The sequence below is a fragment of the Meridianimarinicoccus zhengii genome (genome assembly GCF_003254465.1).
GTDB classification, from domain to species: Bacteria; Pseudomonadota; Alphaproteobacteria; order Rhodobacterales; family Rhodobacteraceae; genus Meridianimarinicoccus; species Meridianimarinicoccus zhengii.
The window spans coordinates 1-41,369 of record NZ_QDFI01000037.1; the positions used below are offsets into that span (position 1 = coordinate 1).

41 protein-coding genes, 1 tRNA gene and 1 pseudogene are annotated in these 41,369 nt (G+C 68.0%); 19 read left to right on the plus strand and 24 right to left on the minus strand.

Annotated features, from left to right (window positions below):
* Positions 1 to 289 precede the first annotated feature (289 nt).
* The 3 genes from DDE13_RS12745 (at position 290) to DDE13_RS12755 (ending at position 3,289) form a co-directional block, all read left to right on the plus strand.
* Complete coding sequence (locus tag DDE13_RS12745; protein WP_111404675.1) at positions 290 to 1,756, plus strand: AMP nucleosidase; 1,467 nt, start codon at positions 290 to 292, stop codon at positions 1,754 to 1,756.
* Positions 1,757 to 1,937: 181 nt separating this feature from the next.
* On the plus strand, positions 1,938 to 2,225 hold the full coding sequence (locus DDE13_RS12750) for an HU family DNA-binding protein (RefSeq protein WP_111404676.1): 288 nt from the start codon (positions 1,938 to 1,940) through the stop codon (positions 2,223 to 2,225).
* A 179-nt stretch (positions 2,226 to 2,404) separates the two neighbouring features.
* Positions 2,405 to 3,289: a DMT family transporter gene (locus tag DDE13_RS12755; protein WP_111404677.1), complete on the plus strand. Its 885-nt coding sequence runs from the start codon at positions 2,405 to 2,407 to the stop codon at positions 3,287 to 3,289.
* A 153-nt stretch (positions 3,290 to 3,442) separates the two neighbouring features.
* Here DDE13_RS12755 and aroC read toward each other — a convergent pair whose 3' ends face one another.
* The 4 genes from aroC to petA all read right to left on the minus strand — a co-directional run bounded on the left by aroC (position 3,443) and on the right by petA (position 7,503).
* Complete coding sequence (aroC, locus tag DDE13_RS12760; RefSeq protein WP_111404678.1) at positions 3,443 to 4,555, minus strand: chorismate synthase; 1,113 nt, start codon at positions 4,553 to 4,555, stop codon at positions 3,443 to 3,445.
* 186 nt (positions 4,556 to 4,741) lie between these two features.
* Positions 4,742 to 5,548: a cytochrome c1 gene (locus tag DDE13_RS12765; protein ID WP_111404679.1), complete on the minus strand. Its 807-nt coding sequence runs from the start codon at positions 5,546 to 5,548 to the stop codon at positions 4,742 to 4,744.
* Between the two features lie 17 nt (positions 5,549 to 5,565).
* The gene (locus DDE13_RS12770) at positions 5,566 to 6,912 is read right to left on the minus strand and encodes a cytochrome b (protein WP_111404680.1); all 1,347 of its coding nucleotides are present in this window, start codon (positions 6,910 to 6,912) and stop codon (positions 5,566 to 5,568) included.
* 12 nt (positions 6,913 to 6,924) lie between these two features.
* Positions 6,925 to 7,503: a ubiquinol-cytochrome c reductase iron-sulfur subunit gene (petA, locus tag DDE13_RS12775; RefSeq protein ID WP_111404681.1), complete on the minus strand. Its 579-nt coding sequence runs from the start codon at positions 7,501 to 7,503 to the stop codon at positions 6,925 to 6,927.
* Between the two features lie 331 nt (positions 7,504 to 7,834).
* Between petA and DDE13_RS12780 the strand changes: the two genes are divergently transcribed.
* On the plus strand, positions 7,835 to 8,509 hold the full coding sequence (locus DDE13_RS12780) for an outer membrane protein (RefSeq protein ID WP_111404682.1): 675 nt from the start codon (positions 7,835 to 7,837) through the stop codon (positions 8,507 to 8,509).
* Between the two features lie 51 nt (positions 8,510 to 8,560).
* Here the strand turns inward: DDE13_RS12780 and DDE13_RS12785 are convergent, their stop codons facing one another.
* The 5 genes from DDE13_RS12785 to dapF form a co-directional block, all read right to left on the minus strand.
* Complete coding sequence (locus tag DDE13_RS12785) at positions 8,561 to 9,172, minus strand: glutathione S-transferase (protein WP_111404710.1); 612 nt, start codon at positions 9,170 to 9,172, stop codon at positions 8,561 to 8,563.
* 2 nt (positions 9,173 to 9,174) lie between these two features.
* Positions 9,175 to 9,453: a hypothetical protein gene (locus DDE13_RS12790; protein ID WP_111404683.1), complete on the minus strand. Its 279-nt coding sequence runs from the start codon at positions 9,451 to 9,453 to the stop codon at positions 9,175 to 9,177.
* Positions 9,454 to 9,576: 123 nt separating this feature from the next.
* On the minus strand, positions 9,577 to 10,164 hold the full coding sequence (locus tag DDE13_RS12795) for a hypothetical protein (RefSeq protein WP_111404684.1): 588 nt from the start codon (positions 10,162 to 10,164) through the stop codon (positions 9,577 to 9,579).
* A 59-nt stretch (positions 10,165 to 10,223) separates the two neighbouring features.
* Complete coding sequence (gene mtaB, locus DDE13_RS12800; RefSeq protein ID WP_111404685.1) at positions 10,224 to 11,471, minus strand: tRNA (N(6)-L-threonylcarbamoyladenosine(37)-C(2))-methylthiotransferase MtaB; 1,248 nt, start codon at positions 11,469 to 11,471, stop codon at positions 10,224 to 10,226.
* Entirely contained in the window at positions 11,468 to 12,307 is an 840-nt protein-coding gene (gene dapF, locus DDE13_RS12805; protein ID WP_111404686.1) for a diaminopimelate epimerase, read from the minus strand. The genes mtaB and dapF overlap by 4 nt, the downstream gene beginning before the upstream one ends.
* Before the next feature lie 233 nt (positions 12,308 to 12,540).
* Between dapF and DDE13_RS12810 the strand changes: the two genes are divergently transcribed.
* Positions 12,541 to 12,616: transfer RNA gene (locus DDE13_RS12810), tRNA-Lys, on the plus strand.
* A gap of 85 nt (positions 12,617 to 12,701) precedes the next feature.
* Here the strand turns inward: DDE13_RS12810 and pdeM are convergent.
* From pdeM to DDE13_RS12855, 9 genes are all read right to left on the minus strand, one after another.
* Entirely contained in the window at positions 12,702 to 13,385 is a 684-nt protein-coding gene (pdeM, locus tag DDE13_RS12815; protein ID WP_111404687.1) for a ligase-associated DNA damage response endonuclease PdeM, read from the minus strand.
* 54 nt (positions 13,386 to 13,439) lie between these two features.
* On the minus strand, positions 13,440 to 14,393 hold the full coding sequence (locus DDE13_RS12820) for an MBL fold metallo-hydrolase (protein ID WP_111404688.1): 954 nt from the start codon (positions 14,391 to 14,393) through the stop codon (positions 13,440 to 13,442).
* A 70-nt stretch (positions 14,394 to 14,463) separates the two neighbouring features.
* On the minus strand, positions 14,464 to 16,881 hold the full coding sequence (locus tag DDE13_RS12825) for a ligase-associated DNA damage response DEXH box helicase (protein WP_111404711.1): 2,418 nt from the start codon (positions 16,879 to 16,881) through the stop codon (positions 14,464 to 14,466).
* A gap of 103 nt (positions 16,882 to 16,984) precedes the next feature.
* Positions 16,985 to 17,611 (minus strand): CoA transferase subunit B, encoded by a 627-nt coding sequence (locus DDE13_RS12830; RefSeq protein ID WP_111404689.1) that lies wholly within the window; start codon positions 17,609 to 17,611, stop codon positions 16,985 to 16,987.
* Between the two features lie 12 nt (positions 17,612 to 17,623).
* Positions 17,624 to 18,025, minus strand: coding sequence for a VOC family protein (locus tag DDE13_RS12835; protein ID WP_111404690.1), 402 nt, complete (start codon positions 18,023 to 18,025; stop codon positions 17,624 to 17,626).
* Positions 18,025 to 18,729, minus strand: coding sequence for a CoA transferase subunit A (locus tag DDE13_RS12840; protein WP_111404691.1), 705 nt, complete (start codon positions 18,727 to 18,729; stop codon positions 18,025 to 18,027). Before DDE13_RS12840 ends, DDE13_RS12835 begins: the two co-directional genes overlap by 1 nt.
* Before the next feature lie 79 nt (positions 18,730 to 18,808).
* Positions 18,809 to 21,493 carry a type I DNA topoisomerase gene (gene topA, locus DDE13_RS12845; protein WP_111404692.1) on the minus strand — a complete coding sequence of 895 codons (2,685 nt, stop codon included), beginning with the start codon at positions 21,491 to 21,493 and terminating at the stop codon, positions 18,809 to 18,811.
* A 106-nt stretch (positions 21,494 to 21,599) separates the two neighbouring features.
* Positions 21,600 to 22,793 carry a DNA-processing protein DprA gene (gene dprA / locus DDE13_RS12850; RefSeq protein ID WP_111404693.1) on the minus strand — a complete coding sequence of 398 codons (1,194 nt, stop codon included), beginning with the start codon at positions 22,791 to 22,793 and terminating at the stop codon, positions 21,600 to 21,602.
* A gap of 130 nt (positions 22,794 to 22,923) precedes the next feature.
* The gene (locus DDE13_RS12855; protein ID WP_111404694.1) at positions 22,924 to 24,342 is read right to left on the minus strand and encodes a TldD/PmbA family protein; all 1,419 of its coding nucleotides are present in this window, start codon (positions 24,340 to 24,342) and stop codon (positions 22,924 to 22,926) included.
* Positions 24,343 to 24,558: 216 nt separating this feature from the next.
* Here DDE13_RS12855 and coxB point away from each other — a divergent pair, with 216 nt between their 5' ends.
* The 13 genes from coxB to DDE13_RS12915 all read left to right on the plus strand — a co-directional run bounded on the left by coxB (position 24,559) and on the right by DDE13_RS12915 (position 35,329).
* Entirely contained in the window at positions 24,559 to 25,380 is an 822-nt protein-coding gene (gene coxB / locus DDE13_RS12860) for a cytochrome c oxidase subunit II (RefSeq protein WP_111404712.1), read from the plus strand.
* A gap of 51 nt (positions 25,381 to 25,431) precedes the next feature.
* Positions 25,432 to 26,373 (plus strand): heme o synthase, encoded by a 942-nt coding sequence (gene cyoE / locus DDE13_RS12865; RefSeq protein ID WP_111404695.1) that lies wholly within the window; start codon positions 25,432 to 25,434, stop codon positions 26,371 to 26,373.
* The gene (locus DDE13_RS12870; RefSeq protein ID WP_111404696.1) at positions 26,373 to 26,564 is read left to right on the plus strand and encodes a hypothetical protein; all 192 of its coding nucleotides are present in this window, start codon (positions 26,373 to 26,375) and stop codon (positions 26,562 to 26,564) included. Before cyoE ends, DDE13_RS12870 begins: the two co-directional genes overlap by 1 nt.
* Positions 26,561 to 27,157: a cytochrome c oxidase assembly protein gene (locus tag DDE13_RS12875; RefSeq protein WP_111404697.1), complete on the plus strand. Its 597-nt coding sequence runs from the start codon at positions 26,561 to 26,563 to the stop codon at positions 27,155 to 27,157. The genes DDE13_RS12870 and DDE13_RS12875 overlap by 4 nt, the downstream gene beginning before the upstream one ends.
* Positions 27,158 to 27,172: 15 nt before the next feature.
* Positions 27,173 to 27,973, plus strand: coding sequence for a cytochrome c oxidase subunit 3 (locus DDE13_RS12880; protein WP_111404698.1), 801 nt, complete (start codon positions 27,173 to 27,175; stop codon positions 27,971 to 27,973).
* An 82-nt stretch (positions 27,974 to 28,055) separates the two neighbouring features.
* Complete coding sequence (locus tag DDE13_RS12885) at positions 28,056 to 28,730, plus strand: SURF1 family protein (RefSeq protein WP_111404699.1); 675 nt, start codon at positions 28,056 to 28,058, stop codon at positions 28,728 to 28,730.
* Positions 28,727 to 30,118: a threonine synthase gene (gene thrC, locus DDE13_RS12890; RefSeq protein ID WP_111404700.1), complete on the plus strand. Its 1,392-nt coding sequence runs from the start codon at positions 28,727 to 28,729 to the stop codon at positions 30,116 to 30,118. Before DDE13_RS12885 ends, thrC begins: the two co-directional genes overlap by 4 nt.
* The gene (locus tag DDE13_RS12895) at positions 30,115 to 31,377 is read left to right on the plus strand and encodes a M16 family metallopeptidase (protein WP_111404701.1); all 1,263 of its coding nucleotides are present in this window, start codon (positions 30,115 to 30,117) and stop codon (positions 31,375 to 31,377) included. Before thrC ends, DDE13_RS12895 begins: the two co-directional genes overlap by 4 nt.
* Positions 31,374 to 31,961 (plus strand): GNAT family N-acetyltransferase, encoded by a 588-nt coding sequence (locus DDE13_RS12900; RefSeq protein ID WP_111404702.1) that lies wholly within the window; start codon positions 31,374 to 31,376, stop codon positions 31,959 to 31,961. Before DDE13_RS12895 ends, DDE13_RS12900 begins: the two co-directional genes overlap by 4 nt.
* 62 nt (positions 31,962 to 32,023) lie before the next feature.
* The gene (locus DDE13_RS12905; protein ID WP_111404703.1) at positions 32,024 to 32,845 is read left to right on the plus strand and encodes an MBL fold metallo-hydrolase; all 822 of its coding nucleotides are present in this window, start codon (positions 32,024 to 32,026) and stop codon (positions 32,843 to 32,845) included.
* Positions 32,838 to 34,253: an FAD-binding oxidoreductase gene (locus tag DDE13_RS12910; RefSeq protein WP_111404704.1), complete on the plus strand. Its 1,416-nt coding sequence runs from the start codon at positions 32,838 to 32,840 to the stop codon at positions 34,251 to 34,253. The genes DDE13_RS12905 and DDE13_RS12910 overlap by 8 nt, the downstream gene beginning before the upstream one ends.
* Positions 34,254 to 34,450: 197 nt before the next feature.
* Complete coding sequence (locus DDE13_RS23585; RefSeq protein WP_268951245.1) at positions 34,451 to 34,573, plus strand: hypothetical protein; 123 nt, start codon at positions 34,451 to 34,453, stop codon at positions 34,571 to 34,573.
* Between the two features lie 12 nt (positions 34,574 to 34,585).
* Complete coding sequence (locus tag DDE13_RS12915; RefSeq protein ID WP_111404705.1) at positions 34,586 to 35,329, plus strand: hypothetical protein; 744 nt, start codon at positions 34,586 to 34,588, stop codon at positions 35,327 to 35,329.
* A gap of 42 nt (positions 35,330 to 35,371) precedes the next feature.
* Here DDE13_RS12915 and DDE13_RS12920 read toward each other — a convergent pair whose 3' ends face one another.
* The 4 genes from DDE13_RS12920 to DDE13_RS12930 form a co-directional block, all read right to left on the minus strand.
* Entirely contained in the window at positions 35,372 to 35,908 is a 537-nt protein-coding gene (locus DDE13_RS12920) for an adenine phosphoribosyltransferase (protein ID WP_111404706.1), read from the minus strand.
* Entirely contained in the window at positions 35,908 to 36,789 is an 882-nt protein-coding gene (locus DDE13_RS12925) for an S-methyl-5'-thioadenosine phosphorylase (RefSeq protein WP_111404707.1), read from the minus strand. Before DDE13_RS12925 ends, DDE13_RS12920 begins: the two co-directional genes overlap by 1 nt.
* Positions 36,790 to 36,864: 75 nt before the next feature.
* Positions 36,865 to 37,026 (minus strand): hypothetical protein, encoded by a 162-nt coding sequence (locus DDE13_RS23220; RefSeq protein WP_222626094.1) that lies wholly within the window; start codon positions 37,024 to 37,026, stop codon positions 36,865 to 36,867.
* 65 nt (positions 37,027 to 37,091) lie between these two features.
* The gene (locus DDE13_RS12930) at positions 37,092 to 37,694 is read right to left on the minus strand and encodes a flavin reductase family protein (protein ID WP_111404708.1); all 603 of its coding nucleotides are present in this window, start codon (positions 37,692 to 37,694) and stop codon (positions 37,092 to 37,094) included.
* A 125-nt stretch (positions 37,695 to 37,819) separates the two neighbouring features.
* Here DDE13_RS12930 and DDE13_RS12935 point away from each other — a divergent pair, with 125 nt between their 5' ends.
* Positions 37,820 to 39,442: an acyl-CoA synthetase gene (locus DDE13_RS12935; RefSeq protein ID WP_111404709.1), complete on the plus strand. Its 1,623-nt coding sequence runs from the start codon at positions 37,820 to 37,822 to the stop codon at positions 39,440 to 39,442.
* A 156-nt stretch (positions 39,443 to 39,598) separates the two neighbouring features.
* Here DDE13_RS12935 and DDE13_RS12940 read toward each other — a convergent pair whose 3' ends face one another.
* Both DDE13_RS12940 and DDE13_RS12945 read right to left on the minus strand, forming a co-directional pair.
* Positions 39,599 to 40,633: an aldose epimerase family protein gene (locus tag DDE13_RS12940; protein ID WP_235868688.1), complete on the minus strand. Its 1,035-nt coding sequence runs from the start codon at positions 40,631 to 40,633 to the stop codon at positions 39,599 to 39,601.
* Between the two features lie 207 nt (positions 40,634 to 40,840).
* A pseudogene (locus DDE13_RS12945) lies at positions 40,841 to 41,369 on the minus strand (ester cyclase); the annotation flags it as partial.

A 41,369-nucleotide genomic window follows, 5' to 3' on the forward strand; every position in this document is an offset into this window, starting at 1 on the left:
CGGCCGGGCACGGCGCCGCCGGCGGCGTGGGACGTGCCGCGGCGGTGGCGTCGCGACGTGCGGGGGGATGCGATGGCGACGGGCGTTGTGCCCGCCGCCCCGCAGGCACGGCATTGACCGTGAAGGTGGGCGCGTTTTGCGCCGTCCCGGCAGGTTCCGCAGGGTGCCTTCGACCTGTCCTGTGTAGGCCGCCCGTGGTTAACGGGACGTGTGCGGGTCGCGGGAAAAGCGCTTGCGGCGGGCTGGGGCCTGTGGCCTGTTCATCCCGAGATTGTCGAAGGTATGCCCCATGTCCGAAGCCCAGCCGATCCTGACCCCGCCCGCGCGGGCCGCCCGTGATTTCATGGATGCCACCGCCGCGGTCGACTACCTGATCGCGCTCTATGACGAGGCGGTGGCGTTCCTGGGCGACGGGTTCCGCACCGCCGTCACGGGCGGGCAGCTTCCGGGCCGCTACCGCGCCATGTATCCCGAGATCCGCGTGGCGGTCAGCAGTTTCGCGCCCGTCGACAGCCGGTTGAGTTTCGGCCATGTGGGCCAGCCGGGCGTCTATGCGACCACGGTGACGCGGCCCGACCTGTTCCGGGACTATTACACGCAACAGATCGGGCTGGTGATCCGCAACCATAACGTGCCGGTCACGATCGGCCCGTCGCTGACGCCGATGCCGCTGCATTTCGCCATGGCGGGGCAGTCCGTGCCGCAGGACGGGGCGCTGGAATTCGCGCTGCGCGACGCGTTCGACGTGCCGGACCTGCTGACCACCAATGACGACATCGTCAACGGCACGGCGGCCCCGGCGGCGGACGGGTCCGAGCCGCTGGCGCCCTTCACGGCGCAGCGGGTCGATTACTCGCTGGCGCGGCTGGCCCATTACACCGCGACCGATCCCGTGCATTTCCAGAACCACGTGCTGTTCACCAACTACCAGTTCTACGTGGAGGAGTTCGAGGCGTTCGCGCGGCGCGCACTGGGCGACCCGGAAAGCGGCTATACCGCCTTCGTCGGTCCCGGCAATGCAGAGATCACCACCCCCGACGGCGACCTTCCGGTGTTGCCGAAACTGCCGCAGATGCCGACCTATCACCTCAAGCGCGCCCATGGCGGCGGGATCACGCTGGTCAATATCGGGGTGGGGCCGAGCAACGCCAAGACCGCGACCGACCACATCGCCGTGCTGCGGCCCCATGCCTGGCTGATGGTTGGGCATTGCGCGGGGCTGCGGAACAGCCAGCGGCTGGGGGATTTCGTGCTGGCGCACGCCTATCTGCGGGAGGATCATGTGCTGGACGACGATCTGCCCGTATGGGTGCCGATCCCGCCGCTGGCGGAGATCCAGATCGCCCTTGCCCAGGCGGTGGAGGAGATCAGCGCCCTGAAGGGGTACGAGCTGAAGCGGATCATGCGCACGGGCACGGTGGCGACCATCGACAACCGCAACTGGGAGCTGCGCGACCATTCCGGCCCCGTGCGGCGGCTGAGCCAGTCGCGCGCTATAGCACTCGACATGGAAAGTGCGACGATCGCCGCGAACGGGTTCCGGTTCCGGGTGCCGTACGGCACGCTACTGTGCGTGTCGGACAAGCCGCTGCATGGCGAGTTGAAGCTGCCGGGCATGGCCAGCGATTTCTATCGCACGCAGGTGTCGCGGCATCTGGAGATCGGAATCCGGGCGATGGAGTTGTTGCGCGAGATGCCGCTGGACCGCATCCACAGCCGCAAGTTGAGGTCCTTCGAGGAGACGGCGTTCCTGTAACGGGTCCGTGACCCGGTCATGACAGGCGCGTGACGGGTGCGTGACGGGCAAGATGGGCCCAAAAGCGCGGTTTTTCGGGCTTATCCCCAGCAATTGCAGGCGAAAAGCGTTGTGGAGCAGGATTTCCTGCAGCTAAGGTATTGCGACAAGGACATATGTGGCAGGCACAGGAGGCTCTGGAATGAACAAACCGATGACGAAGGCGCAACTGGTCACGGCGCTGGCCGAAGAGATGGGCGCGGACAAGAAGGTCGCGGGCGCGGCGCTGGACGCCATCACCGGCCTGATCACCCGCGAGGTCGCGGCGGGCGGTGCGGTGACGCTGCCGGGCGTGGGCAAGATCTATTGCCGCGAACGCCCCGAGCGGATGGTGCGCAACCCCGCCACCGGCGAGCAGATCAAGAAAGAGGCCGACAAGGTGGTCAAGGTCACCGTGGCCAAGGCGCTGAAGGAAAGCGTGAACGGCTGATCCGGGCGGGCGACCCGGCACGCGGCCGGGATCGTTCCATCGGTGCCCCCATCGGATGGCGGGCCGGGGGTCGCGGGGACGCGGCCCTTTTTCGTGTTCGGGGGGCGGGCGTTCGGCTTGCACCCGCCGCGCGCCCGGCGCAGGGTCCGCGCGGATACCGGATCGGGCAGGGACAGGGCATGGATATCAAGGCAATCGCGATGGGGCTCGCCTTCGCGTTCATGTGGTCCTCGGCCTTCACCTCGGCGCGGGTGATCGTTGCCGCGGCGCCGCCGGTGACGTCGCTGGCGATCCGCTTCGTGATCTCGGGGCTCGTGGCGATCGCGGTGGCACGCGCGCTGGGGCAGGGCTGGCGCCTGACGCGGGGCCAGTGGCGCGCGACGGCGATCTTCGGGCTGTGCCAGAACGCGCTGTACCTGGGGCTGTTCTTCGTGGCCATGCAGACGGTGGAGGCGGGGCTCGCGTCCATCGTGGCGTCGTCGATGCCGCTGATCGTGGCGGCCGCCGGCTGGGCCATGGGGGCGGAGCGGCTGCGGGCGCAGGCCGTGGCGGGGCTGGTGGCCGGGCTGTCGGGTGTCGTGTTGATCATGGGCAGCCGCGTGTCCGGCGGGGCCGACATGGTGGGCCTTGGCCTGTGCGTCGTGGGCGTGCTTGCGCTGGCGGTGGCGACGCTGTCGGTGCGCGGCGCGTCCGCGGGGGGCGGGAACCTGCTGATGATCGTGGGTCTGCAGATGCTGGTGGGTGCTGCGGTGCTGGCACCCGTGGCCCTGCTGACCGAGACATGGGCGGTGGACTGGTCGGTGCCGCTGGCGATCGCCTTCGCCTACACCGTGCTGGTGCCGGGGCTGGCGGCGACGCTGGTGTGGTTCGTGCTGGTGAACCGGATCGGGCCGACGCGGGCGGCGACCTTCCATTTCCTCAACCCGGTCTTCGGCGTGGGCATCGCGGCGCTGGTTCTGGGGGAGCCTGTGCGCGGGCTGGATGCGCTGGGCGTGGCGATCATCACCGCCGGAATTCTCGCCGTGCAACTGTCCCGCGCCGTGACGCCGCCGCCTGCAGCCTGATCCTGTCCACCCCGCGGGTTTCGGTGGCAGGGCGCGACGGCCGGGACCGGGTGCATACCACGGGCGGTGCTGTCAGGGCTTGTGGGCGGCGCGCTGCAACCGTGTTCCGCTGACGCGGATGGCCGCGCCGAATGTTCCTGCGCGGCCCTGCGATCAGGCAGGGCCGATGCGCCCGCGCGGACCGTCACCGACCTGCCCGCGATGCAGCAGCAGGTGGTCGAGCAGCACGCAAGCCATCATCGCCTCCCCCACCGGCACGGCGCGGATGCCGACGCAGGGGTCGTGGCGGCCCTTGGTGACGATCTGCGCCGCCTCCCCGCCGCGGGTGATCGTGGCGCGGGGCGTCAGGATCGACGATGTGGGCTTCACGGCGAAGCGGGTGACGATTTCCTGCCCTGTGGAGATGCCCCCGAGGATGCCGCCCGCGTGGTTGCTGGCATAGATCGGCTGGCCGTCCGGTCCCATCGCGATCTCGTCCGCGTTGGCGCTGCCGGTGAGCGCGGCGGCGGCCATGCCGTCCCCGATCTCCACGCCCTTGACGGCGTTGATCGACATCATCGCGGCCGCGAGGTCGGTATCGAGCTTGCCATAGATCGGTGCGCCCAGACCCGGTGGCACGCCTTTCGCCACCACCTCGATCACCGCGCCCACGCTGTCGCCGGATTTGCGCAGGGCGTCGAGATAGTCGGCCCAGTCGGCGGCGGCCTGCGGGTCGGGCGTCCAGAACGGGTTGCGGTCGATTTCGCCTGCGTCGAAGCGGGCGCGGTCGATGGCATGGGGGCCCATCTGCACCATGTAGCCGGTGATGGCGACGGCGGGCGCGAGTTGCGCCAGGGCCGCGCGCGCGATGCCGCCCGCTGCGACCCGTGCGGCGGTTTCGCGGGCCGAAGACCGCCCGCCGCCGCGCGGGTCGCGGATGCCGTATTTCTGCCAGTAGGTGATATCGGCATGGCCGGGGCGGAACTTGTCGGCGATATCGCCGTAGTCCTTGGACCGCTGGTCGGTGTTGCGGATCATCAGCTGGATCGGGGTGCCGGTGCTCTGGCCCTCGTAGACGCCCGACAGGATCTCGACCGCGTCGGCTTCGCGGCGCTGGGTCGTATATTTGTTCTGCCCGGGCTTGCGCCGGTCGAGCCAGTGCTGGAGCGCGGAAGCATCGAGTGGCACGCCCGGGGGGCAGCCATCCACCGTGGCACCGAGCGAGGGCCCGTGGCTTTCGCCCCAGGTGGTGACGCGAAAGAGATGGCCGAAAGTGTTGAGGCTCATGGGGCGCGGGCTCCGGGGCTGGGGACGTGTGCGGGGTGTATCGGGCAAGGGCGCGAGGCTCAAGCCGCGAAGGGGGCCGCACTACGCAAGACGCGCCCCCGAGGGGGCGCGTGATGTCTGCCGGGTGATCGGTCTGCCACCGGTATCAAAATTCTAGTGGCTAGATTTTTTTCTCCCCAGGGCCGGTCATTCCGCGGGATGGTCGGCCTTTTTCGCGCGGTCCTTGACCGGCGCCCACAGTTTCTTGTTCGTCAGGTAGAGCAGCACCGTCAGCACGGTCAGGAACAGCACCGCCGTCAGCCCCGCCTGCTTGCGCGCCATCATCTTCGGCTCCGCCGCCCACATCAAGAAGGCCGCGACGTCCTGCGCGATGGCCTCGGCATCGTTGGGCGACCCGTCGGCGAATTCCACCCAGCCGTCGTCGATGGGCGGCGCCATGGAGATCCAGCCGCCCGGAAACGCGTCGTTGCCATAGAGGATCGTACCCGCCTGTTCCATCTCCTCGCCATTGTAGCTCGTGAGCAGCGAGGCGATGTATTCCGCGCCGCCGATCCCGTTGAAGAGCTGGCTGAGGCCTGTGCCGTAGGGCCCGTGGAAGCCCGCGCGTGCCTTGGCCATCAGAGACAGGTCGGGGGCGGTTTCCATGGAGGAGGGCGGGAAATGGTCCGTGGGCCGCGCGGTGCGCCAGTCGTCGATTTCCGGGTCGTAGACTTCCCAGAACTCGGCATAGGCGCGCACCTGGTCGTCGGGCAGGTTCGGCCCGCCTTCGTTCCCGAGCGTGCGCAGCGGCACGAATTTCATGCCGTGGCAGGCCGAGCAGACCTCGGTATAGACCTGAAGGCCGCGCTGCAGTTGCGCCTCGTCATAGGTCCCGAACGGCCCTTCGAAGGAGAAGCCGTAGTCGGTTATGTGCCCGCCTTCGCCCGCGGCGAAGGCCGCGCCGCCCGTGAGGGCGAACGCGGTGGCGGTGGCGAGGGTCAGTTTCTTGAGCATGGTTCCCTTTGCCCCTGTCATTCTGCCGGCGTGGCGACGGTGCCGCGGTCGGCCGCGTCGTCCTTGCCGTAATGGGCGTTGAAGTCGTCCTCGATGGTGGCCACCGGCTGGAGCGGTTTCTCGATCACGCCCAGAAGCGGCAGGATCACGAGGAAATAGGCGAACCAGTAGGCCGAGCCGAGCAGCGCGATATAGGGATAGATGCCTTCGGCCGGCATCGCGCCCACCCACATCAGGACCATGAAGTCCACCAGCAGCAGGTAGAACCACCACTTGAACATCGGGCGATACCGGCCCGACCGGACCGAGGAGGTGTCGAGCCAGGGTGCCAGCGCCATAACCGCGATCGCCCCGAACATCGCCAGCACCCCGAAGAACTTGGCGTCGATGATGCCGAAGCTCAGGAAGCTGACGATCTGCACGACCCAGACCTCGGCGTCGAAGGCGCGCAGGATCGCGTAGAAGGGCAGGAAGTACCATTCAGGCACGATGTACGCGGGCGTCGCCAGCGAGTTCGCTTCGATGTAGTTGTCGGGGTGGCCCAGATAGTTCGGCATGAAGCCCACGACGGCGAAGAAGATCACCATGATGAGCGCGAGCGCGAAGAGGTCCTTGATGACGAAGTAGGGCCAGAAGGGCAGGGTGTCCTTTTCGGCTTCTTCCTTGGACCCGCGGCGCACCTCCACCCCGGTGGGGTTGTTGTTGCCGGTGGTGTGGAAGGCCCAGATATGGACGACCACAAGACCCGCGATGATGAACGGGAACAGGTAGTGCAGCGAGAAGAAGCGCGTCAGCGTGGCGTTGTCCACGGCAGGCCCGCCCAGCAGCCAGGTCTGGATGCTTTCGCCCACGAAGGGGATCGCGCCGAACAGGCCGGTGATCACGGTAGCCCCCCAGAAGGACATCTGGCCCCAGGGCAGCACGTAGCCCATGAAGGCGGTGCCCATCATCAGTAGGTAGATGAGCATGCCGATGATCCAGGTGACTTCGCGCGGCGACTTGTAAGAGCCGTAGAAAAGCCCGCGGAAAATATGCAGGTAGACGGCCACGAAGAACAGCGACGCGCCGTTGGCGTGCAGGTAGCGCAGCATGTGCCCGCCGTTGACGTTGCGCATGATGTGCTCGACGCTGGCGAACGCCATGCTGGCATCCGGCGTGTAATGCATCACCAGAACGATCCCGGTGATGATCTGCAGCACGAGACAGAAGGTCAGCACGATGCCCCAGATCCACATCCAGTTGAGGTTCCTGGGCGTCGGAATGGTCAGGGTCGAATGCAGCAGGCCCACGATCGGTAGGCGGCGGTCGAGCCACTTTTCCGCGTCGGTCTTCGGTTCGTAATGGTCGTGAGGAATTCCGGACATTCGGTCTCTCCCTTAACCGAGTTGAATCGTCGCGTCGTCCGTGAAGGACGCGGGCGGCACGGGCAGGTTTTCCGGTGCCGGGCCGCGGCGGATGCGGCCTGCGGTATCGTAATGCGAACCGTGGCAGGGGCAGAACCAGCCGCCGACGCCGTCGGGGCCGGTGTAGTCGCCCGCGTCGTTCAGCGGCACGCAGCCCAGATGGGTGCACACGCCCATCTGCACGAGCCATTCACCCGAGTCGCCCAGGGCGCGGTTCTCGTCGGTCGCGTCGGCCGCGCCGTCGATATTGGCGTTGCGCGCGATCTTGTCGGGCAGGCTTGCCAGGTCCACGGCGCGCGCCTGTTCGATCTCGCCCGGCGTCCGGCGGCGGATGAACACGGGCTTGCCGAGCCATTTCACGGTGATCTGCGTGCCTTCGGAGATGCCGCCGACGTCCACGAGGATGGACGAAAGCGCCTGCACGTCGGCGGACGGGTTCATCTGGTTGACCAGCGGCCAGACGGCCGCGCCGGTGGCGACGGCGCCCGCGCCGGCAGTGGCGTAATAGAGGAAATCCCGGCGGGTTCCTTCGTGGTCTTCTGTGTGTGACACTGGACATTCTCCATCTTGTCGCGCGCTCGGCCCGATGGGGGCCGTGGCCGGTGACACCGGCAAAGCCATGGGCGGTAACTAGACCGGGTGGCGGGACCCGTCCAGCGGACAATGGCGCACATGCCGCGCGAAATGCCGCATTTTACCGGACTTGCCGCCCGGATCGTCCCCGCGGCGCCCGTCGCCCCGCGGGCCGCGGCGTATCTGCAACGCCGTGCACAATCCGGTGTGTGGGGCGGTCACGTTCTTGCGCCTTGCGCGGCAACGGCATATTGGAGAGGGGTCTGTCCGACTCCGTCCCGTCCGACTCCGCAGCGTCAGGAGATCCGCCATGTTCTTGTCCCGCCCGCGTCCTGCCGGTTCGGTTGCCTGCTTGGCCGCCGTCTTCGCGCTGGCTGCGTTGCCGGCCGCGGCGGAATTCGAACTCAGCCTGTATTCCGGCTGGCAGACCGCGCCGCACAGCGACGTGTCGGGCAACGATCCGGGTGGCGTCGGCAGTTTCGATTTCACGGCCGGCTGGGACGGGAATTCCTTCGACGCGCCGATCCATTACGGGTTTCGCGGCACGTGGTGGCGCGGGGGCGGCGATCTCGGCTTCGGGCTGGAGCTGAACCACACCAAGGTCTATGCCGACGACGAAACCCTCGCGGACGAAGGATTCGAACGGCTGGAATTCACGGACGGGTTGAACATCATCACCGCGAACGTGATGCGCCGGTTTTCCGGGCAGCGCCGCTGGACGCCGTATCTGGGCGGCGGTCTGGGACTGGCCTACCCGCATGTCGACGTGAAGACCACGGGGGGCAAGACCTTCGGCTACCAGGTGACCGGGCCCGCGGTCGCGTGGATGGCCGGTGTCACCTATGACCTGTCGGAAAGCTGGTCGGTCTTCGGGGAATACAAGGGCACCTATTCCCAGAACGAGGCCGATCTCGACAATGGCGGGACGCTGGAGACGGACATCGTGACCAACGCGGTCAACCTGGGCGTCAGCTTCAACTTCTGATCCGCGGCGTCGATCCCTGTCGCCGTCGCGGTATCCGCTCGGGCAGGGGCGTCAGCCCGCTTCCGGGTCCGTCATCATCATCGACGGGCGCATGGCGAAATCGGCATGCCATGCGGCAAGCGCCGGGTGATCCGGGCGCCATTGGCGCGTCCCGTGGCGGAAATCGAGATAGGACAGCGCGACCCCGACGGCGACCTGCGCCATGTCGAGCCGCCCGGCCAGATGTGCCATCCAGCGCCCTTCGATGGCCGACAGCGTGCGCGTGATCCGTGCCCACCACGCATCGAGCAACGCCTCGCTGACCTGCGCGGGATCGCGCAGGCGCCGTTCATAGACCATCGCCACAGCGGTATCGAGCATGCCTTCCGCCGTCGCTTCGAGCGTCAATACCGACCAGAGCGCGGGCGGCGCGGGATAGAGGCCCGCGCCATAAAGATCGTCGAGATAGCGGCAGATCACCCGGCTGTCATGGATGGCGGGTCCGTCATCGCGTTCAAGCGTCGGTATCCGGCCCAGCGGGTTATGGCCGATGGGCATGGTGCCGGTGTCGAAGGGCGACCCCGCGACCGTGACGAAGGCGACCGCGTCGGTCTGCCCCGCCTCGGCTAGCAAGACGCGCACCTTGCGCACATAGGGCGACGCCGGGGCGCCGTGCAGTCGCAGGGTCATGCGCGCCGCAGTCGCAGGCGCCCCAGCGCGGCAAGGTCGATTTCCACACCCGGCCCGCTGTCCCCCAGCCGGATGGTGCGCCGCAGGCGCAGGCTTGCGCGCGTGGCCTCACCGTCGCGGTGCAGGGTGGTGCCTTCGGGCAGGTCGTCCAGCGCGTCCTCGGTACGTTGGTCGCGGCGCGCGGGCGCGGCGGCACGCCACGCGGCATAGACGGCAAGCCCCACGGCGGCATAGCGCGCGGCGACAAGGGCGGTCGGAACAAGGGGCAGGGCCATGATGACCTCCGGCGGGCGGTTGGCGCGTGTCTGGGCGGAGTGAAGCAGGAACCGGCCCCGCGGGCAAGGCCCTGCCGCGGTCGTGGCGCCGCGCGCGCGATCCGACCTGCGCGCGGCGTTGCGTCAACCGGCGCGCTGCCGCCGCCCGGCCAGCCCCAGCGCCGCGATGCCGCCCATCAGCAGCGCCGCAGCGGGCGGCAGCGGAACCGCCGGGATCACGTCGCCGAAGCGCACGTCCACATGGCTGGCGGTTGCGTCGGGCGCATCTTCCAGCAGGACGGTGAACCGCGTCTCGCCGAGCGGGAGGACGAAATCGAGATAGTCGTGGTATCCGCAGGGCGCATCGTCCACGTTCGTCCACGGCGTTTCAATATCGTCGATGAACAGCGTGAAGCCGGGTTTCCACGGCGCGGCGGTGCCGTCGCAATTGCCGAACGCCTGGAAGGTCATCACGGGCACCGGGTTCGGCGCCGTGTTGGTCACGGTGAAATCGATGACCGGGGTCGGCACGGTATCGACGCCGGCTATGTCCACGAACCACGCGTATCCGACGAACGGCGCGGGCCAATCGAAGGCCGGACCGGGGTAGACGGGTGAAACACCGATCCCGCCATAGCCGGGCAACGTCGGAAGCGGCGACGCCGACAGCGCCGCGGGTGCCACAAGGGCCGCAACGGCCAGCAGGCGCGATATCTTCCTTGAAATGAACATGTGCAAATCCTCCCGGCGGCCATCGAAGCCCGCGGATGACCTTAAGTCAACTCCTGTGATCAGGCCGCGAGCCGGGTACCGTCATGGCCGCGGATGCGCGCCTGCACGATCCGGCCTTCGGGTTGGGGCGCGTCGAAGCGCACTTCGGCGAAGTGCGCGGTCCGGCCCAGATCGGGGGCTTCCATCAGCACGTCGTGCATCTGCCCGACCTGTGCCGACAGATGCGCTGCCACCGCCGCCGCCCCCGCCGCCCGAAGCCGGGCGGCGCGGCCCCGGATGGCCATGCCGTCCACCTGCGGCATCTTCGCGGCGGGCGTGCCGGGGCGCGGCGAATAGGGGAAGACATGCAGCCATGTCAGTCCGCACTCGTCCACCAGCCGCAGCGAGTTTTCGAACATCGCGTCGGTCTCGGTGGGAAAGCCCGCGATGAGATCCGCGCCGAAGGTCATGTCGGGGCGCAGGCGCCGTGCGTCTTCGCAGAAGCGGATCGCATCGTCGCGCAGGTGGCGGCGTTTCATGCGCTTCAGGATCATGTCGTCGCCCGCCTGAAGGCTCAGGTGCAGGTGGGGCATCAGGCGCGGTTCCGTGGCGATCGCTTCCATCAGGTCCGGATCGGCCTCGATGCTGTCGATGGAGCTGATGCGCAGGCGCGGCAGGTCCGGCACCAGCCGCAGGATGCGCCGCACGAGATTGCCGAGCGGCGGCCTGCCCGGCAGGTCCGCGCCCCAGCTTGTCAGGTCCACGCCGGTCAGCACGACCTCGTGGAAGCCGCTGTCGACCAGCCGCTTGATCTGGTCCACCACGACACCGGCGGGGACGGAGCGCGAATTGCCGCGTCCGAACGGGATGATGCAGAAGGTGCAGCGATGGTCGCAGCCGTTCTGGACCTGCACATAGGCGCGCGACCGGGTGCCGAACCCGTCGATCAGGTGATGCGCGGTCTCTGTCACCGACATGATGTCGTTGACCTGAACCCGGTCGGTGCCTGCAGTGCCCGCCAGCCCCGCCCACGTGCCGGGCGACATCTTCTCGGTATTGCCGATGACGTGGTCCACCTCGGCCATGCCGGTGAAGCCTGCCGGATCGATCTGTGCCGCGCAGCCTGTCACCACGATGCGCGCGGCGGGATTGTCGCGGCGGGCGCGGCGGATGTCCTGGCGCGCCTTGCGCACGGCCTCCGCCGTCACGGCGCAGGTGTTGATGACGATGGCGTCCGTCAGCCCGGCGTCCTCCGCCATGCGCCGCATCGCTTCGGATTCATAGGCGTTCAGCCGGCAGCCATGGGTGGAAAAGACCGGCGCGCTCATGCCACGCCCGCCAGCCACGCGGGCGACAGCGTGCCGTCGAAGACATGGGCGGTCGGGCCGGTCATCCAGACCCCGTCGTCGCGCCAGTCGATGGACAGCCAGCCGCCGTCAAGCTCGATTTCGACGGCGCGGGGGGTCAGGCCGAGCAGATGGGTGGCGACCGCCGTGGCGCAGGCCCCCGACCCGCAGGCGAGCGTGACGCCCGCGCCCCGTTCCCACACCCGAAGCCGAAGGGTGCCGTCGGCGCGACAATGGACGAATTCGACATTGGTCCGTTCGGGGAACAGCGGATCGTGTTCGACCAGCGGGCCGCGCGTGGTGACCGGCGCCGCGGCGGCATCGGGGACGACGAAGACGCAATGGGGATTGCCCATGCCCACGGCGGCAGGCGCCCCGTCGAGCGGCAGCGCCATCGTGTCCACGTCGCGCGCGAGCGGGATCGCGCGCCAGTCGCGCTGGGGCTGGCCCATGTTCACGCTGACCCGCCCATCTGGGCCGCGTGTGGCTTCGAGAATGCCGCGGTCGGTTTCGATGGTCAGATGCGCGGCACTGGTCGCCGCCATCTCGCGCGCGGCGACGCAGCGCGTGGCGTTGCCGCAAGCCCCCGCGATGCTGCCATCGGCATTCCAGAACCGCAGGCGCAGGGCGGCACGGTCCGCAGGCAGGATCTCGGCCAGCTGGTCGAAGCCCACCCCGCGGTTGCGGTCCCCCAGCGCGCGCGCCAGCGGCGCCGTCACCGGCGGCAGGCCGGGACGGGTATCGATCATCACGAAGTCGTTGCCCAGCCCGTGCATCTTGACGAAGGGCAGCGGTGCAGGCGCCTGTTCTGTGCTCATGGCGCGGCCTATAGACCTGCACCGGGGCGGAATCCAGCCCGCACCGAAAAAACTGCGCAAAGTGCCTTGACCCCCCGTGCCGCGCTTTGTAGAGCGCAGGTCTCGACGGGCGGTGCCTGAGGCGGATGCTGCATCTGCACAGGCAACGCCCAAGGCACGCGGCGCGCGGTTCCAGACCGCACCTGCACGCCCCGAGATGCCGCGACGGAACGACCGTCGTGCGACGAGAAGATGGGCCGTTAGCTCAGTTGGTAGAGCAACTGACTTTTAATCAGTGGGTCGCAGGTTCGAATCCTGCACGGCTCACCATCTCTCGAACCGTTTCCTTGTTCATGGCGGGGTCAGCGCACCCCTGATACACGCGCATGCGGGATGGGTCGTCGTGGCCCTTACATCAGGCGCGGCGCCGCGCCGGAAGACGGGGCATGGGTATCGCCAGCGCGCGCCTGCCGGTCAGGATCGCGCGGGCTTCCGGCCCCATCAGCCCGTCAAGCGCCGGATCGGTTGTGGCCAGCCCGCCGGTATAGGTGCCGAAGGCGGGCAGGATCACCCGGCAGCGATCTGCCAGGAAACAGGGCCGCGCCACGCTGGCCCCGCGCAGCGCGATCCGTGCCTTGGGGTGGTAGTGTCCCGACACCTCCCCCGCCGCGCCGGGCCGGGCCATGTGGCGGAACGTGACGGCGCCCGCAAGCAGGGCCGCACGGTGCGTCCCCGGCAGGTCGAGCGGGCCGGGGTCGTGGTTGCCTTCGACCCATGTCCAGTCCCGTCCGGCCATCAGCCGCAAAAGCCAGGCGCGGTGATCGGCCGCCAGCGCCGCCCCGGCCGCGAGATCGTCGAAACTGTCGCCAAGGCAGACCACCCGCCGCGCGCCGGTCGCCGCCAGCGCCGCGTCGAGCCGCGACAGCGTGTCCGCGGTGTCATAGGGCGGCAGCACCGGGCCGCCGCGCCGGGCCATGCGCTCGGCCTTGCCGAGATGCAGGTCGGACACGCACAGAAGCCCCGCCGCCGGCCACCAGAGTGCACCGGACGGCAAGGCATGGAACGTTTCCGCGCAGAACGTGAAGGCATGGCTGTTCATGCCCTGTTCTCAACCCATTCCGGCCCGCGGCGCAAGGGGCAACGGACCGGGTAATCAGGCCGCGCCGTAGTCGAAGGCCGCCGGGATGGCGAGATAGCCGTCCCCCGCCCGCGCGATGGTGGCGAGGCCCGGAAAGCCGATATGTGACCCGGCGATCATCAGCCGGTCCGTGGCCACCCGGTCGAGCAGCAGCGCGCGCGTGGCCGCGGCCAGCGCCGGTTCCACGTCGAAGCCGATCGTGACCTCGGGGCGGGCAAGCTGCACAGGTGCGACATGGACGATATCGGCCCAGATGAGCAGGCTGTCGTCGCCCGATGCGATCATCAGCCCGGAATGGCCCGGCGTGTGCCCGGGCAACGGCATGGCGGTGAGACCCGGCGCGATCTCGTCATCCGCTTCGAATACCCGCAGCCGGTCACCATAGGCGGTCAACACGCCCTGGGCGAGGGCGGCGAAGTTCTGCATCATTTCGGGCATGGCGGTGAAATTGGCAGGTTCGCCCCAGAACGCGCGGTCGGCGTCATGGACCACCAGTTCGGCATTGGGAAACACCGCCATCCCGTCTCGCACCGCGCCGCCCACGTGGTCGGGGTGCAAGTGGGTGGCGAACAGATGCGTGATGTCCGCCGGCGCGATCCCCGTGGCGGCAAGATTGGCCGGCAGGTTGTCGATCTCGGGACCGAAGGCGCCGCCGGTGCCGGCATCCACAAGCACCTTGAGATCGCCTGTTTCGACAAGGAACGCGTTCACACCGGACAGGAAGTTGCCGGGATCGCGATGGGCGGCCGTCAGGATCGCGGCGTAGTTATCTTCGGAAATGCCCTGCAACGGTGCGTGCCCCAGCGCGATGCCCCCGTCCGACAGGGCGGTCACGGTGATGTCGCCCACCGCGCGCCGTTGGGCCTGCGGCAGCGCGTGCGGCGCATCGCCATGGGCGCGGGCGAAGGTCGCGGGCAGGGTGGCCAGCCCGGCGGCGGGCGCGAGGCTGAGGAACTGGCGGCGTTTCATGGTCGTCTCCCTTGTTGGTTGCGCGCAGTCTATGCGGGCGGCGCGCGTCCGCCAGCCCCTTTCGCGCGGATCAGGCGGTATCTGGTGCCCCAAGCCCGGCCTCGGCCAGCAGACGTTCCGCCGCTTCGGCCAGCAACCGTTCCGCGCCTGCACCCTGCACCGGCACGCGGCCGGGTTCGAGAAACAGGGGGGCGGCCAGCGGGGTGACACGGGGCAGGGTGACGTGATCAACCCGGCCGCGGGTGCGGGCGATCATCTCCTCGATCCGGCCGAAATCCACGAGACCGCGCCGCGCCTCCTCCCGCGTGATCTGCAGCAGCAAGTGGTCGGGGTCGTATTTGCGCAACGTGTCATAGAGGATATCGGACGAAAACGTCGCCTGCCGCCCGGTCTTGCGCTTGCCGGGGCTCTGGCGGTCGATCAGCCCGGCGATGATGGCGCTGGCCTTGAATGTGCGTTTCATCACGGCATTGCCCGCGAGCCATGTCTCGAACCCCGTGCGCAGGTTGTCGCCCGTGAACAGCGGGGCAGGGTCGGTCAGCGGGTCCACCGACCACACGAGCACGGCATAATCCGTGGCGACGAAGCCGAGCGGACCGAGCCCCAGGTCCTCCATCCGCTGGGTCAGCAGCAGGCCCAGCGTCTGCATCGCGTTGCGCCCGGCGAAGCCGTAGACGCAGGTATGCGCGCGCCCGTCATGGGGGAAGCTTTCGATCAGCAGCCGGTCGGCACGCGGCATCCGGGACACGCGCCTTTGCAGGTGCAGCCAATCGCGCGTGTGGGCGGGCAGGTCGGGCCAGTCGTCCTGCGCCATCATGGTCAGGATGCGGTCCGACAGTTGCGTGGAGGTGGCGAACTTGGTGCCCATGAAGGTGGCGATCTTTGGCGTGTCGCCGCCGCGGCGCGTGACCTCCACCGTCAACTCGCGCAGGCCTTCGTAACGCACGATCTGCCCGCCAATCAGGAAGGTGTCGCCGGGGGTGAGCGTCGCGGCGAAGGCTTCCTCCACCTCGCCCAGCGGCGCACCGCCGCGTCCGCGCAGCCGCACCTTGAGCGTGTCGGTATCCATGATCGTGCCAAGGTTCATGCGGATCTGGCGCGCGGCGCGCGGGTCGCGCAGTTGCCAGGTGCCGTCGGGGCGCTGTTGCAGCCTTTGCCAGCGGTCGTACGCCCGCAGCGCGTAGCCACCCGTGGCACAGAAATCGAGGCAGGCGTCGAAGGCGTCGCGGGAAAGCGCGGCATAGGGTCCGGCGGTTGTGACCTCGGCATAGAGCGCATCGGCGTCGAACGGCCCCGCGCAGGCGGCGATCAGGATGTGCTGGCAGAGCACGTCGCGCGGCCCCGGCCCGCGCGGGTCGCCGTCGAGCGCGCCCGCGCGCACCGCATCCAGCGCCGCGTGGCATTCCACCAGTTCGAACCGGTTGGCGGGCACGATGCGGGCCTTGGACGGCGCGTTGTAGCGGTGGTTCGCCCGCCCGATCCGCTGCACGAGGCGTTTGACGTTCTTCGGCGCGCCGACCTGGATCACCAGATCCACGTCGCCCCAGTCGATCCCGAGATCGAGCGATCCGGTACACACGATGGCACGCAGGTCGCCCGTGACCATCGCGCCTTCGACGCGGGCGCGCTGTTCGCGCGACAGCGATCCGTGGTGGATGCCGATCGGCAGGGCATCGGCGTTCTGCAGCCATAGATCGTGGAAAAACAGTTCCGCCTGGGCGCGGGTGTTGTGGAAGATCAGCGTGGTGCGGTGGGCGCGGACGGCATCCAGCACTGCGGGGATGGCGTAGCGCCCGCCGCCCCCGGACCATGGCGGCGGCGCGGGCACGTCCAGAAGGGCGATGTCCGGCGCGGGGCCGGGATCGGCGGTCAGGATGCGGCAGGGCTGCGGGTGGCGGGCGAGGAAGCGCGCGATGGCGGCCGGGTCCTCCACCGTGGCCGACAGCCCGACGCGGCGCAGGTCAGGGCACAGCGATTGCAGCCGGGACAGCGCCAACATCAGCTGGTCACCGCGCTTGCTTTCGGCGAGCGCATGGATCTCGTCAACCACGACCCGTTGCAGCCCTGCGAAGATGCGCGGCGCGTCTTCGTAGCTCAGGAGCAGCGCAAGCGACTCGGGCGTCGTCAGCAGGATATGCGGCGGGTCGGCGCGCTGGCGCTTCCGCGCGGTTGCCGTCGTGTCGCCGGTGCGGTCTTCCACCCGGATGGGCAGGCCCGCCTCGGCGATGGGCGTTTCCAGGTTGCGGCGGATGTCCGTGGCCAGCGCCTTGAGCGGGCTGACATATAGCGTGTGGAGCCCCGTGCGCGGCGTCTCTGTCAGTTCGGCCAGTGTGGGCAGGAAGCCCGACAGGGTCTTGCCCCCGCCGGTGGGTGCGATCAGCAGGCAGGCGGGATCACGCGCGGCGTCGAGCATGTCCTGCTGGTGCGGATGCAGCGACCAGCCGCGTCGGGCCAGCCAGTCGTGCAGGGGCGTGGGAAGCGCTGTCATCTGCGGCACCTAGGCGGCCTGCGCGACAAGGGCCAGCGCGCGGAAACGAAAAACCCGCCCGGATGCGGCTCCGGGCGGGGTCTTCATGTCGATTTGGGTGGCGTCAGTCGACGATGGTCGCCTCTGTCGCCTTGCGGATGTCGTCTTCGGTGACGCCGTCGGCGGTCTCCACGATCTTCAGGCCGCCCTCGACCACGTCGAGTACGCCGAGATTGGTGATGATCCGGTCCACTACGCCCGTCCCGGTGAGCGGCAGGGTGCACTGCTTCAGCAGCTTGGATTCGCCCGCCTTGTTCTGGTGGTCCATCACCACGATCACCCGGCCGACGCCCGCGACAAGGTCCATCGCGCCGCCCATGCCCTTCACCAGCTTGCCGGGGATCATCCAGTTCGCCAGATCGCCGTTCTCGGCCACCTCCATCGCGCCCAGGATCGCCGCCGCGATCTTGCCGCCGCGGATCATGCCGAAGCTGGTCGCGCTGTCGAAATAGGCCGTGCGCGGCAGTTCGGTGATGGTCTGCTTGCCCGCGTTGATGAGGTCGGGGTCTTCCTCGCCCTCATACGGGAACGGACCCATCCCGAGCATGCCGTTTTCGGATTGCAGCGTGATGTCCTTGTCGCCGACGTAGTTGGCGACGAGCGTCGGGATGCCGATCCCGAGATTGACATACCAGCCGTCTTCGAGTTCTTCCGCCGCGCGGGCGGCCATCTGGTTGCGGTCCCAGGGCATTGTCTGCCTCCTTCAATCGGACAGGTCGGTATCGTTGGCTTCCGCGAAGAGCATCAGAAAGCCGTCGGGATCCTTGACGTGGAATTCGTGCACGCCGTAGGGCTGGCGGAACGGTGCCTTGACACGACCCTCCGGCAGGTCGGCAAGCGCGGGCGACAGGTCTGCCCAGAGCGCACCAAGGTCGCGCACCCAGACCTGGGTGGCAAGGTTGTTCCCGGTAATCTTCGCAAGATCGCTGTCGGCACTGCCTTGCAGCCCCAACATCACGCCCTCGCGTCGGACCGTGACGAAATTCCACTCCTCGGCCCGGATCACTTCGGAAAAGCCGAGTGTTCCAGTGTAGAATGCCACGCTCGCGGCCAGATCTGTCACGGGCACAAGTTGTGCCGCGCCGATGATCCGCGGACGTGGCATCACGCAGTTTCTTTCTGGCGCACGGTGCGCTGTTCGATCCGCTTCTCGTGCTGCCCCTGGATCAGGCGGTGCACGTAGATGCCGGGCAGGTGGATGTGGTCGGGATCGAGGCTGCCGGTAGGCACGATTTCCTCCACCTCGACCACGCAGACCCTGCCGCACATGGCCGCGGGCGGGTTGAAGTTTCGGGCCGTCTTGCGGAACACGAGGTTGCCGGTCTCGTCCGCCTTCCACGCCTTGACGATCGACAGGTCCGCGAAGATCCCTTCCTCGAGGATGTAATGTTCCCCGCGGAAGACCTTGACCTCCTTGCCCTCGCCGATCTGCGTGCCGTAGCCGGTCTTCGTGTAGAAGCCCGCGATGCCGCAGCCGCCGGCGCGCATGCGCTCGGCCAGCGTGCCTTGTGGGTTGAATTCCAGCTCCAGCTCGCCCGACAGGTACTGGCGCATGAATTCCGCGTTCTCGCCCACGTAGGACGACATCATCTTGCGGACCTGGCGGGTGTCCAGCAGCTTGCCCAGTCCGAACCCGTCCACGCCCGCGTTGTTCGACGCGACGGTCAGGTCCTTCACACCGCTGTCGACGATCGCGTCGATCAGAAGCTCGGGAATACCGCACAGGCCGAACCCGCCTGCCGCGATCAGCATCCCGTCATGGAGAAGCCCGTCCAGCGCCTCGGACGCCGTGCCGTAGATCTTGTTCATGCAAATCCCTCTTGCGCGTTTGCCCCTGTTTGTGGCCGCGCGGCGCGGGGGTGTCAACAAAATGCCGCGGTGCGGCGGATCACTCGGCGGCGCGCGGCGGGGCCTTCTTCGCGGCAGCTTTCTTCGGCGCGGCTTTCTTCGCTGCCGACTTGCTTGCCGTCTTTTTCGGCGCGGCCTTCTTGGCGGCGGGCTTCTTCTTGCCGGATTTCGCGGCTTTCGCGTTCAGCAACTCGATGGCGTGTTCCGCCGTCAGGTCGTCGGGTTCCACCGTGTCGGGCAGGGTCGCGTTGACCTTGCCCCATTTCACGTAGGGCCCGTAGCGGCCCTTCATCACCGACATCGCGCCGCCATCGGGGTGCTCGCCCAGTTCCTTGAGCGGCGCGGCGGTCTTGGGCTTGCCGCGACCCGGTTTCGACGCCAGCACCTCTACCGCGCGGTTCATGCCGATGGTGAACACGTCCTCCACATCGTCGAGATTGGCGTTAGTGCCGCCCTTGTGGGAAATCGTCTCGGCGTGTTTCAGATAGGGTCCATAGCGCCCGATATTGGCCCAGATGGTCACGCCGTCCTCGGGGTGCGGGCCGATCTCGCGCGGGAGCGCCAGCAGCTTCACGGCCTTTTCCAGATCCACCTCCTCGGGCGGCCAGCCCTTGGGGATCGACTGGCGCGGCGGTTTGGGCTGATCCTCCGTCGCTTCGCCGCGCTGGACGTAAGGACCAAACCGGCCCTTGAAGGCATATATCTTGTCGCTCGCATCCTCGCCCAGCAGCTTGCCCTCGGGCGGAATGCCGCTTGCGTCCTCCATGCCCGGGGGGCCAAAGGGGCGGGTGTAGCGACATTCAGGGTAGTTCGAGCAGCCGATGAACGCCCCGCCCGACCGGGCCGTGCGCATGGACAGCCGCCCCGCGCTGCAATTCGGGCAGAGGCGCGGGTCGGTGCCGTCGGCGGTGGGCGGGAAGAGATGCGGTTCGAGCACCTCGTTGATCTTTTCCAGCACCTCGGTGATGCGCAGATCGGCGGTTTCCGCGATGGCCGCGGAGAAATCGCGCCAGAACTGGTCCAGCACCTCCTTGTAGTCGCGCTCCCCCGCCGAGACGTCGTCAAGCTGCGACTCGAGATCGGCGGTGAAGTCGTAGCCGACATACTTTCGAAAATAGTTGACCAGGAACGCGGTCACGAGCCGCCCCTTGTCCTCGGGGATCAGTCGGTTGCCGTCGCGCGCGACATAGCCGCGATCCTGGATCGTGGTCACGATGGAGGCATAGGTGGAGGGCCGACCGATCCCCAGTTCTTCCATGCGCTTCACGAGCGACGCCTCGGTATAGCGCGGCGGGGGCTGGGTGAAATGCTGCTGGCCCAGCACCGCGCCATCCGGCGACAGGATCGCGCTGGCCGTGGCCTTGTCGTGATCCGGCTTCAGCGCGCCGCCCGACAGCGTGACGGTGTCGCCTTCGGACAGTTGCGGCAGGCGGGCGTCATCCTCGTCGCCCGCGTCGTCACGCCCTTCCTCGTAGACCTTCAGGAAGCCGTCGAACTGGATCACCTGGCCGGTGGCACGCAGCACCACCTGGCCGTCAGGGCTGTTGATGTCCACGGTCGTGCGCTCCAGTCGCGCGGCCGCCATCTGGCTCGCGATGGTGCGCTTCCAGATCATGTCGTAGAGCCGCCGCTGGTCGCTGTCGGCGATGCGCAGCGTGCCCGCGTCGCGCCCCATGTCCGTGGGGCGGATGCATTCGTGGGCTTCCTGCGCGTTCTTCGCCTTGTTCTTGTACATGCGGGGCGAATTGGGCAGGTAGCTGTCGCCGTAGCGGTCCTTGATCGCGTCGCGGGCGGACATCACGGCCTCGGGCGCCATGTCAATCCCGTCGGTCCGCATGTAGGTGATGAGCCCGGCCTCATAGAGCCGCTGTGCGGCACTCATGGTCTGCCGCGCGCCGAAGCCGAACTTGCGGCTGGCCTCCTGCTGCAGCGTCGAGGTCATGAAGGGCGGTGCGGGGTTGCGGGTGCCCGGCTTGGCCTCCACGCGCGCCACGGTCAGCTTGCGCGATGCGACCGCGTGGACGGCCATTTCCGTCGCCTCGGCGGTTGCGAGGCTGAACTTGTCGAGCTTCTTGCCGCCGAACTCCGTCAGGCGCGCCACGAAGCCATGTCCGCGCGGCGTGTCGAGGGCCGCACGTACCGACCAGTATTCGCGCGGCACGAAGGCTTCGATCTCCATCTCGCGCTCGACGATGATGCGCAGGCACACGGATTGCACGCGGCCCGCGGATTTCGCACCCGGCAGCTTGCGCCACAGCACGGGCGACAGGTTGAAGCCGACGAGGTAATCCAACGCGCGGCGGGCAAGATAGGCATGGACCAGTTCCATGTCGACCTGCCGGGGGTTCTTCATCGCATCGGTCACTGCGGCCTTGGTGATGGCATTGAAGACGACGCGGCTGACCTCGGTCGACTTCTTGATCGCCTTGCGCTTGGTCAGCGCCTCCTGAAGGTGCCAGCTGATCGCCTCCCCCTCGCGGTCGGGGTCGGTCGCGAGGATCAGCGTGTCGTCATGGGCGAGCGCGTCGGCGATGGCCTTGACGTGCTTGCGGCTGTCCGCGCCGATTTCCCAGAGCATCTCGAAGCCGTGGTCGGGGTCGACGGACCCGTCCTTGGGGGGCAGGTCGCGCACATGCCCGTAGGAGGCCAGAACGGTGAAGTTGTCGCCCAGGTACTTGTTGATGGTCTTCGCTTTCGCGGGCGACTCGACGACGACGACGGGCATTCAGGGCTCCAGCACGGCAACTTGGGTGGCGGGTGGCCCTCAGATGTGACCGCATGGCGGGGGATGTCAATGACGCCCATCCGCCGCGCCCCGTGCGGCGGCGCCGTCAGGTCCGGGATACCATGCCCCCGGCGTGACGCTGAATCCGCCCGTCGAGTTCCAGTTCCATCAGCATGGGCGCGACCTGCGTGGCAGGCAGGGCAAGGTCGCGAATCAACTGGTCCTCGGGCAGGGGTGTCGGGCCGAGCCGGGCCATGATCGCGGCGGCATGGTCCCGAAGCGGGTCGGGCCGATCCGTCCGGGAAGGGGTCTTACGTCCTGGCGCGTTGTCGCCCGAAACCTCGGGACGGCTGTCGCCGCGGGCCTGCTGCGGCACGGCAACCGGACCCGAAGCGCGCGCGGATGCCGGCCCCAGCGCCTCGATCACGTCATCGGCACTGCGGATCAGCGTGGCGCCGTCGCGCAAGAGCAGGTTGCAGCCGCTCGCCCGTGCATCGAACGGGTGGCCGGGCACGGCCATGACTTCGCGCCCCTGTTCGGCGGCGAGCCGCGCGGTGATCAGGCTGCCCGACCGCGCCGCCGCCTCGACCACGACCAGCCCGGCGGCAAGCCCCGACACGATCCGGTTGCGGCGCGGGAAATGCCGCGCCTGCGGGTTCAGGCCCATGGGCTGTTCCGACACCACGGCACCCTGCTGGGCGATCCGCGTCAGAAGTGTCGCGTTTTCCGAAGGGTAGGCAACATCGACGCCGCCCGCCAGCACCGCGACCGTGCCGGTCCCGAGCGTCGCCCCGTGCACTGCCGCGTCGATCCCGCGTGCGAGGCCGGAGACAGTCACGAATCCCGCGGCGCCAAGGTCCTGCGCCAGTTTCCGGGCCATCCGTTCGCCCAGGCTGGACGCGTTGCGCGCGCCGACGATGGCGACGGCTGCCCGGGCGAGGTGTTGCGGGTCGCCGCGCACCCACAGAACGGGGGGCGGGTCGGGGATATCGGCAAGCCGCGGCGGGTAGGCCGCGTCGCCGAAACATAACAGCCGCGCGCCCGCCTTGCGTCCGGCACGCATCTCGGCGGCGATGTCTTCGGCACTGGCCGCACTGTACTGGGACACGCCCGCCCGCGCCGCGAGCCCCGGCAGCACATCAAGCACCGCCGCGGCGCTGCCGTGTTCGCCCATGAGGCGAAAGAATGTCTGGGGGCCGACGCCCCTTGACCGCAAGAGGCGGAGCCACGCTGACCTGTCCTCGTCCGTCTTGGGTGGGATGAGGGGTGTGGTCGTGGAGGAGAACAGGGTTTGCGTCATCGCAGCTCCGCCCTTGGGGTGATCCCAGTGCTGCGCCCTACCGATTAACGCAAAGTAAAGAGGGGAAAATTCACGACGATTTTCCCGAAAATTCCCTCGTGTTCTCCCCCGATCCGGCGAGATGCGCGCCCTATCCCGAACCGCCGACGGTGAGTCGCCCGATCCGCAGGGTGGGCTGGCCGACCCCGACGGGCACCCATTGCCCCGCCTTGCCGCAATTGCCGATTCCCGGATCGAGCGCGGTGTCGCTGCCTATGGCCTGGATGTGCTGCATCGCGGTGGGACCGTCGCCGATCAGCGTGGCGCCCTTGACCGGTGCGCCGACCTGTCCGTTCTTCACGCGGTACGCCTCGGTGCATGAAAACACGAACTTGCCGTTGGTGATGTCCACCTGCCCGCCGCCGAAACCCACGGCATAGATGCCATCGTCGAGCCCCGCCAGGATGTCCGCCGGATCGGCCTTGCCCGACAGCATGTAGGTGTTGGTCATGCGTGGCATGGGCGGATGCGCGAAGCTCTGCCGCCGCCCGTTTCCAGTGGGCGCCACGCCCATCAGCCGCGCGTTCTGCCGGTCCTGCATGTAGCCGACAAGGATGCCGTCATCGATCAACGTGGTGGCATTGCTCGCGGTGCCCTCGTCGTCGATGCTGATCGACCCGCGCCGGTCGGGGATCGTGCCGTTGTCCAGCACCGTCACGCCGGGGGAGGCCACGCGCTGTCCCATCAGACCGGCAAAGGCGGAACTTCCCTTGCGGTTGAAATCGCCCTCCAACCCGTGCCCCACGGCCTCGTGCAGCAGGATGCCCGGCCAGCCGGGGCCGAGCACCACGTCCATCACGCCTGCGGGCGCGGCCTCGGCCTCCAGGTTGACCGCTGCGATCCGCAGCGCCTCGCGCACCGCGCCCTGCCAGTGGCCTGGATCGGTCAGCAGCGACAGCGCCTGCCGCCCGCCGCCGCCCGAACTGCCGGTCTCGCGCCGCCCGTTCTGTTCAAGGATCACCGACACGTTGAGCCGCGTCATGGGGCGCGTGTCGCGCAGGATCGTGCCGCAGGGCCGCAGGATCACGACCTCCTGCCGGCTCGCCGCCAGCGTCGCCGACACCTGCACGACGCGGGCATCGAGATCGCGGGCGAAGGCATCGATATCGCGCAGCGTGGCGAGCTTGGCGGCGAAGGGCGCCTCGATCACCGGGTCCACGTCGCTGTAGAGCCGCCGGTTGGTGCCCGACGGTGCCTCGGCCATCGTCCCGCCACCGGCGCCCACGGCCAGACGCGCGGTATCCGCGGCGCGCAACAGCGCGGCTTCCGTGATCTCGGTGGAATGGGCGTAGCCGGTGGTATCGCCGCGCACGGCGCGTAGCCCGAACCCTTCGGCGGCATCGAAACTGGCCGTGCGCAGCCGCCCGTCGTCGAAGCCGAGAACCTCGGACCTTCGGCGTTCCAGGAACAGCTCCCCGTCGTCCGCGCCGTCGGTCGCGGCGCGCAGCCGCGCGGCTGCGACATCCGGGTCGATCCGGTCCGCGAAAGGGTCAAACCTTTCAGACTCCATGAGTTTCCTCGCTTCCTGTCGTTGATCCAGATCAATCGGTCCGGAATGTCGCAGCCCGTGGTTCTTGTTTGGCTGCCTCAGATATGATTTTTGCGATCCAAATCGCAACGCACCCCGTGCGGACTTGCAGGCTATCGTGCGTGCGGACCCGGGGAAGTTCAACAGGAAGACATCATGCACAAGACGCGCACGACACTTGCCCCCGCCTTCGCTGCCATGGCCGCCCTGATGACCGGAACGGCGGCGCTGGCGCAGGACGTGCTTGGCGAACTGCCCACGATCGGCAAGCCGACGCCGGGCGCGATGGGCTTCCAGCCCGCGGCGACGGAACTGGCGCGCGACCTGCAATGGCTCGACGGTTTCATCAACGTCATCATCGTCGCCATCGTGATCCTCGTGACCGCGCTGCTGGCATGGTGCATCCTGCGATTCAACGAAAAGCGCAACCCGACGCCCGGAACCTTCACGCACAATTCGCCGCTCGAAGTGGCATGGACGATCGTGCCGATCCTGATCCTCGTGTTCATCGGCGCATTCTCGCTGCCGATCCTGTTCAAGCAGCAGGAGATCCCCGAGGCGGACATCACCATCAAGACCACCGGCTACCAGTGGTACTGGGGTTACGAATATGTGGACGAGGGCTTCTATTTCGACGCCTTCATGCTGGAACGCGACGAGCTCGAAGAAGCGGGCTACGCCCCCGACGAATACCTTCTGGCGACGACCGAGGCGATGGTGGTGCCCGTGGGCAAGACCATCGTGGTCCAGGTCACCGGCGCCGACGTGATCCATTCCTGGACCGTGCCCGCCTTTGGCGTGAAACAGGACGCGGTGCCGGGGCGGCTTGCCGAACTGTGGTTCGAGGCCGAGCAGGAAGGTGTCTATTTCGGCCAGTGTTCGGAACTGTGCGGGCAGGCCCATGCCTACATGCCGATCACGGTGAAGGTCGTGAGCGAAGAAAAGTACGCCGCCTGGCTTGAAGAAATGCGCGAGAACTACGCCGGCACGCCCGCCGGTTACGACATCGCCGCACGCTGACCGACCTTGCCAAGACCGGCCCTGCGCGCGTGGGGTCGGCCGGAGACGTGAATGACCGATCTGACCAGCACGCTCGACCAGACCCGCAGCGGTGACGCGGGTTTCGGCGATTACGTGACGCTGCTCAAGCCGCGTGTCATGACGCTCGTGGTGTTCACCGCCTTTGCCGGTCTCGTGGTGGCGCCCGGCGGCCTGCACCCGATGGAGGCGTTCGCGGCCATCCTGTTCATCGCCCTCGGCGGCGGCGCGTCGGGCGCGCTGAACATGTGGTGGGACGCCGATATCGACGCGAAGATGCGCCGCACCCGCGGCCGCCCGGTGCCCGCGGGCACTGTGCGCGCCGACGAAGCGCTTGCATTGGGGCTGGCGCTGTCCGGCATCTCGGTGGTGATGCTGGGGCTTGCGAGCAACTGGGCCGCGGCGGGGCTGCTGGCCTTCACGATCTTCTTCTATGTCGTGATCTACACCATGTGGCTGAAACGTTGGACGCCGCAGAACATCGTGATCGGCGGGGCCGCGGGGGCCTTTCCGCCGATGATCGGCTGGGCCGCCGTGACCGGGGGCATGTCGGTCGAAAGCGTGCTGATGTTCGCGCTGATCTTCCTGTGGACGCCACCGCATTTCTGGGCGCTCGCGCTGTTCATGAAATCGGACTACGCGGATGCGGGTGTCCCGATGCTGAACGTCACCCATGGGCGCCCCGCGACGCGGCGGCACATCCTTGCCTATACGGTCGTGCTGGCCATCCTCGCGGTGGGCACCGGCTTCACGGTGATCGGCGGGCCCGTCTATCTTGCGACTGCCATCGCGCTGAACCTGATGTTCCTGAAGGGCGCCGTGGCGATCTGGCGCCGGGACGACGCGGCGGCGGAGGCTGACAATTACGCCGTTGAAAAGGCGTTCTTCCGCCTGTCGCTCTACTATCTTTTCGCGCATTTCGGGGCATTGATCGCCGATGCCGCGCTGGTGCGCCTAGGCTGGGGGGTGTTCTGATGGCATTCGGCAAGGATCACGATCTTCACCAGCGCCGCTTCGGACGCAATCTCGGGCTCGGGCTGGCGCTTGCCGCCTTCGTCGCGGTGATGTTCGGGCTGACCGTGGTCAAGATCGACCGGGGCGGGATCAACCAGGGCTTCGACCACGTGCTGCGGCCGGAAATGCTTCCGGCGGAGGGCGCGCAATGATCGCGTGGTTCCGGAATCTGCCGGGCACCCGGCGCACGGCGATCGGCACGGCCGGGGTCGTGCTGGTTATGGGCAGCCTCGGCTGGGCCTCCGTGCCGCTCTACGACCTGTTCTGCCGCGTGACCGGCTATGGCGGGACCACGTCGCAGGCGGAGCAGGGTTCGGACCGCGTGCTCGACCGCACGGTCACGGTCCGCTTCGACGCATCCACCGACCGCGACATGCCTTGGACCTTCAAGCCGGTCGAACGCACGATGACGGTCCGGTTGGGCGAAACGGGTCTTGCCTTCTACGAGGCGCATAATCCGACCGACCGGCCCATCGCGGGCACCGCAAGCTACAACGTGGCACCCTATGCGGCGGGGCTGTTCTTCACCAAGATTGACTGTTTCTGCTTCGAGATGCAGGTGCTCCAGCCCGGAGAGTCCGTGCTGATGCCGGTGACCTTCTTCGTCGATCCCGACATGGTGGACGACCGCGAGGCGAAGTATCTGCACACGATCACGCTGTCCTACACCTTCTACGAGACCGATATCCCGGCAGACCAGCAGGCGCAGCTTGCGCCGGATGCCGACCAAACCTCCGTGAACTGACGAGCGAGCGACCCAATGGCACACGAGAAGAACCACGATTACCACATCCTGCCACCGTCCCTCTGGCCGCTTCTGGGGTCCGTGGGGGCGTTCGTCATGCTGTTCGGTGCCGTGCTTTGGATGCATGGCAGCGGACCCTGGCTGTTTCTCGCCGGGTTCATCATGGTGCTTTACGTCATGTATGGCTGGTGGGCCGAGACCGTGACCGAGAACCAGGTCGGCGACCATACGCCGGTCGTGCAGATCGGCCTGCGCTACGGCTTCATCCTGTTCATCATGTCCGAGGTGATGTTCTTCGCGGCGTGGTTCTGGTCGTTCTTCAAGCACGCGCTCTACCCCATGGGACCGGACAGCCCGGCGGTGGACGGGCAGTGGCCGCCCGTGGGGATCGAAACGTTCGATCCATGGCACCTGCCGCTCATCAACACGCTGATCCTGCTGTGCTCGGGGGCTGCGGCGACATGGGCGCACCATGCGCTGGTCCATGAAAACAATCGCAAGGACATGAAATGGGGGCTGGTCGTCGCCATCGGGCTCGGCATCCTGTTCACGTTCTTCCAAGTCTACGAATACAGCCACGCGGCCTTTGGCTTCGCAGGCAACATCTATGGCGCGAATTTCTTCATGGCGACCGGGTTCCATGGCTTCCATGTCATCGTGGGCACGATCTTCCTTGCGATCTGTCTGCTGCGGCTTCAGGCAGGGCATTTCACCCCGGACAACCATATCGGGTTCGAAGCCGCGGCATGGTACTGGCACTTTGTGGACGTGGTGTGGCTGTTCCTCTTCGCGTCGATCTACATCTGGGGCGGTTGAACCTGTCCCAGACCATGGCTTAAAGCGGGGCGCGGGCCGATGGCCTGCGCCTTGCCGTTTCCGTACCCCATCCGGAGCCCCGATGCGCCACGCCCTGCCCATCCTGTTCGGCCTTCTCGGCACCGCGGTGCTGATCTGGCTGGGTGTCTGGCAGGTCCAGCGGCTGCACTGGAAAGAGGATGTGCTGGCACGGATGGAGGCCGAGTTGACCGCCGCCCCCGTCGCAGTGCCCGCCGACCCGGACCCCGCGCGCCACAAATGGCTTCCGGTGGAGGCGCGTGGGCGGATCGGCGACGAGGAAATCCTCGTGCAGTCCAGCCTGAAGGCCGTGGGGCCGGGATTTCGCGTGATCGCGCCCTTCGACACGGGGGGGCGCAGGATCTTGGTGGATCGCGGCTTCATCCGGCTGACCGACCGCGATCGGGATCGCCCGCCGGTCGATGCGACGCTCGTGGGAAACCTGCACTGGCCGGACGAGACCGACGGCTTCACACCCGATCCAGAGGGGCGCCTGTTCTTCGCCCGCGACGTGGCACTGATGGCCGCGGAGCTGGGGACCGAGCCTGTGCTGCTTGTCGTGCGCCGCACTGACGAGGCGCCGCTTGCCGTTACGCCGCTGCCGGTGACCACCGCCGGCATTCCCAACAACCACCTGCAATACGCCGTCACTTGGTTCCTCATGGCCGTGGTCTGGGCCGGGATGACCGCCTTCTTCGTGGCGCAGCGCCGCCGCAAACCCGAAAGCCCGCCTGCATGAAATACATCTCCACCCGTGGGCGCGCGCCCGTTCTGACCTTCGAGGATGCGATGCTGACCGGGCTTGCGCGGGACGGGGGGCTTTACGTGCCCGAAACCGTGCCGACGCTGAGCCATGGCGATATCGCGGCGCTCGCGGGGCAGCCCTATGAGGAGGTCGCGTTCCGCATCATGCGGCCCTTCATTGGCGACACGTTCACCGATGCCGAATTCGCCGACATCATCGCGCGGGCCTATGCGGGGTTCGGCCACGATGCCCGCGCGCCCATGGTGCAGACCGGGCCCAACCAGTTCCTGCTGGAACTGTTCCACGGGCCGACGCTCGCGTTCAAGGATTTCGCGATGCAGATGATCGGCCAGATGTTCGAGATGGCGCTGAAGCGCCGCGGCGACCGGGTCACGATCATCGGCGCGACCTCGGGCGATACCGGCTCCGCGGCGATCGAGGCGTTCCGGGGGCTCGATGCCGTGGACGTGTTCATCCTCTTTCCCCATGGCCGCGTGTCCGAGGTGCAGCGCCGCCAGATGACGACGCCGGTGGAACCCAACGTCCACGCGCTGGCGCTGGACGGCGATTTCGACGACTGCCAGGCGCGGGTGAAGGACGCGTTCAACCATTTCGATTTCCGCGACCGGGTGCGGCTGGCCGGGGTCAATTCGATCAACTGGGCGCGGGTGCTGGCGCAGGTCGTCTATTACTTCACCGCCGCCACGGCGCTGGGGGCTCCGCACCGCAAGGTCAGCTTCACCGTGCCCACGGGCAATTTCGGCGATATCTTCGCGGGCTACATCGCTCGGCGCATGGGGTTGACCATCGACCGGCTGGTGATCGCCACCAACCGCAACGACATCCTGCACCGCACGCTGGAAACAGGCGCCTATACCAAGTCCGGGGTGGAACCGACCATCAGCCCGTCCATGGACATCCAGGTCAGTTCCAACTTCGAACGCGTGCTGTTCGATGTCTACGACCGGGACGGGGCGGCGGTGGCCGACCAGATGAAGATGCTCGCGGAAACCGGCAGCTTCCCCATCAGCCAGGGTGCGCTCGCGCGGCTGCGCGAATTGTTCGACAGCGGCCGCGCGTCCGAGGACGAGACCCGCGCCACGATCACCAGCGCCTTTGCCCACACGGGCGAGGTGCTGTGCCCCCACACGGCGGTGGGCGTGAAGGTCGCGGCCGAACGCGCCGATCCGGCCGTGCCGATGGTGACCCTCGCCACGGCGCACCCGGCGAAATTCCCCGACGCGGTGGAGGCGGCCATGGGCACGCGCCCCGCGCTGCCCCCGCGCATGGCCGACCTGTTCGACCGGCCCGAGCGGGTCACCCGCGTCGCCAATGACCTCGCGGCCATTGAAGAGCTTATCCAGGAAAGGATCCCCGCATGAGCGTGGAGATTCATCGTCTCTCCAACGGGCTGCGCATAGTCACCGAACGCATGCCCGGCCTGAAATCCGCGGCCATCGGCCTGTGGGTCACCGCTGGGGGCCGCCACGAGCGGCTGGAACAGAACGGCATCGCCCATTTCCTCGAACACATGGCGTTCAAGGGCACCAAGCGGCGCAACGCGCTGGAGATCGCCGAGGCGATCGAGGACGTGGGCGGCTATATCAACGCCTATACCTCGCGCGAGATGACGGCCTATTACGCGCGGGTGCTCGAAGACGACGTGATGCTCGCGCTCGACGTGATTTCCGACATCATCCTGAATCCGGCCATGGACGAGGCCGAGATCGAGGTGGAGCGCGGCGTGATCCTGCAGGAGATCGGGCAGGCGCTCGATACGCCCGACGACATCGTGTTCGACTGGTTGCAGGAGGTCGCGTTCCCCGATCAGCCCATCGGGCGCACGATCCTGGGGGACGCCGCGCGGATCAAGGCATTCTCGCGCGCGGATCTGTTCGGTTTCGTCGGTGAACGCTACGGGCCGGACCAGATGATCCTGTCGGCGGCGGGGTCCGTGGACCATGACCAGATCGTGGCCGAGGCGGAGCGCATCTTCGGCCATCTGCGCCCCGCACCCTTCGCCGTGCCCGAACCCGCGCGCTTCGTCTGCGGCGAGCATCGCACCGACAAGGCGTTGGAACAGGCGCATATGGCCATCGCGCTCGAAGGGCCGAGCTACCGCGACAAGGACATCTATACCGCGCAGGTCTTCGCCACGGCACTGGGTGGGGGCATGTCGTCGCGGCTGTTCCAGGAGGTGCGTGAAAAGCGTGGGTTGTGCTACACGATCTTCGCGCAGGCCTCGGCCTATTCCGACACCGGCATGACGACGATCTACGCGGGCACGAGCGGCGAACAGGTGGCCGAACTGGCGCGCATCACCATCGAAGAACTGCGCAAGGCCACCGACACGCTGAGCGAGGCGGAACTGGCCCGTGCCCGCGCGCAGATGAAGGCCGGCTTGCTCATGGGGCTGGAAAGCCCGTCGAACCGGGCCGAACGTCTGGCGCGGCTCATGGCGATCTGGGACCGCGTGCCGCCCCTGCAGGAAACCGTGGACCTGATCGAGGGCGTCAGCGCCGCGCGCATCCGCGACTACAGCGGCGGGCTCGTGGCCCGCGCACCGGCGGCCATGGCGCTGTACGGGCCGGTCGGCGATGCCCCCATGCTGGAGGACCTGCGCGAGCGTCTGGCCGCATGATCCGCCTGTCCCGGACCCGCGTGCAGATCGCGTCGGAACGGCTGCGCCTGCGTCCGCCGGACCAGGCCGATTTCCTCGCATGGGTCGCACTGCGCCGCGACAGCGCCGCCTTCCTGCAACCGTGGGAGCCGACATGGGCCGCCGATCACCTGTCGCGCCGGGGGTTTTCCAACCGCGTGCTCTGGGCCCGGCGCAGCATCGACGGGGGCACGGCGCTGCCGCTGTTCCTGTTCCATGCCGAAACCGGCGACCTGCTGGGGGCCATCACGCTCGACAATATCCGGCGCGGCCCGGCCATGGCGGCGACGCTGGGCTACTGGATCGGGGCGCGCTATGCGCGGCAGGGATACATGACCGAAGCGATCCGCGCCGTGACCCACCACGCCTTCAGGGCGATGGACCTGTCCCGGCTGGAAGCGGCCTGCCTGCCGGAAAACGTGGCCTCGCGCGCGGTGCTGGAAAGCTCGGGCTTCAAGTACGAAGGCGTCGCGCAAAGCTATCTCCAGATCGATGGGCGGTGGCGCAATCATGTGCTTTACGCCAATCTGCGCAGCGACAGGCGGGGGCGCGCGCCCACGGGGTGAGTTTTGACATGACCCCGGCGCGGACCGTGCTAGCTTTTCGGCGTCATACCGGAGGATTCGCCATGCGTCTTCTTGCTCTCGCCCTGGCCGCGCTGGTGGCGCTGCCCGCCGCCGCCCAGGACCGCCGCCCGAGCCACTGCATTTCGCTGGTGCAGGACGTGCCGGGGGTTCGGATGATCCACAAGGCGTCATGGTCCGAACCGCTGCCAGATTACACCGTGCGCATCCGCTTCATCGGGCACGCCATGTTCCTGTTGCAGACCCCGGAGGGGCTGAGCGCCGTGACCGACTATTCCGGCTTCATCGGATCGGCCGACTTCGTGCCCACTGTCGCCACGATGAACCGCGCGCATTCCACCCACTGGACCCCGGACCCGGACCCGCGCATCCCCCATGTGCTGCCCGGCTGGGATTTCGAGGCGGGTGCTGCGGACCATTATCTCGAACTCGACGACATGGTGGTGCGCAACGTGCCCACGGATATCCGCAGCTATACCGGGGACGGTGGCGAAAACGGCAATTCGATCTTCGTGTTCGAAACCGCGGGCCTGTGCATCGGCCATGTCGGGCACCTGCACCACGAACCCACGCCGGAACAATATGCGGCGCTTGGGCGGCTCGACGTGGTGATGGTGCCTGTGGATGGCGGCTTCACCATGGACGTGGCCGCGATCATGCGGGTCGTGAAGCGGCTGCGGTCGTCCGTGGTGATCCCGATGCACTGGTTCGGCGACAGCACGCTGGAATATTTCCTGACCGGCATGGAAGGCGAGTTTGCGGTGGACCGCACGGGCGGGTCCGAGATCGAACTTTCCCTGCGCACGCTGCCGGACCGGCCCACGGTGAAGCTGCTCCGCCCGTCCTACCTGCGCGCCGATGAGTGACACGGATACCGATACCCGCGTGCTGGACGACCTGCGCGCGGCGCTGCCGCCGGCGGCCTTCCGGCCATCGGCACCCGCATACCTGGAAGAACCGCGGGGCAAGATGCGAGGGCGCGCGCTGGCCGTGATCGCCCCCGCCAGTCCCGAGGAGGTGGCTACCGTGCTGCGCATCGCGGGGGCCGCGGGGCAGGGGGTGGTGCCCTATGGCGGCGGCACTGGGCTTGTCGGCGGGCAGGTGATGCCCGATGGCGCGCCCCCGATCCTGCTGTCACTGGAACGCATGGCGCAGGTGCGGGCGGTTTATCCGGACGAGGGCGTGATGATCGCCGAGGCGGGCGCGATCCTGGCCGATCTTCACAAGGCCGCGGCGGATCATGACCTGCTGTTCCCACTGGCGCTCGCGTCCGACGGATCATGCCGGATCGGCGGGAACCTTGCGACCAATGCGGGCGGGGTGAACGTGCTGCGCTACGGCAATGCGCGGGACCTGTGCCTGGGGCTGGAGGCGGTGCTGCCCGACGGGAAAATCTGGAACGGAATCAAGCGGTTGCGCAAGGACAACACGGGTTATGACCTGCGCAACCTCCTGATCGGGTCCGAGGGAACATTGGGCGTCATCACGGCGGCCAGCCTGCGGCTGTTCCCGCGACCCCGGTCGGAGGCGGCGGCATTTGTCGTGGTGGACAGCCCGGCAGCGGCGCTGCGGCTGCTGGCACTGGCGCGGGCGGAGCTGGGCGAAGGGATCACCGCGTTCGAGCTGATCGCGCGGCAAGGACTTGATTTCCTGCGCGAAACCCTTCCGGATCAGCGCCAGCCTTTCGCCGCGCCGCCCGACTGGTCCGTGCTGATCGACGTGGGACTGCATGGTGACCGGGACGCGGCGGCGGCGCTGGAACGGGTGTTTGAGGCCGGGATGGAGGCCGGGCTGGTGCGCGACGGGGTGCTGTCCCAAAGTGAAGAACAGCGCGCAACATTCTGGCAAACAAGGGAAAAGATACCCGAGGCGAACCGGCTGATCGGGTCGGTGTCGTCCCATGACGTATCGCTGCCGCTGGGCGCGCTGCCCGCGTTCATCGAAAGGGGCCGGGAGGTCGTGGCGCGGCTGGGACCGTTCCGGATCAACTGTTTCGGGCATCTGGGCGACGGCAACCTGCATTACAACGTCTTCCCGCCCAAGGGCGAAAGCCGCGACGCATACCGCCACATGCAGGGCAACGTGCAGCGCGCGATACACGATCTGGTACACGAGATGGGCGGATCGGTCAGCGCCGAACACGGCATCGGGCGGCTGAAGGTGGCGGACCTGGAACGCTACGGCGACCCGGCGAAGCTGGCGGCGATGCGGGCGATCAAGGCCGCGCTCGACCCGAAGGGCATCATGAATCCCGGTGCCGTGCTGCGCGCCTGAACGCGCCAAGTGCCCGTAATCCCGTGTAGGATTCTTGTAGAAGTCCCGTGGTAGTCGAGGGCACAGGCCCGCCATCGCGGCGCCACGCCGAACTGTGCCGCAACGCACGGGGGAATCCCTCACCTATCCGGTAAGTTGAGAATCGGTTAATATTGACGCAACGTCACTATAAATTCCGAAAACTCAAGGGGACTGCCATGAAGATCTTTCTGCTTCTCGCCGCCTTTGCGCTCACCGGCCTGCCAGCCGCCGCGCAATCCACGTCCTCAGATTGCCCGGACGGCTACAAGTCCTGCGGCAATGCCTGCTGCCCGCGCTGATCGGAGGGCGTCATGTTCAAGAGAATCGCAATCATGCTCGGGGTTCTGGCCACGCTCGTGGCCGGGGCCTTCGGGTTCAGCAAGGTCGCGGCGGTCACGCTCGACGATGTGGCGTCCCATTTCGACCTGGGGCGCGCGCAGGCGACGGTCGGCGTGGCGGGCGGCGACATCTATGCCATCGCACCCGACGGACTGTCGGAGACCCGGCTCTGTTCGCTGGAGTTGCAGGACGAGTTCGTGGACCGGGTGCAGGTCCGGGCGCAGTTTTCGAACGTGATCGGCACGACGCTGCCGTTCCTGACCGACTGGATCCAGCCGGGGCTGCCCGGCGACATGCTGAACGATGACGAGTTCGCCGGCGCACGGCTTCGGTTCGAGGGCGAGTTCACCGAGTTGCAGGCCGAGGCCCCGCGCGACATCGCCCCGGACTGCGAGCGCCGGATGGCGGAATACGCCAATGCCCGGCACCGGATCTGCATGGTGCGGTCGTCGCTGGTGCCGAGCGACAACAAGGCCTTCAGCGCCTATCGCTTCGACAGTGTCCAGATTTTCCTGCCGGACAGGCTCTTTGCGCTTTATGACATGGAAAAGAGCGATGCGGCACGGGCGGTGCAGACGCTCGACTGCCCGGCCAGTTCGGCCCAGCCCTGGGACGTGGCGGTGCGCAAGTCGCTGCGCATCATCAACATGGAATCGGTGCGCAACGATAACGCGCCGGTCGAAGACGGCATCGGCGCCAAGGCGGAAGCGAGTTGACCGCCTTTGCGCGGCGCGGGCGGTGCGCCCGCCCCGCCGCCGTCACAACCCGTCGAAATCGCACAGGGCGTGGACTTTCATGCCCAGTGCCTCCAGCTTCGCCCGTCCGCCAAGGGCGGGCAGGTTGACCACGAAGGCGCAGCCGACGATGTCGCCGCCCAGCCGTTCCACCAGCCTGATCCCGGCTTCGGCGGTCCCGCCCGTGGCCAAGAGGTCATCGACGATCAGGACCGATGCACCGGGGGCGATGGCGTCGTCATGCACCTCCACCGTGGCCTGCCCGTATTCGAGCGTGTAGTCCTCGGCGATGGTGGCGGCGGGCAGCTTGCCCTTCTTGCGCACGGGCACGAAGCCCGCGGACAGTTGGTGCGCGACGGCGCCGCCAAGGATGAAGCCCCGCGCCTCCAGCCCCACGACGGTGTCGATGCGCTGCCCGGCATAGGGTGCGAGCAACTGGTCCACCGCCATGCGGAACCCGCGCGGATCAGCGAAAAGCGTGGTGACATCGCGGAACAGGATTCCGGCATGCGGAAAATCGGGAATGGTGCGGATATAGTCGCGGACGGTTTTCTGGGTCATCAAGCGGTTCCTTGCAGCACGCGGCCCGCGACCGCCGAGAGCCGGTCCACCAGCGCGGGATCGCGCTTGTCCGGGGCGGTCAGGATCGCGTGGTCGAGCGCGCGGTCGCAGCCATGTGGGCAGGGCGCGCGGTCGGTGCCCAGAAGGCCGGGCAGGCGTGCGACCAGCGACCGGGCATTGCCTGCATTGGCGGTCAGCGTGGCGATGATGTCGGTGATGTCCACCGCGCCGTGATCCGGGTGCCAGCTGTCATAATCGGTGATCATGGCGACGGAGGCGTAGCACAACTCGGCCTCGCGCGCGAGTTTCGCCTCGGGCATGTTGGTCATGCCGATCACGTCGCAGCCCCACACGTCGCGGTAGAGCCGGGATTCCGCCATGGAACTGAACTGCGGGCCTTCCATCGCAAGGTATGTGCCGCCGTCATGGACGGTGATGCCCGCGTCGCGCGCCGCCGCAAGGCAGGCCGCGCCAAGCCGGGGGCAGGTCGGGTGCGCCACGGACACATGGGCGACGCAGCCGGTGCCGAAGAACGATTTCTCGCGCGCGAAGGTGCGGTCGATGAACTGGTCCACCACGACGAAATGGCCCGGCGCCATGTCCTCGCGGAACGACCCGCAGGCGGAGACCGAGATCACGTCGGTCACGCCGAGCCGTTTCAGCGCGTCGATATTGGCGCGGTAGGGCACGGTGGTGGGGCTGTGGACATGACCGCGCCCGTGACGGGGCAGGAAGGCCATGGGCACGCCATCGAGCCTGCCGGTCAGGATGTGGTCCGACGGCGTCCCGAAGGCACTGGCGACGCTGACCCATTCGGCGCTGTCCAGCCCGTCGATGTCGTAGACGCCCGATCCGCCGATCACGCCGATATAGGTTTCCATGCCGTGTCCCCGTTCCCTGTGTCATGGCCGATTTGCACCGAGACTAGGGGCAATCGCGCACGGGGAAAAGCGCGGTCAGAGACCTGCGAATGCACGAATATGCGGCATCGCCGTGGCTGCGGCCACGCCGAGTGCGGCCCCGAAGGCGAGCCGCGCGGGCCAGCGGGAAAATCGCGGCGCCGCAAGCCCCACGAGACCACACAGCGCGGCGTAGAAGGCGATCGGGAACGTGTCCATGGCCGCCACGGTAGCACCGGGGCGGCAGGGCGGGAAGCGTGGATGCGGTGGCGCCCCGACCGGGATCAGCCGGGGCGGGGCATGGAGAAGACCTGGGTCACGGTGGCGTAGTCCATGTAGCCCAGCCGCGAGAGGGGCTGGTAGGCCGTCACGTCGAAGCGCCCGTCGCGGATGCAGTCGTCGCGCAGGTGGATGCCGGTCACCTCGCCGAAGACGGCGAAATTGGCGGCACCCGGCAGCTTGAGCACTTGGGTCAGGCGGCATTCGAGTGACGCGGGGGCATCGGCCACGCGCGGGCAGTCGATGGTCTGGCACGCGGCTTTCGCGATCCCGGCGGCGGAGAATTCGTCCACATCCCGCGGGTGCGCGGCGGAGGACGCGTTCATCACGTCGCGCGCGGCATGTTCCACGATATTCACGCAGAACACCCCCGTTTCGCGGATATTGCCGAGACTGTCCTTGGTGTCGCCCCGGTCGGGCTTGGCCGAGGTGGTGGCGAACATTACCTGCGGCGGGACATAGGCGACCGCGTTGAAGAATGAATATGGCGCGAGATTGTCGGACCCGTCCGCGCCGCGCGTGGCGATCCAGCCGATGGGGCGGGGGCTGACGATGGCGGAGAACGGGTTGTGGGGCAGGCCGTGGCCCGCCTCGGGGGTGTAGAACATGCGCGTTGGCTCCGGCTGGTTGTCTGCCGGTTCTGCCCGGCGCGGCGCGGGATTGCAACGCGCACCGGATTGACTTGGGTGCCGGGGGCGCGCTTGTCTGGGCGCAAGCGAGGAGGAGGCTGGACATGGCGGGGATCTACGAATTCGGGCTCGACCGCTGCGCGGCCAATTTCGAGCCGCTCACGCCGCTGACGGCCCTGCGCAAGACCGCCGCCGTCTATCCCGACCGGCTGGCGGTAGTCTATCATGCGGTGCGACGCACATGGGCGGAAACCTATGCGCGCTGCTTCGCGCTGGCGGGCGGGCTTGCGGCGCAGGGGATCGGGCGGGGCGACACCGTGGCGGTCGTCGCCGCCAACATCCCCGAGATGTTCGAGGCGCATTTCGGCGTGCCCATGTGCGGGGCGGTGCTGAACACGATCAACACCCGGCTCGATGCCGAAACGGTGGCCTTCATCCTCAACCACGGAGAGGCGAAGGCGGTGCTGGTGGACCCGGAATTCGCGGATATGGTGGACCGCGCGGTGAAGATCGCGGGCCGCGACATGCTCGTGGTCGATATCCTCGACCCCAGTTTCGACGGCGGGCGGCGGGTCGGGCGAATGAGCTATGACGATCTGCTGGCCAGCGCCGCGCCCGATTACCGGTGGGTGATGCCGGATGACGAATGGGATGCGATCTCGCTCAACTACACGTCCGGCACGACGGGCAATCCCAAGGGCGTTGTTTATCACCACCGCGGCGCGCATCTGAACGCCCTGTCGAACATCACCACGTGGGAGATGCCACGCCATCCCGTCTATCTCTGGACCCTGCCGATGTTCCACTGCAACGGCTGGTGCTTTCCCTGGACCATCGCGGCCCATGCGGGGGTGAACGTGTGTCTGCGCGCGGTGCGCGAGGAGCCGGTGTTCAACCTGATCTTCAAGGAGAAGGTCACGCATTTCTGCGGCGCGCCGGTGGTGATGAACCTGCTGGCGAACGCGTCAGATCATCTCAAGACGCGGATCGACCACAAGCTGCGCGCGATGACCGCTGGGGCCGCCCCGCCCGCGAGCGTGATCGCCGCCGTGGAGTCGATGGGGATCGAGATCACCCATGTCTACGGCCTGACAGAGACTTATGGCCCGTCGGTGATCTGCATGCCGCAGGCGGCCTGGGCGGGCCTCGCCCCCGACGCGCTGGCGCGGCTGAAGGCGCGGCAGGGCGTGGCCAATGCCGCGCTCGACGACCTTATGGTCGCCGATCCAGAGACGCTGGAGCCGGTGCCGGAGGATGGTGCGACGCTGGGCGAGGTCTTCATGCGCGGGAATTGCGTGATGAAGGGGTATCTCAAGAACCCGTCCGCGACCGAGAAGGCTTTCCGCGGCGGCTGGTTCGCCAGCGGCGACCTGGCGGTGAAGCATCCGGACGGGTATCTGGAGATCAAGGACCGGTCCAAGGACATCATCATCTCGGGCGGCGAGAACATCAGCTCGATCGAGATCGAGGACGTGCTCTATCGCCATCCCGATATTCTGGAGGCCGCGGTGGTGGCCCGCCCCGACGACCGCTGGGGGGAGACGCCCTGCGCCTTTGTCACGCTCAAGCCGCACCGGCACCTGACCGAGGATCAGGTGATCGCGTTCTGCCGGGACAACATGGCCCATTTCAAGGCGCCGCGCCATGTCGTGTTCTGTGCGCTGCCCAAGACATCGACCGGCAAGGTGCAGAAGTTCGAACTGCGCGCGCGGGCGCAGGCGTTCTGACGGGGCGGTACGGGGCTGGAGCGGCACCCTTGGCGCGGGAAGCTCTGCCCCGGCCTGCTTGCCGGGAGGCGGGCATCGTGCTCGGCCATCCCCGCGTGGGGCTTGCCGACGCGTCCTGCTGCCTTCCGGCCGATGCCCGATCGGGCTGGTCGCGCGTCAGCCCGGACGACGGAAGCGCCAGCGCGTGATCTGCCGGATCGCCGTGCCCGCGGGCACGCGCACGGATGGAAAGGCGGGCCGGTTGGGCGCATCGGGCCAGCCCTGCGGTTCGATCGCAAGCCCGCAGAACGGCCCTATGATCCGACCGGCATGGTCGGCGACCCCGTCGGCGTCGAACCGGCCCGCATCGTAGATCTGCACGCCGGTTTCGGAACTGGAGATCTCCATCGCCAGCCCGGACGCGCCGGTCAGCGTCAGCACGTGCACGGGCGTCCGCCGCGCGGGGGCGAGGCAGAAATTGTGATCGAGCCGCGGTTCGGTTCCCGGACCGATGGGGCGGGGGCTGCGGAAATCGAACGGCGTCCCCCCCACCGGCGCGATCTCGCCGGTGACCATGGCGCGGTCATCGGTGGGCAGGTAATCCTCGGCGGCGATCCACAGCCGGTGCCCGGCCAGGTCCGGCCCGCCATCGAGGTTCCAGTAGCCGTGATGGGCAAGGTTCAGCCAAGTGTCCGCGTCGGTGGCCGCGGTGACGGTCAGTTCCAGCGTATCCGGCCCGATCAGCGCGTAATCCGCCGCGAGCGTGCGGTTGCCGGGAAAGCCCCCCATGCCGTCGGGCAGATCGAGGGTCAGGCACACGCGGTCGGGCTGGACGGTGTCGATGTCCCAGTCCTGCGCGTGGGTGCCGGTCGCGCCGCCATGGAGCGTATGGGTGCCGTGGTCGTTGCGGTCGAACGCATGGGTGCGGTCGCCGATCCGGGCCTGTCCCTGCGCGATGCGGTTGGCGACCGGGCCGACCACGGCGCCGAAATAGGAAAGCGGCCCCGCATAGGCCGCCATGTCGGGGCTGCCCACGGTCAGGCCATGGCCCAGCCCCGCGAGGCACAGATCGTTGAGGATCGCGCCGCGGGTCAGGATCGCCGCGGCTATGGTACCGTTCGACAGGGTCACGCGCCGGATCGGCGCGCCGCCGGTCGTGCCGGGGAGGGCATCGAGCCCGGGTGCGGGGAGGTCGTGCGAAGACATGTTCATGGGCGCATCCAATCCCCTCGTGCCGCCCGGCGCAAGCGCCGAAATGGTGCCGTGCAGGCGCGCGGGTCCGCGCGGTCCCACGCTGCGGATCGGGTCCGGGGGCGTGGCGGGCGCGCCGCGTGCGGTCATGGCGCGCTGCGGCGGGTGGCGGCGACGGGGGCCATGTGCCGGTCGCCGGGCCGCGCCCTGCAGCCGGGCGGATGTCGTTCAGGCGTCGATCGATGCCAGTGCGATCTGCGTCCAGACCGCGCAATCGTCGATCAGCGTCCATTCGCGGCGCACACCGCTTGGGCCGAATTCGGCCTGCGTCATGCCCAGCACATGCAGAAAGCACCCCGTGGGCGGCCCGAAACGCCCCGGTCCGTCATGGCGGCCATAGAGCGACCAGCGCACGGCAGCCTGCGGGGCCTCGCCCGGCCGCGCTGTACCGTGGCGGTGTTCGACGCGGAAGGCGGCACCCGGCAGGGCCGCGCGCAGACCCGCCCAGAACATGCGCGCGGGCGCGCTGCCCAGACCCGTGACGGCGCCGGGCAGGGTGTGGTCGCAGGCCGGGTCGCTGCCCCGGTCGAGCGCGGCCAGGTCGCCATCCATGATCCGGCGCAACCGGTCGGCCAGCCTGTCCCCCCACTCGTTCGGCCCGCCGCCGGGGCTGCGCGCGACATAGGGTCCATCCGGGTCCGTGTCTGGCGTCAGCGGCGGCGGCAGGCGATCCGCGGCGCCTGCCGCGCGCAGCCGA

Bases quoted from the DNA above. Each gene is read 5' to 3' on its own strand.
- DDE13_RS12745 (WP_111404675.1), top strand. From the start codon at position 290: ATGTCCGAAGCCCAGCCGATCCTGACCCCGCCCGCGCGGGCCGCCCGT.
- DDE13_RS12750 (WP_111404676.1), top strand. From the start codon at position 1,938: ATGAACAAACCGATGACGAAGGCGCAACTGGTCACGGCGCTGGCCGAA.
- DDE13_RS12755 (WP_111404677.1), top strand. From the start codon at position 2,405: ATGGATATCAAGGCAATCGCGATGGGGCTCGCCTTCGCGTTCATGTGG.
- aroC (WP_111404678.1), bottom strand. From the start codon at position 4,555: ATGAGCCTCAACACTTTCGGCCATCTCTTTCGCGTCACCACCTGGGGC.
- DDE13_RS12765 (WP_111404679.1), bottom strand. From the start codon at position 5,548: ATGCTCAAGAAACTGACCCTCGCCACCGCCACCGCGTTCGCCCTCACG.
- DDE13_RS12770 (WP_111404680.1), bottom strand. From the start codon at position 6,912: ATGTCCGGAATTCCTCACGACCATTACGAACCGAAGACCGACGCGGAA.
- DDE13_RS12780 (WP_111404682.1), top strand. From the start codon at position 7,835: ATGTTCTTGTCCCGCCCGCGTCCTGCCGGTTCGGTTGCCTGCTTGGCC.
- DDE13_RS12790 (WP_111404683.1), bottom strand. From the start codon at position 9,453: ATGGCCCTGCCCCTTGTTCCGACCGCCCTTGTCGCCGCGCGCTATGCC.
- DDE13_RS12795 (WP_111404684.1), bottom strand. From the start codon at position 10,164: ATGTTCATTTCAAGGAAGATATCGCGCCTGCTGGCCGTTGCGGCCCTT.
- mtaB (WP_111404685.1), bottom strand. From the start codon at position 11,471: ATGAGCGCGCCGGTCTTTTCCACCCATGGCTGCCGGCTGAACGCCTAT.
- dapF (WP_111404686.1), bottom strand. From the start codon at position 12,307: ATGAGCACAGAACAGGCGCCTGCACCGCTGCCCTTCGTCAAGATGCAC.
- pdeM (WP_111404687.1), bottom strand. From the start codon at position 13,385: ATGAACAGCCATGCCTTCACGTTCTGCGCGGAAACGTTCCATGCCTTG.
- DDE13_RS12820 (WP_111404688.1), bottom strand. From the start codon at position 14,393: ATGAAACGCCGCCAGTTCCTCAGCCTCGCGCCCGCCGCCGGGCTGGCC.
- DDE13_RS12825 (WP_111404711.1), bottom strand. From the start codon at position 16,881: ATGACAGCGCTTCCCACGCCCCTGCACGACTGGCTGGCCCGACGCGGC.
- DDE13_RS12830 (WP_111404689.1), bottom strand. From the start codon at position 17,611: ATGCCCTGGGACCGCAACCAGATGGCCGCCCGCGCGGCGGAAGAACTC.
- DDE13_RS12835 (WP_111404690.1), bottom strand. From the start codon at position 18,025: ATGCCACGTCCGCGGATCATCGGCGCGGCACAACTTGTGCCCGTGACA.
- DDE13_RS12840 (WP_111404691.1), bottom strand. From the start codon at position 18,729: ATGAACAAGATCTACGGCACGGCGTCCGAGGCGCTGGACGGGCTTCTC.
- topA (WP_111404692.1), bottom strand. From the start codon at position 21,493: ATGCCCGTCGTCGTCGTCGAGTCGCCCGCGAAAGCGAAGACCATCAAC.
- dprA (WP_111404693.1), bottom strand. From the start codon at position 22,793: ATGACGCAAACCCTGTTCTCCTCCACGACCACACCCCTCATCCCACCC.
- DDE13_RS12855 (WP_111404694.1), bottom strand. From the start codon at position 24,342: ATGGAGTCTGAAAGGTTTGACCCTTTCGCGGACCGGATCGACCCGGAT.
- coxB (WP_111404712.1), top strand. From the start codon at position 24,559: ATGGCCGCCCTGATGACCGGAACGGCGGCGCTGGCGCAGGACGTGCTT.
- cyoE (WP_111404695.1), top strand. From the start codon at position 25,432: ATGACCGATCTGACCAGCACGCTCGACCAGACCCGCAGCGGTGACGCG.
- DDE13_RS12870 (WP_111404696.1), top strand. From the start codon at position 26,373: ATGGCATTCGGCAAGGATCACGATCTTCACCAGCGCCGCTTCGGACGC.
- DDE13_RS12875 (WP_111404697.1), top strand. From the start codon at position 26,561: ATGATCGCGTGGTTCCGGAATCTGCCGGGCACCCGGCGCACGGCGATC.
- DDE13_RS12880 (WP_111404698.1), top strand. From the start codon at position 27,173: ATGGCACACGAGAAGAACCACGATTACCACATCCTGCCACCGTCCCTC.
- DDE13_RS12885 (WP_111404699.1), top strand. From the start codon at position 28,056: ATGCGCCACGCCCTGCCCATCCTGTTCGGCCTTCTCGGCACCGCGGTG.
- thrC (WP_111404700.1), top strand. From the start codon at position 28,727: ATGAAATACATCTCCACCCGTGGGCGCGCGCCCGTTCTGACCTTCGAG.
- DDE13_RS12895 (WP_111404701.1), top strand. From the start codon at position 30,115: ATGAGCGTGGAGATTCATCGTCTCTCCAACGGGCTGCGCATAGTCACC.
- DDE13_RS12900 (WP_111404702.1), top strand. From the start codon at position 31,374: ATGATCCGCCTGTCCCGGACCCGCGTGCAGATCGCGTCGGAACGGCTG.
- DDE13_RS12905 (WP_111404703.1), top strand. From the start codon at position 32,024: ATGCGTCTTCTTGCTCTCGCCCTGGCCGCGCTGGTGGCGCTGCCCGCC.
- DDE13_RS12910 (WP_111404704.1), top strand. From the start codon at position 32,838: ATGAGTGACACGGATACCGATACCCGCGTGCTGGACGACCTGCGCGCG.
- DDE13_RS23585 (WP_268951245.1), top strand. From the start codon at position 34,451: ATGAAGATCTTTCTGCTTCTCGCCGCCTTTGCGCTCACCGGCCTGCCA.
- DDE13_RS12915 (WP_111404705.1), top strand. From the start codon at position 34,586: ATGTTCAAGAGAATCGCAATCATGCTCGGGGTTCTGGCCACGCTCGTG.
- DDE13_RS12920 (WP_111404706.1), bottom strand. From the start codon at position 35,908: ATGACCCAGAAAACCGTCCGCGACTATATCCGCACCATTCCCGATTTT.
- DDE13_RS12925 (WP_111404707.1), bottom strand. From the start codon at position 36,789: ATGGAAACCTATATCGGCGTGATCGGCGGATCGGGCGTCTACGACATC.
- DDE13_RS23220 (WP_222626094.1), bottom strand. From the start codon at position 37,026: ATGGACACGTTCCCGATCGCCTTCTACGCCGCGCTGTGTGGTCTCGTG.
- DDE13_RS12930 (WP_111404708.1), bottom strand. From the start codon at position 37,694: ATGTTCTACACCCCCGAGGCGGGCCACGGCCTGCCCCACAACCCGTTC.
- DDE13_RS12935 (WP_111404709.1), top strand. From the start codon at position 37,820: ATGGCGGGGATCTACGAATTCGGGCTCGACCGCTGCGCGGCCAATTTC.
- DDE13_RS12940 (WP_235868688.1), bottom strand. From the start codon at position 40,633: ATGAACATGTCTTCGCACGACCTCCCCGCACCCGGGCTCGATGCCCTC.